Genomic DNA, 57671 nt, shown 5'->3' with positions numbered 1-57671 from the left:
TGAAACCAATTTATGCCCTGATTTTATAAATCCTATACTAGAGGGTAGAGGTAGTACTTTGCTTTCTTCTCCTACTAGAATATCTATGATTTTAACACGTCCTGAAATTAATATAAAAGATATTCTTTACCTTCCCAAGATTCATTCTTATGTAATTTATAATTGCTTAGAGCAAGAAGAGTTAGAACAAGTTTCTATAAATATTAAATATAAAGGATATATTGAACGCGAAAAGTATATGGCGTCTAAGCTTAGACGCCTTGAACATATTCGTATTCCAGAAAACTTTGATTATTTAAAAATACGTGCTTTATCGCATGAAGCACTAGAAAAATTACTCTCTATACGTCCATGCTCTATTGGACATGCCTCAAGGATTAGTGGAATTTCTCCATCAGATATTAGCGCTCTTCTCATATATATGGGCAGATGAAGTATTATGATAACGAAAAGTTTATAAGTTTTTTATTATATCAACATCTACTAATTTAGTTAGTGCAATTATAATAATATTTTTATGAAAACTTTCTCAGTTTCCTCAAGGAAACTGAGAAAGAAGAGCTTAAATTTATTGACTTTTTTATTTATATCATTATTACTTTACAAATAATTATATATTTTCACTTGTTATAATAAGAGATTTCTTAAATTTATTAAGAAATGAATTATTAAATAACTAATAATACTTAATTTCGTTTTTTTTAGAAAAAAATATTATTCCTTATAACGTTTAAGAGATTCTTTATATATCTTATAAGCATCTTCTTTATTCCCCCATCCTCGTATATTTACCTTCTTACCTTCAAGATCTTTGTATACTTGAAAAAAATGTTCTATTTCTTTAATTCTATGAGGTGGTAGCTCATTTATATCATTATAAATATTATAGTTTGGATCAGCTAGAGGCACACAGACGATTTTTTCATCGTTTCCTTTATCATCGCTCATAAAAAGGATTCCTATAGCTTTTACTTTTATCAAACATCCCGGCATAGTAGGTGCCGTAGTAAATACAAGCACATCTAAAGGGTCTTTATCCTCAGCTAGAGTTTCTGGAATATATCCATATTCGCTTGGATAAGACATAGAAGAATATAATACGCGATCTAAGCGTAGATATCCTTTTTCTTTATCAAATTCAAATTTATTACGACTGCCTCTAGGTATTTCTATTAATACATCGAAACTTATAATTTTATTATTCATTTTTTTTTATTTTATGGTTAGAATTATAAAGAAAGTTTCATATCTAATTTTTTATTTGCGATATAAGGTCATTATTATTTATAGTTAAAATAACTATAAAAAACATCAAATCTTTCTATATTTAATTATTTTTATATATCAGGAATATACTACAACAGTATATGGTATCCCGTAGTTATATATTTTGTAATAGTAACCTTCCCCCCCCCCAATATTTTTTTTTTTAAAATATATTTAAAATAAGATTTTCAAAATGCTTATAAAATTTATTGTTATTATACGACCTAATATCAAGAATCTAAATGGCAAACTAATATCGGTACAGGATTAACCTTTTATTAGCTACAATATGTTAACTCTAAAGTCTTTTTTATTTCATTTATAACTTGTTTTTCATTAGGATACCATGCTTGTATGAGGTTAGAGGAATATGGTGCAGGGACATCAGGAAGATTGATCTTTTTAATTGGTGCATCTAAATAATCAAAAGCTCTTTGTTGAACAATATAAGAAATTTCAGAAGATATAGAACCGAAAGGCCAAGATTCCTCAAGAATAACTAAACGATTGGTTTTTTTTACTGATTTTATAATTGTATCGTAATCTATAGGACGTATTGTCCTTAAATCTATAACCTCTATATCAATACCTTCTTTAGAGAGATGTTTAGCAGCAGATATAGCTACTTTCATAATCTTACCGAAAGATATAAGTGTTATCTCTTTTCCTTTTTTTTTGATAACTGATCTTCCTATAGGTAAAGTATATTCTTCTTCCGGAATCATCATTTTATCACCATACATTTGCTCAGATTCCATAAAAATTACGGGATCATTATCACGAATAGCTGACTTTAAAAGTCCTTTTGCATCATAAGGGTTAGAAGGAATAACTACCTTTAACCCTGGACAATTTGCATACCAATTTTCAAAAGCCTGTGAGTGTGTAGCACCTAATTGACCCGCAGATCCAGTTGGACCTCTAAAAACAATCGGGATATTCCATTGACCTCCACTCATCTGGCGCATTTTAGCTGCGTTATTAATAATTTGATCTATACATACAAGAGAGAAGTTAAAAGTCATATATTCTATAATAGGTCTACAGCCGTTCATCGCTGATCCTATACCGATACCTGAGAAACCGAGTTCTGCAATAGGGGTATCTACAATTCGTTTCTCTCCAAATTCCTCGAGCATTCCTTTAGAAGCTTTATAAGCACCGTTATATTTTGCTACTTCTTCGCCCATTAAATAAATACTAGGATCTTTTCTCATTTCTTCGCTCATAGCTGCAGCAATTACTTCTCGGAAAGTCATTTCTTTCATAACAGGACTACTCATTTTTGAAAATCACCTAACAAAGGTAATTAAATAGAGTATGATTTAATAAGTATCTTACTATTCTATATTTACTATATATTTATTATTAATAATCATTTCTGAATAACAGAAAAAAATATACTCCTCTCTAATCCCATTTTATCCATTATATATTTATCAATTTTTTTTTCTTATACTTTCTTAAAGAATAAAAAATTCTTTAATAAAATATTGATAATCTCATATGGTTATTACTATATTTATCTATATCTTATATAGATAACTTACGCTACTAAATAGTTAAACTCTTGAAAGCAGCATTGAAGCTGTTTCTAATATAGAAACTGCTTTTGTAGGACAAATAGAAGCTCAGATTATGATTAAACCTTATCATAAAAATATGACATATTCATGACTTTTAACCTATATGTCCGGAAGTATAGCTTGTATATCTGATGCCGTAATGGTAATTTACATAGGGTTTGGAATACCACCAGAATATCTTTTAGCTGTTAGTCTCATGGCGCCCGGAGCTTTAGTTATTTCTAAGATTGTTACCCAGAAATACAAAAATCTAAGACTAGATAAAATGTGGAGTTAATTATCGAAAAAGAGTCATCAAATTTGCTAGACTATATTTCTCGAGGGTGTGCTGATAGGTTAAAAATATAATTTAATATTTCACGCTATGCTAATTGGTTTTATAGCGTATTAGCTATGGTTAATATGTTTTTAAGGTGATTAGGATCTTATTTATAATTCCCTGAATTAGGATTGAGTTATATTATGGGAAAATTATTTTTTAGTGTAGCCTAGTTAATAGGTATACCTATAAAAGATATATGTATCTCTAGGTTACTTATGGGGACAAAATTAGTTATTAATGAATTTGTAGCTTATTTGCAGTTAAAAGATCTAATTGCTGAACATATCCTTGATACCAAGACTATTTTAGTATAGTTGAGCATTGCACTTTGTGGTTTCGCTAATATAGGCCCTATAGGTATCCAAATTGGAGGTATCGGAGAACTAAGAGCCCCTAAGTGAAAAAAAAAGATTTAGCTCATTTGTCTTAGTGCGCACTTTTATGTGGAACTTTAGCATCTTATCTTTCGGTTTCTATTGCTGGGTTACTTATTAACTGAATTTCTTTTTATAGTTAATAAAACTAAATGCTTGCATATGTTGAGCATCACAAGGATGCAACTCTTCGCTTGTTTTTTCCCAAAAACTATCATCAATTTTAGGGAAGAAGGCATCTCCTTCAAATTCAGCTTGAACTCTCGTGATATTGAGCTCATCACATAAGTTTAAAGACAGAGCATATATTTGCGCACCTCCTATAATAAAAGCTTTTTTTACATCTAGTGATCGAGCTTTCTCAAAAGCCTCTCGTAGAGAAAAGAATACATTGACATTTTTGGCTATATAATTATGATTTTTACTAATGACAATATTTTCTCTACCAGCTAATGGACTACCTATAGATTCAAAAGTTCTTCTCCCCATAATTACTACTTGTGAAAGAGTGAGTTTCTTAAAACGTTTAAGATCATCCGGTAAATGCCAAATCATGCGATTCTGATTACCTATAATACCATTTTTGGCAACTGCTGCGATGATAACAAGCTTCATATATGTAGAAAATTATGCATTAATTTCTTGATATTTTTTATAACCGTGTATGCCGTAAAAAACTAGATATATATAGGAAGCGAGTGGCACAAGAAAAGATGTAGATATGCTTGTATAATCAGCTAGTATCCCCTGTAACGGAGGCAATAGAGCACCACCTACTACCGCCATAATTAATAAAGAAGAACCTTGAGAGGTATCTTTTTTAAGATCTCTAATACCTAAACTAAATATTATTGGGAACATAACAGAGTTAAAAAGTCCTGTTCCTAATATACACCACATAGCTAAATAAGATTTATCGAATATCCCAATTAATAGAGATATGATAATTATAAATGAGAAAATATAAAGAGTTCTATGAGGAAATTTAGCACCTGCTATAAAGGCTAATATATTGATAAATATGAACATACAGTAATATTCAATGCCTATTATATTAAAATTTTTTACCATTTGAGAAAGATAAAGATAGACTGTTGTCAGTATAAAAGATATATATATTATTTTCTTTTTATAAGTAACTTCGCTTAGAAATACCGCACCAAAAAATCGTCCGATCATAGCTCCTCCCCAGAAAAAAGAGAGATAATGTGCAGCTTCATGTTCAGACAAGTTTGCAACATCTCTCAAACTGAGATAGTTTACTATAAAGCTTCCTATACCTACTTCTCCTCCTACATACATAAAAATACCAATTATCCCATACATAAGTTGTCTGTGTTTAAAAAATAGGCTATTTTGGGTATTCTCCTTTACTTTTTCATCGTTTTCTTTATATTTTATTGAAGGCAGATAGGTGATTTTTACTATAATAGCTAATAATAAAAGTATAAACGTAATAACTAAATAAGGAGTTTTAACTGTATTTATGCCTGAATGGCTTATATCAGAGCCTACTATGTTTAGTATAAACCATCCACCAATTAAAGGAGCAATAGTAGTCCCTAAAGAGTTAAAAGCTTGTGTAAGATTGAGTCTGCCTGACGCTGTTTTAGGATCACCTAATAAAGTTACATAAGGATTAGAACTAATCTGTAAGATAGTTATTCCAGAGGCTAATATAAAAAGAGATAATAAAAATAAAGTATATGAATTTAGATTGGCCGCAGGATAGAATAATATACTCCCAAGAGCAGTGATTATCAACCCGATTATAATAGTATTTTTATAACCTATTTTTAATATAGGATCTCCTCTTTTCAAGGAAAGAAAATAGTATACAAAAGAGACAATAAAATAAGCTAAAAAAAAACAAAATTGAATTAATGTAGATTGGAAGTAATTTAACTGAAAAACACTTTTTAATTTAGGAACTAAAATATCATTCATACTGGTAATAAGTCCCCACATAAAAAAAAGTAAAGTAACTATTGTTAATGGCATGATATATTTTTGAGAAGATGAAGAAGAAATAGGATTGATAGAATTCATTTTTTTCAGTGATTTTTTAAAAAAATTAAAAATAAAAAGATATTTAGAATTATTAAAAATAGTATTTTCTAATGATAGAAAATGCTTTTCTTATTCTTTTAAGAAAGTATTTTTTTTCTACAATCTGAATAATATATCAAATAGTTTCTCTTAAAGGGTATTTTTGAGTTTCTTTAGTTACTTCTATAGACATATTATAGACTATTTTTTATATCAAGTTAATATATTTTTGTAATAGCACGAAATCGTATATTTACTTTAGCTATTTATTCTTAGCTATATATAAGAATTACCATAATAGCTTTTCTTCTCATTCTATTTTTTTTTAAATCATTGAATAAAATTTGGGGTGTCTATTCTCAGAATATTTTATAACATACTTTTCCTCAACTTAGAGGTGTTCATAAGTTAATTTTTTAATATATTTATGTGTTTGCCACTCCTATCAAAGGTATATATTTATCATCTAGATTTGTAATTAGTTATTAAGGCCTTTAAATAAATTATAAGAAGTGTTATACAGAGCTATATATGTTATTTCCCACATCATAAATTTTCTCTGAACTTCTATTCAATTATTCTATATATAATCTATGTCATTAACCCATAATTAGTGCTTTATATTATAGTATACTTAAAAAGTATCTTATAATGATTTTAATAATTTAGACTAAAAAAAATACTTGTAAAGTTTTAGAAATAAATATATTATTTTGGAGTATTGATAAATATATATGTAAAATACATGTATTTATTCCCAGTAAATAATTTTTTTAATGCAATTAATTTATTTATTCTTAAATAAAAAGATATAGAGAATTATAAGGTGAATAATTTATTTAGGGGTCTATCATTATTTTTTACATATTTGTTTATAAGTAATAATAACTATATACTGTATGTCTAATTATAAAAATACTCAAGTACAGTAAGAGTAAATCTATTTTATGTACTTTTTAGCTAAGCTTACTTAGAACAAGTAAGCTTAGCTATTCCATTAATTATTTCTATATGTATATGTCTAAATAAATCCTACTAGGATTCCTTATTTATAGGAATATATAAAATAAAGTTTTCTTGCCTCTTTTAATTACTACACTATCTTTTTTCATTTTACTCTATCTGAATTATATAATTTTTATACAAATCGTATAATTATTTCTATAGTTTTGTAGAGGTTTATTAACCTTAAATTTAATAATCTTCAATCATATAAGCATTTTAAAGACTATTTATTGAATATTATCCTTAACCCTTTTTAATATACATTAAGAACTCTCTTTTACATATATTAAATTAAATTTAGAGTAATCCGTTTTTTATGTTATGAGTGTTTTAGATCGCTACTATTGCCCTAATATGTGGATAGGGATTGTAATTTTTTAAATTAAAATCTTCAAATCTGAAATCTGATAAACGATTTATACTATAATTAAGTTCCATTTTAGGAAGCATACGAGGAGTACGTTTGAGCTGTAAATAAACCTGATTTATATGGTTATTATAAATATGCGAATCACCTAAAGTATGAATAAATTCTCCTGGTTGGAGATGGGTTATTTGTGATATCATCATTAATAATAAAGCATACGAAGCGATATTAAAAGGCACTCCCAAAAACACATCAGCACTTCTCTGGTAAAGTTGTAACGAGAGCTTCCCGTTGGAAACATAAAACTGAAAAAGCAAATGACAAGGGGGCAATGCCATGGAAGATAACATTCCTACATTCCATGCTGAAACTACTAGACGTCGAGAATCCGGATTATTACATATTTGCTTTACTACTTGACTAATTTGATCTATATTATTTCCACAGCCATCAGGCCAGGAACGCCACTGAAACCCATAAATAGGGCCAAGATCTCCCTTTTCATTCGCCCAGTGATCCCATATAGAAACTTTATTTTCTTGTAGATAACCAATATTAGTCTCTCCTTTGAGGAACCAAAGTAATTCATATATAATTGATCTTAGGTGAAGTTTTTTAGTAGTGAGTAATGGGAATCCTTCTGAAAGATTAAAACGCATTTGATATCCGAAAATACTCTTGATCCCTATTTTCGTACGGTCATTTTTTTCAACTCCTTTCTTGAGAATAGTCTCCAAGAGATTTAAATATTGATGCATATCAAAAATTTACCACTTTTTTTTCAACAGTGTATTTAAATAAAGTTATTTATTTTTTTATCGAAAAAATAAACTTTAATTTTTTTAATCTGTTATATGAATTTTTGACAGATGATATTATAAATTTAAATCTTAAAGAGTAAGATTAAAAATAACAAGTAGGATGCCTTATATGCATAAAGAGTGTTCATGTATTTTTTAATCTTAAACTATTAATGATCAAAGAAATAGAGCTTAATACCATAGCTATTGAAGCGATTATAGGGCTTAAGAAAAATTTAGTAAAAGGATACCATAGACCTGCTGCTAGTGAAATACTTAACCCATTATAAATGAATGCAAAAAAAAGATTTTGGCGTATTGTATACCAAGTACGTCGGGATATATCAATTGCAAAGGGAATTTTTCTTAAATCAGATCCTAGAATAGTAATTTTAGCTGTCTCTATAGCTATTCCTGAACCTTCTCCCATGGCTATACTAAGATTAGCTTGCGCAAGCGCTGGGGCATCATTAATTCCATCGCCAACCATAGCGATACTTTCCCCTTTCTTCTGAAGATTTTTGATAAAATCCATTTTATCTGAGGGTATTTGAGAACCCTTAACACTATAAATTCTGAGTTGATCTGCTAAAATCTTAGCTGTTTCTATACGATCACCTGTAAGTATATGTAGTTTCATACCCATTGCCCTCAATTTTTCAACTATCTCTTTAGACTCGGGACGTAAAGTATCAGTTAATCCAAAAATAGCAAGCAATTTATCTCCTTCTGAAAAACCTAACAAAGTATAAGCTTTATCCTTAAAATTGGATAAATACATCTTTGACTTCGGATCGAAGAAAACATCTTGTTCTACAAGCCAGGATATTGAACCTATGCAATATTTTTTCCCATCACATATTGCCTCTACCCCCTTTCCGGGATGATTTTTAAAGTCCTCTATAGAGAGTTTTATTTTAGTTAAATCATCTTTGTAATATGAGAGAAATGCATTCGCAAGAGGATGCTCAGAATGACTCTCTAAAGCATAGAGTACAGAAATAGTATATTTAGATTTTTCTAACCAAAAAGACTCCTTCAAAATAGGCTTACCTATCGTAAGTGTACCAGTCTTATCAAAGATAAGGTGATCTATTTTACAAGCGTGTTCAATGCTTTCTACATCCTTAATTAATACACCTTCTTGGGCAGCCCTTCCTACACCAGCCATAAGTGCTGTTGGGATAGCTAATCCCAAAGCACATGGGCATGCTATTATTAACACATTTAATAGCGAATGTATTCCTATAGCCCATGAATTTTCAAAATCACTAAATCCCCAGGAAAAAAGGGCAACAAACGCAATGAATATGACTAATGGCACAAAAAATTTAGCTATTCTATTAGTAATTTTTTCTATTGGAACCTTAGAAAACTGAGCTCTTTTTATTGCACAAATAATACTGAATAAAAAAGTATCAACACCTGTTTTTTCAGTTTTGATATCAAAACTTCCCCCTTGATTAAGGGTGCCAGCAAATACTTTATCTCCTATGGTTTTAAATACAGGTAGAGATTCTCCGCTAATCATATGTTCGTTAATATAGGAATGTCCTTTTTGTAAATGACCATCTACCGGAATTTTTTCTCCTGGTTTTATCCGTAAACATGCTCCTGGATATACTTTATTTATAGGAATTTGATTTACTTGGCCATTTTCTAATAAAATATGGGCAAAATCCGGTTGTAAATCTATTAACTTGTGTATAGCCTTAGAGGATTTTATACGTACTCGATACTCAATAGTTTTTCCAATAAGCAAAAAGCATATAATCATTGCAGCCGTTTCGAAATAAACATGTGAATCTAGAGAATAAAATTTTACGAATCTAGGGAAAAAAGTATTGAAAGCGCTATAAAGAAAAGCTATAGAAGTGCTTAAAACAATAAGGAGATCCATGCCCCAATATCTATATCGGAGAGATTTCCAGGCTCTCTTGAAAAATATATTACCCCAAACAGTTAACACAAGGAAACTCAGAAACATCATTAACCAACGAAAAATAGGGATTTCAGGTAAAAACATAGCTATTATTAAAATAGGAGTACCAAAGAACATAGACCAAATAGCTCTATTTTTCAGAGACTTATATTCTTTGTAATAAATATCAACGTTTTGAAAATTTTTCTTCTCTGTTATCCAATAAATTGGATAACCTACTTTTTTTAATGCTTCCGTTATTTTTTTTTTAGAGCAAGTATCGCTATAATAAAATTCTATATAGGCAGTATGATCAGCTAAATTAACTTGAGCATCCTTTACGCTAGGCTGTAATTGAAGCGCTTTTTTAACTGCAGCAGCACAAGAAAGACAACTCATTCCGGATATATGGGCAATACATATATTTTTCATTAAAACGTTATATTAAGAAGAATAATGATATAAGTATTTTATACTTAACTTTAAGAGTACTTTTAATGACTAAAGATAAAAAGATAAGATGAATTTATTTTTTTATATTATAGATATCAATTACATTGATCCCTAATTTTATTAGAAATAATATAATTCTAAATATATTTTAGAATCGAATGGAAACAGCTGCAAAAGATATGAATCAATATGGGAAGGATAAGCTTACATTTTTTTTATGATAAATTATGAAATAAACCATCTGATAGTTTTACCTAAAAAAGAGAAAGTTGAACATACTACTATAGTTGATTTGTTACGTAATGGGTTAAGAAAAATTTCTTATAAAGTATAAGTAGAATATTTCCGATATATATAAGAATTATTCACAATTAGGAAAAATTTACTATAGGTAAGCTCTAAAATTAGAGGAGTTCTTCCAAAACATTTTCATAGACATATCGGAGACCTTTTAAATAAATTACCTTCTGTTAGTTATATCAGTGGAATACCAAAATCTAAAACTTTATATATGTTATGAACATATTGAAGGAATCCCCGGAAGGGGGAGGGAGGGGAAAGGGGATTACACTGGAGTCTTCGGTTACTTTAATGGGGACTAGATAGTCCAGTTATGATGCGTTTTATAGAACGTATAAATAACACAATTATATTTCAGTGGGAGGTATTACTGCTATGAGCAAAATAAAAAAAAGAATATCAGGAACTTATAAATAAAACGTGTCTATTATTTGAGTAGTATTAAAATTTAAAACGGACAGTTTTGTTTAATATAATATGAAAAACGATTAAATGAAAGCAGAGGAGATTTTTTTTTGGAGCTAAACATAAACTTTGTCTTGATAAGGCTATTCTTATTCCGCAAATTCATCGAAAAGGGATTATAAAATATAAATTTTTCTATAATAAAGATTTATATAAAACAGAATTTATTCTTTATAAGAAAAAAAATAATTAAACATTTAAAAATGGTTCTTTATGATTAAATTGAATACTCTTACAAACTAACTGACCGAAATTCTTTGAAAGGCTTAAAGCAAAAAAATCTGATCATACAGAAATAATTATTATGAAAAAAAGGTTTTTACAGATGCCTCTTATGCCAATTTAATTTTTTTTTCAATGGGGGAAAATGGCACACTCCTGTTCAACCCTTACTAAGGGGAGTACAAAGAGCGTATCTGCTCAAATCAAGAATTATCCTTGAGAGAGAGATCAAAGAAAAAGATTTAAAAAAAAATGTAAAGTGATACGTCTAATCAATGCAATGATTGATTTTAAAGAAGATCCACTAGAATTTAGTATAAAAATCATAAAAAATGCTTAATAAAATATTTCTTGTTTGAAATTTTTATAATAGCTTTGTATAGCATTATTAACTCATAATATTATAAAACAATGAAAAATTTAAAAATTGCATTAGCTGCTCTAATGCTGGTTGCTGTATTATCTCTCAGCAGTTGTAATAAAGAAACTCAGAAGACGGAAGATTCTGCTTCTACAGAAAATCTCGAAGGTATACAAGAAAATTCTCCAAATGATATAGTTTCTCCTGAAACTACACCTTCTGAGGTTCCTGCAACAACAGAAAAGAATAAAATAACTGAAAAAAATACTACTATAAATAGTAAAGAAAAAACTAAAGAAAAAACTAAAGAAAAGACTAAAGAAAAAACTAAAGAAAAAACTAAAGAAAAAGTGTCTAAGGTAAATAATCAAAAAGATTCAGAGAAAAAGTAATTAAATAAAAACAAAAAAACGTATCTATTTAGACAATAGTTTACAACCCTACTCTTTTCTACGAAGAAAGATCATAAAGCCCAGTTTTTTTGGGCTTTATAATTTATGTAATTATTATATTTTTTGCTTAATACGGGCTTTTTTCCCTCTAAGTTTAGAGAAATAAAAGATTCTAGCGCGTCTTACCTTTACTTTTTTATTTACTTCTATATTCTGAATATTAGGCTGACTAATTATAAAAACCCGCTCTACACCTATATCTCCACTCATTTTTCTTACAGTAAAGGTTTCTGTAAATCCCTGACCCTTACGCTGAATAACTACTCCTTTAAAAGATTGCACTCTTATCTTAGCACCTTCTTTAATTTCAGAATAAACAGTAATGGTATCTCCTGATCTAAAATCAGGCCACTGCTTTTTAGAAATATATTTTTCCTGTACATATTTTATAAGTGTTTGCATGATAATATTATTCCTTTCTCCTCGAAGTAAAAAAGACTTATTGCAGAGTTTGCAAATATACGTATAAGAAAATAAACTATGTAAATATCTTATGTTGATAAATTTCATTTTCGTTTTTAGGGATTAATTGATCCTTTTTTACACAAGTTAAGAATCTCTAAGATAATTTCTTAGTCTAATTGTAAAATCTCTTTTTTTAATTAGTGAATTAAAAAATAATAGCAAAAAAATATAGCAATTTCTATTCTATAGAATATAGAGATTTTTTTTTTGAGAGCTTTTTTATTAAGCTAATATTCTTCTTTATATATTAGTTAGTTTTTTAACTTTATAAAAAGTTAAAAAATGACTATAGTAAAAATAATATTTAGTCATATCAGAGTAGGCATTTTTTTATATCTCCCGCTATAACTTCTATTTCTTATATTTATAAATAGTCTTAAAAAAATTACTAAAAAACAGCAATATCTTTTAACTTACTTTATAGGGAATATTAAAATTATAAAGTTCTTTATATTTCTATTCCTTTAGTATACAACTATTACCTATTTAACGGATTTAGAATATTCTTTTATTATTTCTTTAGTAAACTGTTCTGATAAAATGTGGGCTCTTTTATCTGATATAGCCTCAGTATATAACCTAATAAGGGGTTCAGTATTAGATTTTCTAAAATGTGCCCATTCATGAACAAAGTCTATTTTTATACCGTCTGTAAGATCAACATTAAAGTTTCGGTACCTATCCTTAAAAATTTCAAATATAGCGTTTAGGTTAATATAATGAGGACATCTTATCTTTTTTTTTACCATAAAATAAAAAGGATAATCTTTTCTTAGAGCACTTATACTCTTACCTGAATAAGCTAAATGCGTTAAAAATAATGCAATCCCCACTAAAGCATCCCTTCCATAATGTAAACTAGGATAAATTACCCCTCCATTACCTTCTCCACCTATAATAGCATCTGTTTCCTTCATGCATTTGACTATATTAACCTCTCCTACAGCTGTGTAATGATAAGAAACTTTCCATTTACAAGCAATCTCTTTTAGAGCCATTGTTGAAGATAAATTCGATACTATATTACCAGGAGTCCTTGATAATATATAGTCTGTTATTGCTACTAATGTATATTCTTCTCCAAAAAGTTCACCATTATCACAAATAAATACTAGACGATCCACATCAGGATCTACTACAATACCCATATGAGCTTTCATATAAGGAACTTTTTGAGAAATTTCCCAAAGATGCTCCCTTATAGGCTCAGGATTATGAGGGAAATGCCCGTCAGGGTGGCAATGCATTTTTATTATTTCAACACCTAGTCGTTCTAAGAGTTTTGGAACTGCAATAGCTCCAGTAGAATTAATTGCATCCACCACTATTTTAAACCGTGCTTTTTTTATAGCTTTTTTATCTACCAAAGGTAATTGTAAAATTTTATCAATATGCTCTTTAATATAGTCATTTTTTATAGGTAATTCCCTACCCAGCATTTTTATTCCAGAAAAGTAAAAAGCTTCTTTATCAGCGATATCTAATATTTTCCTCCCTGCTTTTTCAGAAATACATTCACCGCGATAATTAAGCATTTTTAATCCATTCCAATGATTAGGATTATGACTAGCGGTTAAAATAACTCCTCCTTGAGCTTTTTCTAAAATAACAGCCATCTCTACTGTAGGTGTAGTGGAAAGTCCGAGATTAAGTACATTTATAGATAATGCCTGTAAACTTGCCGAAACAAGTTTTTCAATAATGTTACCTGATAATCGTGCATCTCTTCCAAGCACAACCACTGACTTTGAATCAGAATAGTTTTTTTTTAGCCATGTTCCATAAGCACAAGCAAGTTTCACAATATCTAAGGGAGTTAGATTTTTGCCGACTTGTCCTCCAATAGTTCCTCTTATACCAGAAATGGACTTTATTATTGTCAAAACTTATATTTTTTATTATTAAAACAAAAATAATCAATCTAAAGAACTAATTTTTTTAAAAAAAATTAACAATGTTTTATATATTTAATAGGTGAAATTTTATCAATTAATGTAGAAGTTACCCATAAGGTAAATAAGGAAAGGAACGAAGCTGATATATTGATACCTATAATTAATATAGGATGTATATAGGTAGGGAGAACATTTAGATAATAAATTTCAGAATTTAGATGGACCCAACCAAAATATTTTTGCGAAAATAATATTCCTAGAGCAATTAAATTCCCCCATAAAAGAGCAAAAAATAATATACGAAAGGCATAAAAAATAAATATTCTACGTATAGAAATATTTGTAGTTCCTAGTGTTTTAAGGATACTTATCGTATAAGTACGATCTAGTACGAGAATAAATAAAAGCCCTGTAATATTAATTATAACTACGAAACTCATAATAAGTGTTACTATGATAATATTTTTATCAAAAATTCCCATCCAGTTACGAATGTTTTTAAAACGACTTAATACACCTCGTGCCTTTAACCCTTGCCTAATATTAGTCTTGACTTCATTTTCAAGAGCTTCTATATTATCAATATTTTCAGTGAAAATTTCAAATCCTCCTGTTTGATCTTCTTCCCACTGATTAATTCGACGTATTTGCTTAAGATCTCCAATAATGATTGTTTCATCAAAATTTTTAATTCCTGTGCTATATATACCGCTGATCGAAAAGCGTCTAACTATAGGGGTTAATGAGGATTTTCGGGAAAAATATATTATAAAACAATCTTTTACATCTAATCCTAATTTTGCAGCTATATTTTTAGAAATTAATACCTCATAGTTTAACGAGGCCCCCATAAGATATGGGGGCCTTCCTTTAATTATAAAATCTTTAAAACGGCTCCATTGGTAATTAGATGAAACCCCCTTTAATAAGATCCCTTCAGAATATTTTTTAGTACGTATAATTCCACTTTTAAAAGCGAATTCGCTAATATTAGCTACTGGCACCTTCCATGATGGAGATAGGCAAAAAGACTCTCGTGTAGATATAGGAGAACTATCATAAGATTTATTGTCATCAATCCCGATAACCAATACATGTCCAGAAAAAGCAGCAAGTTTTTTTTTAATAGCATAACGCGTGCCAATACCTATGGAGAAAGTCAAGTAAATAATAATAATACCTAACGATACAGAAATTTGAGAAATAAGTACTGTGATAGAAGATGGGATTTGCTTTTGAGTACTTTGTAAACTCGCAGTTTTTTTACAAAAAAACCATTCAAACCCCATTTATATATATTTAATAATAATGATCAAATATATATTTTCCTAACCTAAGATTTATTTACTCAAGTAAGTATATTTAGATATATAAAATTCAAACTGTATACTTAATAAGAATGAGATAAAAGTTATCATTATTTATCTAGGATAATAAACCATCTAAAGGATAATTATATTATTAGTAACCGTGTATCATTGCCTATATTAGGCAATACTATTTTTCTTAGAGAGAATATTTTATATAAAATGGATATTTATAGAGATTTTCTTATTAATATTTTTTTTTTTAATCCTATTAGGATATGACTATATGCTCTTCTTAAGAAGATGAATCCTTTGAGTATTCGTCTATATCAATGAATTTAGCTTGTTCACTAATAAAGCGCAAACGTATATTATCTAGACCACCATTGCGGTGTTTTGCAATAATAATTTCAGCCTGTCCATGACAAGGAGATGCATCATCTGTATCCCAAGTACTGAACCCATAATACTCTGGACGATATATAAAAGAAACTATGTCTGCATCTTGTTCAATAGCTCCAGATTCACGAAGATCTGAAAGTAAGGGTCGTTTACTTCCACCTCTGGTTTCTACAGCACGTGATAGTTGCGAAAGAGCGATTACTGGAACGTCTAGTTCCTTAGCTACACATTTTAAACTTCTAGAAATAATAGAAATTTCCTGTTCGCGATTACTCGTTCTATTCCCGATACCTGTAGTCATTAATTGTAAATAATCGATTAATATTAAGCCAACTTTTTGTTGAGAAACTAGTCGTCTACATTTAGCTCGGAGATCAAAAACAGAGAGCGCTGGGGTATCATCTATAAAAAGAGGAGCTTCTTCAAGTATTTTTATCTTAGTATAAAGCTGTTTCCATTCGATATTCGAAAGTTGACCTCTGCGAAGCTTTTGGGAAGAGATACCTGTTTCAGCTGCAATCAGACGAGTGATAATCTGAACTGATGACATTTCTAAGGAAAAAAGTGCAACAGGAGTCTCACTTTCAACTACTATATTTCTTGCCATTGAGAGCATAAAAGCCGTTTTACCCATACCAGGACGAGCAGCTAAAATGATTAAATCAGACTTTTGCCAACCTGAGATGATAGTATCAATTTGCTTAAAACCTGAAGAAATTCCACTAAGACCTTTAGTTGATTCAATATTTTTAATGCGCTCAATAGCCTGAGAGATCAGTGATTGTGCTGTTTCAGAACTTTTTTTAAGATGATGATGTGTAATATCAAAAAGACTTGATTCCGCATTATCTAAAAGATCAAAAACATCCGTAGTTTCTTCATAAGATTTTTCTATGATAGAAGAAGAGATTTCTATAAGACGCCTAAGAATAAATTTTTGTTGGATAATACGACTATGGTATTCTATATGCGCTGAGGAAACTACTTTTTGAGTAAGATAAACTAGATAATAATCACCACCTATTGCTTCTATTTTACCATCTTTACGTAACTGAGCAGATACGGTATAAAGATCTATAGGTTGTGCATTGTGAAAAAGCTTCTGAATAACGCGAAAAATTTCCTCATGTTCAGTTTTATAAAATACCTCTGGAGCAAGGATATCTATAACCTCATCAAGGCCTTTTTTATCTATCATCATTGCGCCTAAAACCGCTTCTTCCATAGCAATAGCTTGTGGAGGTAGCTTTCCACGTTCAAAGTAAAATCCTTGGGTTTCTTTTTTTCTATAAGATAACGGTTTAGCTTGACCCATAACAAAGCTAATTTAAAAAAAACACCTTTATTATATATAATAAACTCAAATAAACTATATATTTATAATATTAACAAAAAAAAAGCTTGGTATTTTCTTAGTAAATTGCTAAAACTTTGATAGTCATTCAAAATGAAGTTTTTACTAATTCTTATAAGCATTTTTTTAGGATTTTCTGCTATCTGTTATTTTGGGTTAAGTCTCTATGTAAGAGATAAAATATATGAGAGTATCTTAAAAATACCGAAAAATCATGTAGGTATCGTATTAGGCACTTCAAAATATTTACCTAACGGAGGAATTAATGCTTATTTTAAGTATCGAATTAATAGAGCTATTTTACTATTTAAACACAAAAAAATTAACCGTATTATTGTTAGCGGTAATGGTACTTTTAATTACAATGAGCCTAAAATGATGAAAAATATGCTTGTTAAACAAGGGATCCCTCCTGAGTTTATTTGTGAAGATTATTCTGGCTTTAGAACACGAGATTCTATATTAAGAGCCTACAAAGTATTTGGACAATTACAATTTACTATTATTTCAGAAAGATATCATGCAGAAAGAGCATTATTTATAGCTTATTGTGAAGGCCTTAATCCAATAGCTTTTACTGATAGTATTCCAAAAGTACAATTAAGAATATATATACGAGAGATTTTTGCTCGTTTTAGGGCAATTTTTGATATTCTTTTTAGAACTCCTCCAAGAGTTCCTGGCGACAAAAATATATTATCAATTTAATTGATCTATTATTTAATTTAGTTAGGATTTAAAATTTAAGTTGAGATCCTCTCTGAGTTTTTGTTTTAAATTATCAATGTGAGGGATTAGTATCCTTTTTTGATCTTTAACATAAGAAATATAACCGGTTTCTTCAGATACGACAATGCAAATAGCATCGGTCTTTTCTGAAAGACCAATAGCTGCACGATGACGTAGCCCTAAACGAGAAGGAATATCTTTATTATAAGAAACTGGTAAAATTGCCCTAGTTCTTATAATCTGATTACCTGAGATTACTACAGCACCATCATGCAAGGGGCCATTTTTATAAAAAATACTTTCGAGTAAAAAAACACTTACTTTAGCGCTAATAATATCGCCGTTTTGAATAAATTCATCTATTCTTACCTTATTTTGTAATACAATTAACCCGCCTGTTTTTTCACCAGAAAAAACAGCACACGCTTCGACAATTTGATCGATAACTTCTTCATTTACTGAAGAAAGGGTTTGAGAGCGATAATTGAATAAAATTAATCGTTTAAAAAAAGTATGACTACCAAGAATGAGTAGTAACTTCCTAAGTTCAGGTTGAAAGATAACTACTAAAGCTATAAATCCTACGTTGAAAAAAGCGCCCAAGAGTTTTTTAGAAAATTCCATTCTAAAAAACTGTACTATCTTCCAAATAATAAAAGATATAATAATACCATAAAGGAGCTGTAATGCCAGTGTTTTACGTAAAAACTTACATATGTAAAAAAGTACTATAGTTACTAGAAAAATATCTAATAAATCAATTACTGAAATTCTTAAAAAATTCAAAATGTAAATGTTTATGTAAAAATAAATGATTTTTTTTTTAAAAAAATCATGGAATCTGATGGTAAGTCATAAAAATTTTTATACATTCTCTAGCTTCCTTTATATCGTGTGCGCGAAGTAGACGCGCACCCTGTATTAGGGCTAGTGTATGTCCTACAGAAGTGGCGTTTAAACTTTGATCAGGAGAAATATTCAAAATTCTTGAAAACATAGATTTTCTTGAAAGACCAACCATTAATGGATATTCTTTAAATCCTATTAGAGATAAATTCTTAAGAATATAAAAATTTTCCTGTAGTGATTTTCCAAAACCTATACCTGGATCTAAAATAATGTCATTTACGCCAAGGGCATTTAATTGAGCAATTCTTTCAGAAAAAAAACGGTTGATATATAAAATTATATTATCATATTTTAAATTCTTTTGCTTACTAGGCCATCCTTCTGAATGAGTAAGGATATAAGGTACTTGGTATTTAGCAACGATTTCCCAAATAGCTAAATCGCCTCCTGAAACATCATTAATAAGTTGTACTCCTTTTTCAATAGCTACTTGAGCCACTTTAGCATTAAAAGTATCTATAGATATGTGTGCATAAGGAAAAGTTTTTATTATAAGTTCTAGTGGATTATATAGCCGTTTAAGTTCCTCTTCAGGAGTAATATCTTTAGCACCTGGACGAGTTGAAAAGGCACCTACATCTATAAAATCAGCTCCTTGATTTAGCATATGCTCGATACACTTAAGTAAAGCATATGAATTATTATATCTTGAGCGAAAATAAAAGGAATCAGGTGTTAGATTTACAATTCCCATGATTTTAGGTTCGTTTAAATCTATAATCTCACCCCCACAATTAATGGTCATATTAATATTAATTTTGATGAGAAAATTAACGATTATGAATAATACTATTTCAGCTTTTGATAAGGTAATAAAAAATTGCCGATTACTCTTTATAAAAAAACTCAGGGACTATGGTGTCTCCTGGTGTATATTGCGGCCTTTATCTTTAAGTGATCAAATGTTTATTAAAGCTCGACGCTTACGCAGTGTTGAAGAAAATGGAATTCAAAAAGTAGATGAAAGTCCATCAGAAGATTTAAAAGCTATTATTAATTATGGAATTATAGCGCTTATACAACTCGAAAGAAAATCTTTTGATGGAGATGAGTTAAATTCTCAAGATGCTCTTTTTTATTACGATAAACAGACAGAGAAAGTCAAATTGCTTATGATAAATAAAAATCACGATTATAGAGAAGCATGGCGAGATATGCGTAAAAGCTCGATAACAGATATGATTTTACAAAAACTTCTCCGTCTACGTCAAATCGAAGATAATAAAATAATCCCTTCTGTTTCAGAAGGCCCCCAAGAGCAATATATAGATATTATAAATTACGCTGTCTTTGCCTTAATTCTAGAAGATTTAACATTCTCCTCATGATAACAACTAATATATTTATCAAGAATATTTTTAGGGATAACTTTTATCGTTTATGGATTTGTTAAAGTTATAGACTCCCTATTGGTTTTTCATATAAGCTTGAGGAATATTTTTCACCTGTATATTCCCATATTTCCTCTCTACTAATAAATATCCCTCTTATATTTTAGATATTTATAGCCACCTATAAAGTACTATTAGGGAGATGATATTACTAGGTAATATGATAGATTTTACTCTTTCTAATCTTTTTATAATTATATTTTTTTTAGCATTTTCACATTTTACTTAGCTTACTTTAATAAAGTAAGCTACTATAGCTATTTTAGAGAAGTAATAAAACTTAGATTATAGGAAGTTTTTGGAGAAAAATATACTGCTTTTGTTCCCTATTTTTTGCCTTATCGGTGGAAAGGCTTATATAAAGCCTTTTTTCCCAAAAGCTTTCTAAATATATTGCTATTATTCCTTTTAGTAGGTTAGTTATTTACCGCATATTATGGAACAAACCTCTACCTTTAATATATTTTTGCTCTATCTCTGGTAGAGATAGAGCATTTTAGATAAAATGAAGAATGCCGGAGAACTTAATTCTAAAGGGTTTAAATATGAAAATACTTATGCTATCATACACAAAAAAACCAATAAGTAATTCTTTATAACTGATAAAGAATATATAGCACAAAATCTTTGAAAAGACTCTAATCGACAAATTCAAAGTAATAAAACTCAATGGCGAAAAACAAAAAACGGTTACGCAACCTATAACTAACTTTCTATTAGAGAAAGAGGGAATCGATATGACAAAAGAGATTCTCTTTGAATATATCTCTCTTTGGGTTATCTAGGTAGAGGCTTATTCTTTAGCTAACTAATGAGGATTAATCACTGTGAAAAAAACATTTAAAATCGTGGAAAAAATTAAATATATTGCCCTCTATGGGTACCAAATATAAAATATCCTGATTTTATAAAATTTCAGTGGATAGTAGCGTTTATCTTTTAAAAAACTATCATTCCATCTAATCTAGGTATTGTTTTGATAAAAAAGGATGTATTTTTAAGAAATGGGCATTAGTGAGATATACTTAAAAAAAAGTGATTTGCAGAAATTAATTAAAACTAAAAATTACAAAAACATAAAAAAATGCAGTAGCATATTTATAAGTTTTATATCTAACTAATATAATAAAAATTCTTTATGAGACATAAGATAATTGCTGGAAACTGGAAAATGAATCAAACTCTTGAAATCATGCATGATTTCATTAAAGAGCTATCAGAAAAAATTGATCAAAAAGAAAAAAGCAAACAGATCATCATTGCCCCTTCTTACCCTTTTTTAGAACGTGCAGTTTACTTAAGCACAGGCAGCAATATTAACATCGCAGCACAAAATATGCACCATTGCGATAAGGGAGCTTATACCGGTGAAGTTTCAGCTCATATGCTCTGCTCTATAGGAGTTAAAATAGTTATTTTAGGTCATAGTGAGCGTAGAGAATATTTTGGAGAAAGTGATGAATTGATTGCTAAGAAAGTAATACAAGCTTTAAAAAACAAATTTCAAGTAATTTTTTGTATAGGTGAAAATATAGAGAAACGTAAAAAAGGTAAACATTTTGAAACGATACAAAATCAAATAAGGAAGGGATTAGTTGACCTAAAAAATCAGGAAATAGAAAAAATCGTGTTTGCCTATGAACCTATATGGGCTATAGGGACAGGAGAAGCTGCTAGCTTAAATGAAGCTCAAGAGATGCACGCTTATATAAGAGATTATCTCACTAAAAAGTATGGTTATATTATTGCAGAAAAAATCCGAATTATTTATGGAGGGAGTCTTAACCCTAATAATGCTAGAGAATTATTATCTCAAAAGGATATTGATGGAGGTCTTATCGGGGGATCTTCATTAATAGTAAAAGATTTCGTTAAAATTGTAGAAAGTTGCTAAGATATTTTTTACCGGTATATTTTCCCCTTGCTGCTATATAACACGGATAAAATCTTTATAACTATAATATAATTACTAGCTTAAAATATAAAATAATTGTATATATAATTTTTATCTCTACATTTTAACTATTAAATTAGGTGAATTACAATTTATTTTATCGAGATGATACTAGTAATTTTTACCACTAATTTATTTATATATACTTTATAATACTTAATCAATATAGAAAATTAAAATAAATATAATTGTAGATTATTATACGAGAGAAAAAAAAAATTATATAAACTAGCAAAAATTATTTAGTTTTCCCTATATTACTAAATTCTCTAGCCTAGAGAAATTTATTTTTTTTTTAAAAAAAAGGCGAGGGGAGAGGAAAGAGAATACTATTTTTCCTCTGAAAAATACCATGCTTGATGATTCCATTACAAAAAAAAATAAAGAAAAGTCTCTTTTTTTATATGTTAGTTATACTTTCTCAGACCTAAGATTCTGTAAAAATACGATATGATTACAATAACTACTTTTTAAATAAATTGTTTTTACATCATATAAAAAAGGATATATATTAAATTTCTTATGTCAGAATTTACTCAAATAAATAGACTATAGAAATTTATTTGTTTCCTTATTTACAATTTTTCATGGTATGAAGAGTTTATATTAAAAATATTCATTGTTGCTCTCATACCGTTTATACCAAAATAAATAGCTGCTTCAGCTGCCTTCTCAACAAGTTGAGTTATTATAGATAACTCTTTTTGCGTCCATTTACCCAATACATAATTTGTTTGATGGCCCTTTTTAAAATAGCCTCCTATACCTATACGCAATCGGGGATAATTAGAAGTAGATAAAATATCCTGTATACTTTTTAACCCGTTATGCCCCCCATATCCTCCTTTAGGTCGAAGACGTAAAGCACCCCAAGTTAAGTAAATATCATCTGTGATTACCAGTAATTGATCTATAGAAAGTTTTTCTTTATTCATCCAATATTTCACAGCTTTTCCACTTAGATTCATAAATGTATCTGGTTTAAGTAATATAAAAAGTTTTTCCTTGTAAAATAGATACAATATGTCTCCAAAATATGTCTGAGAAAAATTTACGAAATATTGTTTAGCTAAATAATCTAAAACTTTAAACCCAATATTATGTCGAGTATTTTCATAGCAAAGGCCCTTGTTCCCAAGACCTATAATGAGAACTTTTTCACACTTAAAATTTTGCATATTTGGATATATTTATTATATATAAGTTAAATAGGAAATGATATTCCTGTAAAGGAGAATATAAAATTGTTATAGATAATTTTTTTATCTAGATCCCCGTAATAGGCTTAGTTTATATTTTTATATCTTAAATAGATTATGAAATCTAATATCTCTGCCATTTTATTAAAACTTTAGCCATTTCTTCTGGCAAAGAAGCTTCAAAGTGCATGAATTTTCCACTTATCGGATGAATAAAACCCAAGGATTGAGCATGTAAAAATTGCCCTTTTAATAGAGAAAAACAGTTTTTGATAAATTGTTGATATTTAGCAAATACTGGCCCTTTAAGAGGCTTATCCCCGCCATAGCGGCGATCATTAAATAAAGGATGGCCAATATACTTAAAATGTGCACGAATTTGATGGGTACGTCCTGTTGCCAATCGACATTTTACTAAGGTAACATGATTGAATTTTTCTATTACTTCATAATGAGTAATAGCTAATTTACCATGAGATCCCTCAGGGAATGCTTCCATACACAAGCGATCATGGGAACTTCTCCCTATATTTGTCCTGATCGTCCCTGAGGTGTCAATATTCCCCCATACTAAAGCTATATATTGACGCTCAATGCTTCGTGTAAAAAATTGCTTATATAAATGTTGTAAACTATGATTGTCTTTTGCTACAACTAATAAACCACTAGTATCTTTATCAATTCTATGAACGAGTCCCATACGTTCTAGTGTTTGCGATTGATTCCGAATATCTAAGTGATACTTTATAGCGTTTAATAAAGTATCTTTATAATTACCGTTACCTGGATGTACAACCATACTAGCTGGTTTATTAACTATTATCAAGGCATCATCTTCATAAATAATAATAAGAGGGATCTTTTGTGGGATAATCTCTAGAGATCTATGAGGAGAGGTTATAATCACTCTAACTACATCTAGAGGTCTTATTCTATAATTCTGTCTGACAGATTGATCATTTACTATGATATTACCTAATTTTGCTATGTTTTGAATTTTATTCCGCGTAATGTGTTTCATAAAACTCATTAAAAATTTATCAATTCTAAGAGGCTCTTGATCTTTATCAGCTATAAAACTAAAATGCTCATAACTCAGACTTTCTTGAGAAGATTCGCTACATATTTCCTTGAACACGTAAAATGAATTTATTATTCAATAATAATATCCTAATTTGAGGCCCCCTCTTCTGGAGGTATTAAATGATCTCTCTCTTCAATAAGAGAATCAACATAGGGAGAGAGGAGTTCTTTTTTATAATTGGGGTCTAGTATAAGACTATCTAGTTGAGATTTAGGAATATCTGAGAGCCAGATATTCAAGGCTTTCCCTTCATCATAAAGATGAATTGGAGGAGGATCTTGACGATATACATACGCCTGTTCTTTTTTTTCAGGATAATCGTAAATCACATTTCCGAGTAAAAAATTTTTTTCTTGTATTTTTTTTTTTGCAGAAATTAAATCCATTCCAATAAGATTTGGAACAGGAACGTTTTTTTCGTAATCCCGTCCAATAAATAAATCTACTGTAGCTTTATAAGGAAGTAAATTACCTGAATAAATTTCATTGTCAGCATATAAGATTTTTAGTATAATACCTTTATAAATAGAAGGAATATAAGACACTTTTCTTACTAGAATATTATTCTTAGAAAGTTTTGCAATCGCAATTCGTTCATTATTTTGTAATATGCCTTCAGGAAGCTTTATTGGCTTGAACCCTCCAGCATTTGCTCTGATAAATATATGTCTTCCTGGTTTTACATAAAACCCTGCTTCAGGGGCATAGGTTAGTATTTTATAAGGGGTATAAATAGGATCATATCTACTAGTATCAATATCATATTCTAACCCTTCTTTCTTAAGAAGAAGAAGCGCCTGTTGCAAATTTAATGAATAGAGATTTGGAATTTTTACATATCTCTCATGAAGGGTATAATTAGCCAACCATTTAAAAGCTCCCCATGATGACACATAGACAAAACCTAATGCTAATAACAAATTAGCTAAAAAAAAATATATAAAAAATTTACGAGAACTCATCTATATAGTATATATATATATCTATTAAAAATCTTATAAAGATACTAAAGGTATTTTTATAGCAAGCGTAAAAAAAAACAAAAAAGATATCTTTGTTTTTAATCTAAAAAGTAATATGAAAAAAATTGCTATATTAATGGGAGGTTATAGTGCTGAGTCAGTTATTTCTATAGAAAGTGGACAAACGGTATTTAAGAATTTATCCCGCGAGGAATTTGAAGCATATAAGGTTCAAATTTTTAAAGATGAATGGGTATTAATAGATGAAAAAAATATAAAACATCCCATAAATAGACATGATTTTAGCGTATATAAGGAAAATCAAAAGCTTACATTTGATGCTGTTTTTAACGTTGTTCATGGCAGCCCAGGAGAAGATGGTCGATTGCGAGCTTATTTTGATATGATCGGGTTGCCTTGCAGTAGTTGCGATATTTATGCATCAATTTTAACTTTTGATAAAAGATACTGTTTACAATGGATAAATACACAGGGAATAGCTACTGCACCGTCTTATTTTTTAGATTATCGAGACCCTTTTAACATTCAAAAGATTTTAAAAAAAGTAGGCTTACCATGTTTTGTAAAACCTAGTTGCTCAGGATCTAGTTTAGGTGCATCTAAAGTATATAGAGAAAATCAACTGAAATTAGCTGTTGAAAGAGCTTTTAAACAAGATAGTGAAACGGTTATTATTGAAAGTTTTCTTGAAGGTATAGAGGTAAGCGTAGGAGTAGTTCCTTATAAGAACAATCTTAAAGTTTTACCTATTACAGAGCTGATCAGTAAAAATGACTTTTTCAATTATGAGGCTAAATATGCTGGACAATCAAAAGAGATTACTCCAGCTCGTTTATCTGAGGAGATAACATTAAAAATACAAAATATAGCTAAGAAAATTCACTATCTGCTTAAACTTCGTGGATTTTCTAGATCGGAATTTATAATTGTGAAAGAAACTCCTCATTTTTTAGAAATAAATACCATACCGGGGTTATCGCATAATAGTTTAATACCTCAACAAGCTAAGTCAGCTAATATTCCACTTAAAGATCTATTTGCTGAGATTCTTTATGAAACTCTTTACAAAAAAACTGAGTATACTTTTTTATGAGTATTAAAACTTTTATAGCAAAATTTTTATCTCATTTACTTGAACATAGAATAAAACGCTGTAAAGCTGATCCAATAGGTATGCAGAAAAGAGTTTTTATTCATTTACTACACAAGGCTAAGAATACCCAATTTGGGAAAGATCATCATTTTAATGATATCGATAGTTATCAAGCTTTTAAACAAGCAGTCCCTATAAAAAATTATGAGGATTTTAAACCTTACATAAATAGAATTTTAGAGGGGGAAGCCCATGTATTATGGCCTGGCAAACCTCTTTATTTTGCAAAAACTTCAGGGACTACCTCAGGTATTAAATATATTCCCTTAACGAAACAAGGTTTAAATTCTCAGATTAGCGCTGCTAGAGATGCACTACTTAAGTATATTTATGAAACAGAACGTTATGATTTCCTTGAAGGGAAAATGATTTTTTTACAAGGGGCCCCAAAACTATATGAAAAATCAGGTATTCAGTATGGGCGTTTATCAGGTATAGTAGCACACCATATTCCTAAGTATCTTAGTAAATCTTATCTACCTAGTTGGGAAACCAATCTTATAGAAGATTGGGAAGAGAAGATAGAATCTATAGTGGAAGAAACTTTAAGGGAAGATATGAGATTAATAAGCGGGATACCTCCTTGGGTACAGATGTATTTTGAACGACTCAAAAAACGAAGTGGTAATTTTATAGGGGAGTTATTCCCAAATTTATCTATTATGGTTACTGGAGGTGTTAATTATGAGCCTTATAAAAAAAATATTCAAAAACTCATTGGAAGACCTGTAGATATTTTACAGACCTATCCAGCTTCAGAAGGATTTATCGCTTATCAAGATCGTCAAAAAGAGGAAGGATTACTCTTATTACTCAATCAAGGTATTTTTTATGAATTCATATCACAAAAAGAACTCAAAAATCAAAATCCTAAGAGGATCTGCATAGAAGAGGTAGAGATAGGGATAGACTACGCATTAATCTTGAATACTAATTCAGGTCTATGGGGCTACCATTTAGGAGATCTAGTGCGTTTTATATCGAAAGATCCTTTTCGGATTATTGTTACTGGACGTATAAACAGTTTTACCTCTGCTTTTGGAGAACATGTAATTGCTTATGAAGTAGAACAAGCGCTTAAAGATGCACAAGAAAAGTACATTTGTTCTATTACTGAATTTACCGTAGCTCCTCAATTAAATCCACTACAGGGGAAACCTCATCATGAATGGTATATAGAATTTGGGACTCTTCCTGAGGATGAAAAAAAGTTTGCTTTAGCTATTGACCAGGCTCTTTGTAGAAAGAATATATATTATTATGATTTAATTCATGGCAATATCTTGCAACGTTTAATTATAAGGAAGGTCCGTAAAAACGGAATAAAAGATTATATGAAATCTAAAGGGAGATTAGGAGGACAATTTAAATTCCCACGTCTATCAAACGATAGAAAAATTGCTGAAGAGCTTAAAGATTATCTCGAAATATAGTTTGAAATATAAGTTATTATTAACGTAATTTTATTTCTTATTAAAATATTTTTTTGCAGTATTAGAATTGCAAATTTTATCACATGAGGTTTTTTGGGAAAAATGTTTTTTTATACTAAAAACTAGATATAGTAGTGCTACAAAGAAAAAAAAAACTAAAATTATATACTGCCACATACTTAACTAAATAATTTATAAAAAACAAAAGCACCTATGTAAGCCATTGCACTCATAAAAAACAATTGTACTATAGGCCACTTCCAGGATTTAGTTTCGCGTTTTAATACTGCTAACGTACTCATACACTGCATGGCAAAGGCATAAAAAATCATTAAAGACCCCCCTGTAGCCAAAGTATATAGAGGCTGTCCATTGCTACGAGTAGCTATTTTCATTTTTTTTTCTAAACTTAAGCTACTTGATTCACTCTCTAGATTGTATACTGAAGCCATAGTACTGATAAAAACTTCTCTTGCCGATATGGAAGAGAGTAAAGCAATGCTTATTTTCCAGTCATATCCTAAAGGTTTAAAAAATGGCTCAGTTGCTTTCCCAAGGACTCCTAAATAAGATCTCTCTAAAGGATTAGAGATCTCATTTTTACTTGATTGTTCAGAGTAGAGATTTTTTTTACCAGGTCCAAAGGATCCAAGTACCCATAATATAATGCTCACTGCCATTATTATCTTACCGGCACTCCATAAAAAGGAGCGGACTCGTATCCACAGATTAAGAAAAATATGGTTAACTAATGGCCATTTATAAGAAGGCATTTCCATGATTAAGTAACTCCTATAAGATTTTTTAAGAATCTTATTAAAGATAAAAGCTGTAGAAAAAGCTACTATAACCCCTAAAAAATACATGGTCATAAGTGCTAATCCTTTTAATTGGAACCCCATCCAATACCCATCAGGTATTACCAAAGCAATCATTAAAGTATATACAGGCAATCGAGCAGAACAAGTTATTAGAGGAGTAATTAAGAGGGTAATTAATCGATCACGAGAATTCTCAATGTTACGTGCTGACATGATTGCAGGTATAGCACAAGCAGCCCCTGAAATAAGAGGCACGATACTTTTACCGTTAAGCCCAAAAGGGCGCATCCATAGATCCATTAAAAAAACCACTCTATTGATATAACCACTCTCTTCCATAAGCAAGAGGAAAAAGAATAATATAGTAATTTGTGGAACAAAAGTTATAATAGATCCTAATCCCGGGATTAGGCCTTGGGATAGAAAAGCATTTAAAGGCCCTTTCGGAAAGTAATCATGTATCCACTCTTGAAAAATCAAGAATCCTTTATCTATAAAACTTTTAGGAAGTTCAGCCCAAGAATATACCCCTTGAAATATAAAAAGCAGAACGAAGAAAAATAGTAAATGGCCCCAAAAAGGATGAGTTATCCAGTGATCAATCCGTTCCACATATGAAGGATGATGCCATTTTTTATGTAATATATCTGAAAGACTTTTTTCAATTAATGCATAACGTGTTAATATTTCTTTTGTCTGTAACCGTTTAGGAATCAAAGAAAATTTTTTGAGTAATTTTTTAAGAGGTAAATTATTATGAATAAAGTAACTATTCTTATTAGCTAAATGTACCCAAGCTAGATAGGTATCTTTTATTCTATATAAATTCTTGAATTCGTTAAGAGCCTCTTTATAGAAAATATCAGGATTAAAAGTGCATTTTCTTAGCGAAGGGACTTTACTCTCATATAAGAGTTTTTGTTTAAGTTGTAAAATACCTATATTCTTCCTAGAATTTAGGACTACAATCTCTGTAGATAGCCTAGAAGACAATGTATTAAGTTCTATATAAATACCTTTTTTCTTTGCTTCATCCATCATACTCAATACGAGTATGATAGAAAGGTTAAGATCTTGTACTTGATGAAATAGTAATAAACCACGTCGTAGTTGTGAGGCATCTAAAACAAAGATTATTTTATGAGGATAATCGATATGATGAGAATTCGTAAGAAGCTCAAATACTATCTCTTCATCTTTAGAAGAGGGATACAAACTATATCTTCCTGGAAGATCCATAAGTTGATAATGCCTGGACTCATAATTAAAATACCCTATTTTTTTATCAACGGTAACTCCTGGATAGTTCCCTATCTTTTGATGGAGACCAGTAAGTCTATTAAATAGAGTTGTTTTTCCTACATTAGGATTCCCTATAAGAGCAATTTTTATCATTTTCATTACTTGGTATAGGACTTATTAAAACGCTATTAGCTTCAGCCTTACGCAAGGCTAAACAGCATCGTTCTTTACCATAACTAACGCATAAGGGATCACAAAAAGCGGCCATAAAAAGCATCTCAATCTCAACGCCTGGTAATAGTCCCATTTCAAAAAATTTTATCGGTATCTGCCTACTGCAAAATCCCTTAATAAGGGCTCTCTGCCCTCTTTTTAGTTTAGAAAGGATAGAGGGGAAGTCAGATTGTTTCATAAACAAAAAGGATTTCAAACAAATGTAATATTATTTAAATTAAATCTAAATTAAAATTTTCTTAATTTTTCTTTAAAAAAAAGAAGTTAACTCTTGTTTTTTTTTAACGGAAAATTTTAAACATCTACATTTGTAATAGATAAAGGTCAATTTAAGGTATATGGATATTTTTGTCAAGATAGTTCAGTTAATATTGAGTCTTAGTATTCTTGTTTTATTACATGAATTAGGGCATTTCATCCCAGCAAAAATTTTTAAAACTCGTGTAGATCGATTTTTTTTATTTTTTGACTTACGATTTGCTCTTTTTAAGAAAAAAATAGGATCTACCCTTTATGGTATTGGATGGTTACCATTAGGTGGTTATGTGAAAATTGCCGGAATGATTGATGAAAGTTTCGACAAAAAAAGCTTGAAACAGCTTCCCAAGCCTTGGGAATTCCGTTCTAAACCTGCTTGGCAGCGATTGATCATAATGCTCGGAGGAGCAGTGTTAAATATGTTATTAGCTATTATAATCTTTTCCTATCTTTTGTTTAAATACGGGGAAAATTATCTTCCAATAAAAAACATGAAATATGGTATAGTCGTTAATGAAATAGGAAGAGTTTTAGGTTTTAAAAATGGAGATGTAATAAAAGCTATAGATGGGAAACAAATCGAGCGTTTTGAAGAATTACCTACAGCTATTGCGTTAGGAAAATTAATAGAAATAGAGCGTGATAAAAAACAAATCGAAATTTTATTAAAACCTGAACAAAAAAAGATTCTTTTTAGTCAAAAAAACCCAGAAGTTTTTCTATCTCCAAGAATACCTGCTGTAGTAGATAAAATAGTTAAGGGATCAGGTGCTGAAAAAGCAGGCTTTAAAAAAGGAGATAAAATTATAGGTATAAACTCTCAACCGATATTTTTTATCGATCAAATATTTGAAAGAGTCCAGGAGAGTAAAAGTCCAAGTATAATATTCTCTATTAATCGTAATGGAGATAATTATCAAAAGAAAGTAGAAATAGATAAAAATGGATATATAGGTATATTTTTTAAAAATATTACTGATATGCCAAATATTTTCCATTTAGAAAATAAAAATTATACGTTGTTCACAAGTATTTTTGCTGGAGCAGAAGAAACTTGGAAGAGTTTAAGTATACAGTTAAATTTTTTTAAACAAATTTTTATTCCTAAAACTAATGCTTATAAACAAATAGGAAGTTTTTTTTCCATAACTAAAGCCTTCTCTCCTTATTGGGATTGGAAACGTTTTTTATTTATTACTGCTACTTTATCTATTTGGTTAGCATTTTTAAATCTTTTACCTATACCTGCTCTTGATGGAGGATATGTATTTTTTACATTTATAGAAATGGTTACTAATAAAAAACCTGGAGATAAATTTATGGAACGTGCCGTAACTATAGGATTTATTTTTCTTAGTATTTTAATGTTCTTTGTATTGAGCTGGGATACCTTTAAATTTTTTTTTAGTTAAAAAATAAAATCTTAAAAAAAATAGATATTATTAGGAGTAACTACAGCATTTAAACAGATATCTCCCGAGTGTATATATAAAGGATTCATTAATGGTTTAAATAAGCTAAGCCCTACTTTATAAAGATTTTCTGAGCAAGAAGCTAAAAATCGATCGTAAATCCCTTTTCCATATCCTAATCTATGACCTTTAATATCAAAAGCTAAAAGAGGTATAAAAGCTACTTCAATGGATAAAGGATCTACTTTTAACCCTTCTTTAGGTTCTATAACACCATAAGTATTTTCAGAAAAAGTCATCTGCGGATGCCATAGAAAAAAATCCATCCTGTTTCTACAAAAATCCGTTTTTGAGAGAATAATATTTTTAGATTGTTCTTTAAGGTATTTTAAAAGTAAAAAAGTATTAATTTCATTTTGTTGAAATATCGGTAAAAAAAGATGATAGTTTTTTTTCTCCCATAAAGGTAATTCTTTTAAACGTTCAGTAATACTCTCTGAAGCCTTTGAGATCTCTCTCAAAGAGAGAGATCTCCTTTGCTCTAGATATTTTTTTCGGTAAAAAGACTTATCGGCATACATTTAAGTTTTCTTTACGCTGATAATTTTCACTGGACAAGTCTGAGCCGCATTTAAGCTACTATTATATTCTTTATTTTCGAGAATTTTAAGAATAAAAAAACCTTTTTTTTCTTTTGAACGTAACAAAATGGATTTACCATCTTTTTTAGACATACGAAAATATGTGGGGGCTAGCTCAACACAATAATTACAGCCAATACATTTGCCCCTTTGTAAGGTGATAATCAGCATTAATTTTGAATTAATTTATAAAGTTTATCTGAAGGTCTTATCCTAAAATTTATAGGCATTGTAAATACCTGACCCTTAGTCACTAAGGTGATATTTTTACCTTCTATCATTAAAGCTTCTACTTTGGTTTCTTTAGCTCCTGTACTAGGTCCAGTGATCAATATTTTATCGCCTACCTTCAAATCGTAAGACTCAATTAAAAATTCTCCAATAGCTTTCTTAGGATAATAATGTACACCTTTACCTAAATAAATTTTTCTTTGTGAAACTAAAGAGCCACTCACATAAGACCACTCTCCGAGCTTTTGGCCTAAATAATAGCCGTTCCAAAAACCTCTATTATACACTTTACTAAGTCGTTCTAGCCAAATGCTTATTTTTTCCTGATCAAAAATACCTTTATCGATGGTATCGATAGCATCGCGGTAGCAAGCAGTGGTTTGTGCTACGTATTCAGGTGATCTAGCCCGTCCCTCTATTTTTAGCACTTTAATACCTGATGAGATAATTTGATCAAGGAATCCTATGGTACATAGGTCTTTAGATGACATCATATATTCGTTATCGAGTTCTATTTCAAATCCATTTTCTTGATCAATAACAGTATATTTTTTACGACAATTTTGTTTACATGCTCCTCTGTTAGCTGAAGAATTGTATGAGTGAAGGCTTAAATAACATTTTCCAGAGATTGCCATACATAGAGCCCCATGACCGAATATTTCAATTTTAATTAAATCTCCTGATGGACCTTTAATATTCTCTTTTTCAATTTGATGAACTATATTTTTTATCTGATTTAAGCTTAACTCTCGACTTAAAATCATAACGTCAGCAAAATGAGCATAGAATTTTACTGTTTCTATATTAGTTATATTTAATTGAGTTGAGATATGCACCTTCATCCCTATTTGTCTCGCATAATTAATTACTGCTTGATCCATAGCGATCAAAGCATCTACGCCGGCCTTCTGAGCTTTATTAGTTAAAGTTTTAATAAAAGACAAATCATGATCATAAATAATAGTATTCATCGTAAGATAAGCGCGTATAGATTTTTCATGAGAGCGCCTTACTATCTCCACAAGATCTTCAGGAGTGAAATTCACATTCGCTCGCGCACGCATATTAAGCTGCTCTATGCCGAAATATACCGAATTAGCCCCGTTATCCAAGGCCGATTGCAAAGAATCCCAATCTCCAGCAGGAGACATAAGTTCTATTCTACTCTTATCCATATGTAATCTTAAAAGATTTATTACAAAAATACTTTTATTATTATTAATTGGAATAGAAAGCTTACGTAAGCTAAAACATCTAAATTTGGAATAAGAAAATCTACTTCCTAAGAAACTATTAGTATAATGCATTTTAAAGACATTATAGGTCTAGAGTTTACCAAAAATCTTTTATATTGTATGTATAAAAGTAATCGTATAGCCCATGCTCTTTTATTTGTAGGGCCTGCTGGATATGGAGGGCTGCCTTTAGCGATAGCATTTGCGCGAATACTCTTAAATAATAATAAGGATCCAAATACCGACTTAAAAATTGATGCTTTACAACATCCTGATCTACATTTTATCTTTCCAGTCCCATTTAATGAAAAAGTAAGATACTCGACAAACTTAAATTTACTAAATAAGTGGAGAGAATTTTTATGTCAATATCCCTACGGGGATATCTTTAATTGGCTGGAATATTTAGAAATTGATAATAAACAACTGCAAATAGGAATAGAAACAGTAAATCATATGATTAATAACTTACAAATAAAAAGTTATGAAGGAGGATATAAAGTACTTATTATGTGGATGCCTGAACGTCTTCATATAACAGCAGTAAACAAGCTATTAAAAATTTTAGAAGAACCCCCGGAAAAAACTATCTTCTTATTTGTAGGAGAACATCACTATGGTCTATTATCTACCTTACGCTCTCGTATGCAAATCTTCTGCTTAAAACCCTTACCCTTGGATCAAATGCAAATTCTTTTACAGAAAAGACAAGGACTTTCCGAAAAAGAAGCCTTGTTTATTTCTCAAAGAAGTGAAGGCGAATGGGGTAATGCTTTGAAATTACTAAAAAAAACAAGAGAAACCCACTTCCAAAACTTTTTTATGCATTGGATACGAAATGTTTTTATAGTCGAAAAAAAACCCGTAGCCATAAAAACTCTTATCGAATGTTCTGAAACTATACATCAGTGGGGGAGAGAAACTCAAAAAAAATTCCTAGATTATACTCTCTTTATCTTCCGGCAAGCATTAATTACAAATTATCATGTGGATCCTATGGATTTTAATCCCCTTGATTCAGAAAAATTTAATTGGGAAGCTTTTTCAAAAAATATACGGGTTGAAAATATACAAAATATCTATAAAGATATAGAACAAGCAAGTAAAGATATAGAACGAAATGCTTATGCTAAAATAGTTTTTTTAGATTTATCCATCCATATCACAAAATATTTACATTATAAAAATGTATTATCTTGAGGACATATAAAGTACTTATATAATTATATGTAATCAAAGAATCCTCATATCAAATATATGTTCCCGCTTTGCTCATAGTCTACTTATTATAAAGGCAAGAAGACATATTGCAAGGGCATAAGATATAATAGAATTTATAGTTAATAATAAAAATGATATCTTTATACACTTTATTCTTTACTAAACTAGTATACAAAATTTATACAATATCTTTTAGTACTTAATATCATTTCTTAACTCTTAAAGAGTTATATTAAAATGAAAAAGATTTTTAAATGGTAAAATTTCACAAAAAAAGTATGAGATAATTTCTGTATAAATTAGTAGAACTAAATTATTTTTTTTCCTTTCCTCCTATGAATTAAACTTCTATTAATATAGAGATAAAATTCAATTAACCTCTATAAAAATAAAATTAATAATAATTAATATATTATCTCAAAATAAAGTTTTCACTATGTTATATGCTATAAAGTTTACGGTATATAACTTTATAAAAGAAGTAATAGTTTTTTTTGAAAAAAAAGTTTATTGTAAATTCTTTAAAAGTCTTTATAAAATTATAAAGAAAACACTATTGTAACTCTTTTTTGATAGAATATCCCATAATTAAGCAAATATGGACTGTGGGGAATAAAGTATTTTAAAATTTAAAAAACTAATATCTACTTCTTTATAGATGAGAGTAACACTAATGGTTCGTAAAAGATAGTTATCTATCTTTGTAGAGGATACAAAAATATTCCTATATTATGAAAATCCTCCCTACAGTATTGCAAGGATGTTGGATTATTAAACCTCAAATTATAAAAGACAACAGAGGATACTTTAGAGAAGGTTTCCATGAGGAAAAATTTAAAAAAATCAGCCGACAAAAAATTTGTTTTGTACAAACAAACTATGTATGTTCTTTAAAAGGGACACTTCGGGGTCTTCATCTACAAAGACCTCCTAGAGCACAGTCAAAACTTATCAGCGTAATAAGCGGAGAAATATTAGATATATCTTTAGATGTACGTTTAAATTCTATTACTTACTGAAAATATATAAAAGAGCGACTTTCTCATAAAAATCGAAAACAATTATTTATAATCGCAGGATTTGCTCACGGATTTATTACTCTAAGCGATAAAGCAGAAGTTATATATCAATGTGATTCGCATTATCATCGTGAAAGTCAAGATGGTATTCGCTATGACGATAATCAATTAGCTATTGACTGGGAATTTCCAAAAGAAAATATTATTCTCTCTAGTAGAGATCAAATACAAAAGTCTTTTAAGGATTTTATACCTATATGTTTATGATAAATATTCTTGTCACAGGTGGATTAGGAGGAGTCGCACTTATTCTCCGAGATAAGATAAGTACTAAAAATTATATAGATAAGTATTTTATTTTCCTAAGTAAGAAGGATCTTCCTATAGATGATGAAACTAAATTAAGATTTTTTTTTAATTCTCATAAAATAGATATATGTATTAATTGCGCAGCTTATACTAATGTAAATGAAGCTGAGTTTAATCCTGAATTAGCTTATGCTAGTAATAGTCTTGGAGTCGGAATGTTAGCTGCTCAATGTTATCTTCATAATATTTTATTTATTCATCTTTCTACCAATTATATATTCGATGGAAAATTTCAACAACCTTATAATGAATCCGATATCTCCCAAGCCATTAATGTTTATGGAGCTTCTAAAAGAGATGGAGAACTAACTATTATCAATAGTACTGAACGTTACTTTATCATACGAACTTCTTGGTTATTCTCAAAACTAGGGAACTCTTTAATAAAAACTGTTTGTGAATATTCCGCAGCTAAGAAAGTCTTAAATATAGTAAAAGATCAATATGGATCATCTACTTATACATAAGATTTGGCAGAATTCTTACTTTTTTTGATTGAAAAACAGCCATCTTGTTATGGAATCTATCATTTCAGCAATCAAGGAATTTGCAGTATCTATGAATTAGCCAGAACCTTCCTATTGATTAAAAAGCAACCCAGTACTTTTCTAAATCCCATTTCAAAAGAAGATTACTATACTATAGCCCCAAGACCTACTTATAGTGCTCTTGATACGATGAAAGCACAGCAAACATTTAAATTAAAAATACCCCATTGGGGGTAAAAGTTTGGAGAACCTTATCTTATAAGATTATAAGATATTTATTTACATTCTAAGAAATATCATAATAAGTTATTCTTTTTTTTAACTAGTAAGTAAATCCACTAAAAAATAGTAAAAACTTAGCAATGAAAAAGAATAATATCCATATTTTTTTTTAAATCTTAAAAACTTTAAAATATTTTCTTAGATGATATTTTTTTTTTTTTTAAAAAAATCAATATACATATAGTATTTCAATAGAAATCATGTTTTACATTTGTGACTATATATGATTTTTTGTTTACTATATTATGAATTGCATTCAAATTTTTCATCCTGAAGAGACATTAACATATAAGATTAAAAGGGGAATATTGAAAGTGATTTTACTAGAGAAAGAATATGTCTTGATATTAGATATAGCTTCTACTGAAGAAATCGATGATAACTTACCTGATGATGCTTTGCAGTGTCATTTTTATCAAGTAAGATTTCTTATAGAGGATTTCCCAATAAAAGTACAGACTACTCAAGAACTTATCGGGAAAACTATAAATATCTATAAAAGAACTCAGGAAATAATTGATGAAGAGAGTCAAACTGAAACTATGCACTATAGCATAGTAAGTTCAGAGAAGGGAGATTTTCAAATTATTAAAAACAAACTATCTTTTAGCAAAGATCTTAAAAAAGACACTATAGTTTTAAAATGGATAGGAGAGTGTGAGGATTTTACTGAAAAAAGTAATAAAAAACTCACTTTTAAAATAACTTACCAATTCCCTTATTAAATTATAAGTCTTATTTATAAAGCTTAAGTTAAAATAGTAAAAATTTGATTATAACACAGTAGTTTTACTAGTGAAAAAAAAAACAAAATGATATCCTTACTAAATTTATAGAATCATAATCCTATAATAAACTGTTATCACTTATGCTTATTAAGCATAAGTGATAACAGTTTATTTATTTATCACCCTTTTTTATAAAATTTAGAAATTTATTCTATATAACTTTTCGGTATTATTTTTTAATAATTTATAATTTATTATAATAAATAAATTTTTAATACTTAAAAATAGGTATAGGAATTATTCAAATCGATGAGCCTGCTTTAAGAGAAGGGATGCCTTTAAAGAAAAAAAACAGGAAAGATTATTTCAAATGGGCTATTAATGCCTTTAAAATTGCTTCAAGTGGCGTAAGGGATGATACTAAGATTCATACACATATGTGCTATAGCGATTTCAATGAAATTTTAGAATATATTGCTTATATGGATGCTGATGTTATTACTATAGAAACTTCTCGATCACAAATGAAATTACTCGAAGCTTTTTCTAATTTTCAATATCCCAATGCAATGGGCCCAGGAATATACGATATTCATTCACCAAGAATTCCCAGTACGCAAGAAATAAAAGATTTGCTAGCACTAGCAACCCGATTTTTACCTGTTCCTAATCTTTGGGTTAATCCTGATTGTGGCCTTAAAACTAGAGAATGGTCTGAGGTTATTCCGGCACTTAAAAATATGGTTAGTGCAGCTAAACAAATACGCTTAGAATATTAGTCCGATTCTATAAGAAGGATACAATAATAATATTTTTTGGTCTATATTATATTATACTTTGTGAGTTCTTTAGCTTTTTTATGAACTCTCTTTAAGAATTGAGTGATTATTTAGTCTGGATTTTTAACCCTTATAATTTAACCCGATACTTTATAAAATATTACGGCTAATGGTGATAAATAAAATGAAGATTTATAACTAAAGACAAAATTATAATATATTATTAAAACATTTTTTTATATATAAATACACATATGATCTAAGGGCTAGCATATAATAGCTTCTTCTAAGATTAGAAATTGGTTATTTATTTTTATAATAGTTAAGTTTCTTAGAATTTATTTTTTCTTTTTAAGTATCTTAGATTCTTTTAGTGAATTCGGTTAGATAAAGTTGTTATTTTTTTTAAATTTAAGTATATTTTCTTTAATAAAAATACAATTGAAAAATTATTTGATGTTAACTTTTTATATTACAAGAATATAGAGATTCTAAATTGCTAGATAGCTAATGAGGATGCTCTTTATAAAGAGATATTTGTTTTATATAAAATATCCTAAGATTTATCCTAGAACATCTCAATAAGGTGCAATTATATAGAAGAAATAAACGTTTTGTATCAGGCCTACTAACTAGGTTGATATAAATTTATTCTAATAGATACTTCAAAATGAAGTTAACCTATTAACTATTTGATTAAAATATAGTACATCAGGGATTAAGTAATCGTTATCATCAAAAAAAAATTGAATAACATTTTTATAGTTTTATAGGAGTCAATAATCATTAAAATAAATGAAAATGAGACTTTTATATCATACCCCTGTTCTGCTAGAACAAACTCTAGATTTTCTTGTTAATGACCCAAAAGGTATATATGTAGATTGTACTTTTGGAGGTGGTGGTCATAGTGCTGGTTTGTTAAAGCGACTTGATATAGAGGGGAATATTTTATGTTTTGATCAAGATCAAGATGCTTTTGAATACAATATATTTCAAGATACACGGATTAAGTTTTTTCACCAAAATTTTAGACATATCGAAAATATTTTGCACTTGCAAGGTATATCATCAATATCAGGAATTTTAGCTGATTTAGGCGTTTCTTCACATCAATTAGATACCCCTAAGCGGGGATTTTCCATTAGATTTGATAATATATTAGATATGCGAATGAATCAACTTGCTAAAAAATCTGCTAAAGAAATCATAAATACTTACTCAAAAGAAGCGCTTGCTAAGATTTTTTTTGAATATGGAGAGCTAAGAAATTCAAGAAAACTTGCTGAAAAAATTCTTATCCGACGTGAGAAAAAAACAATAGAGACTACTTTTGAGTTAATTGAAATTCTTAAAAAAGAAACTCCTTTTAAGAAAAAACAAAAATTTTTAGCTAAAGTATTTCAAGCTTTGCGAATAGAAGTAAACGGCGAATTGTATGCCCTGCAGCAATTATTAGAGAGTACCTTAAAAGTACTTAAAAGGGGAGGTAGGATAGCTGTGATATCTTATCATTCTCTTGAAGATAGACTAGTAAAACAGTTCTTTAAAAATGGATGTTTTAATAAAGAGGCTCAAAAGGATTTTTATGGGAATAAAGATCTATATTTTAAAATTCTCTCAAAAAAACCTATAATTCCCGATAAGGAGGAAATTTTAAAGAATCCACGTGCTAAAAATGCACGTCTTAGAATTGCTGAAAAAATTTAGGAAAAATGGGGAAAAATAAAGATATTTCTATACAAGGAATTTTAAAAGGTAAATTTCTTATTAAACAAAATGCAGTAAGTTACTGGAAGTTTATGTTATTTTTAGTGGTACTAGGATTAATAAGTATCACTAGTTCTCATATAGTAGATGAAAGAATATATAGAATAAATTTTTTACGTGAAAAAATCAATGAACTATATTCAAAATATACTAATATTCACAAAGATTTCATGAAAATGCATCTTGAGTCTGAGATAGAAAAAATTATGGCTCCCAAAGGCCTTAAACCTTTAGAAGAAATCCCTTATGAGATAAAGTAGATTAAAAATTAATGAGTTATCATAGAAAACATATACTTTACAGATCTTATATAATAGGGATAATTTTATTATTGTTTGCCTGTACTATAGCTTTTACTCTAATTAATATCCAGAATTCACCTGATTGTAAGAAGTATAAACAGTTTGCTCAAAAAATCGCTATCAGAATAAATCCTTTAAAAGCCCATCGCGGAAATATCTATGATAGAGGTGGCAATATTTTATCTACTTCAATTGTTCAATATGATGTTTATGTAGATTTTAAGACTATCAAAAATACACTCTTTATAGAATCACTTAAATCTTTAAGTGATTCTATAGGATGTCTTTTTAAAAAACCCGCAATACAATTCTATAAAAAGTTCTCTATAGAGAAAAAAAAGGAAAATCAGTATTTCCCCTTAGCTAAGGGGTTAGATCATATAACTTACTTTAAGTTAAAACAATTCCCTATTTTATCTAAAGGCCAAATACGAGGAGGGTTCATTACACGAATAAAAGAAAAAAGAATTCATTCAATAGAAAATATAGGCGCTCGTACTATAGGTTATGATAATAATATAGGGAAAGTAGGACTTGAAGGAGCTTATAGTAAATGGCTGAGTGGAGAAGATGGGAATAGACTTGAGCAACGTATTAGTTTTAATATCTGGAAACCCGTAAATATATGGGATCAAGTAGAACCTAAAGAGGGAAAAGATATTTATTCTACTATTGATATAGAAATGCAAGATATTGCTTATAACGCTTTAGTTAAACAACTTAAAGCCTCAAATGCAGATCATGGATCAGTAGTGCTCATGGAAGTAAAAACTGGAGAGATTCATGCTATAGTAAATTTAGGAAAAACAACAAAAAATACTTATGAAGATCTCCGAAATTTTGCTGTATGGGAAGTGATTGAACCTGGATCCATCTTTAAACCCATCTCATTGCTTGCCGCTTTTGAAGATAAAAAGATAGACGTTTCAACACTAGTAGATACCATGGAAGGTATTTATAAATTATATGGGCAAAAAATTCGAGATAATAAAGCATCAGGTTATGGAATAATCAGCACTAAAAAAATTCTTGAGGTTTCTTCAAATATAGGAATGGCAAAAATTATTAATGATAATTATAAAACTCATCCGGAAGATTTTATTCGACATTTAAAAAATTGGCGTCTTGATAAAAAACTTGATATTGATATTCCAGGAGAGAGCTATCCGTATATCCCAACCCCTTATCAAGGGAACTGGAGTAAAATTACACTTCCCTGGATGGCATTTGGATATAGTTTAACAATGACGCCTTTACAAATTCTTAATTTTTATAATGCTATTGCTAATAAAGGGAAAATGGTTAAGCCTATGTTTATCACAGAAATAAAAGAAGGAGAAAAAGTAGTCAAAGAATATCATCCTTTAGTGATAAATTCTATGATCGCATCCGAGGATTCTATAAAAAAGATTCAATGTTTACTTGAAAATGTTGTGAAGAATGGGACAGCTAAAAAGTATTATCATCCTGAATATCCTTATGCTGGGAAAACAGGTACTATTCAGATTAATTATTGGATGCCAAAGAAAAAACGTCATTATAATAGTTCTTTTGTAGGTTATTTTCCTGTAAATAATCCAAAATATAGCTGTGTCGTAGTAATTTCAAATCCTAAAAACAAATATTATGCATCCGATATAGCTATCCCGGTATTTGATCAAATAGCTCGAAAAATATATATAAAAACTTATCGAAAAACACTAAAGATTTTTAAAAATAGTCTTTCGAAAAGGGAATCAATTGCAACACAAAAAAAGCTGTCTGATAGTTTATCCGATTATTTACCTGATTTAAAAGGACATTCTGGAAGAGAGGTGATTGCAATATTAGAAAATAATGGTATACATGTACATTATGAGGGAGTAGGAAGGGTTTTAAAACAATCAATTCCGGCAGGAGAAAAAATAAAAAAAGGACAAAGTATATATCTAATATTAGAAAAATGAAAACATTAAAAGAAATACTTTTTCAATTAGTTATAAAGCAAATTATCGGTCCCCGTCAGCGAATAATATCTAATTTATCTTTAAACTCTTCAGAGGTAATTCAAAATAGCATGTTCATAGCAATACCTGGGCATATTAAAGATGGTCATTCTTTCATTCAAGAAGCTATACAAAAGGGAGCAAGGGTGATTGTTTGTCAAAAAATACCTGCAAAGTATGAAGAAGGAGTAACTTATATACAGGTAGAGGATTGTGCTAAAGTCTTGGGATTAATAGCAGCAAATTTTTATGATCATCCCTCAAAAAAATTACGACTTATAGGAATTACTGGAACTAATGGGAAAACTACTACTGCGACTTTATTACACCAACTTTTTTTAAAACTTGGTAAAAAAAGTGCATTGCTCTCTACTATCTGCCTAAAAATAGGCAGCATAGAACAAGAAACTACACATACTATGCCGAACTCTATTTTCATTCAAAGTTTTTTACATAAAGCTATTAAACAAGGATGTCAATATGCTTTTATGGAGGTAAGTTCTCATGGAATATACCAGAAACGACATATAGGATTGAATTTTTTCGGTGGGATCTTTAATAATATCACCCATGAGCATATAGATTATCATAAGACTTTTAATAATTATATTCATACCAAAAAATTATTTTTTGATGAGCTTCCTTCCAATGCTTTTGCCTTAGTAAATGCAGATGATAAAAATTCCCGAATTATACTTCAGAATTCACTGGCTAAAAAATTTACCTATAGTCTTAAAAACATAGCTGATTACAAATGTAAAATTCTTGAAAAAAGTATTTTTGGTACGCTCCTGAATTTTAATGGGCATGAATTTTGGAGTCGACTTATAGGAACATTTAATGCTTATAATATGTTAGCCGTATATGCTAGTGCATTGCTAATGGGGGAGAGAAAAGAGCTAGTTATTAAAATGTTAAGTACTTTAAAACCTATAAAAGGACGATTTGAATGTTTTCAATCTCCTTCAGGTATTCATATTATTATAGATTACGCACATACTCCTGATGCTATTGAAAAAGTAATGAAAACCTTACGAGATATCCAAAGAAAAAATCAACGAATATTATGTGTGTTTGGTTGCGGTGGAGATCGTGATAAAAAAAAACGATCTCATATGATGCAAATAGCGTATAAAAACGCAGATCAAATTATTATTACCTCCGATAATCCAAGAACTGAGAATCCTGAAAAAATACTCGATGAAATGCAAAATGCGCTTTCATCTCCATATCAAAGCAAAATTTTACGTATTACCGAAAGAAATTTAGCTATCGCAAAAGCGATATCGTTAGCTAAATCTGAGGATTTAGTCTTGATAGCTGGTAAAGGGCATGAAGATTATCAAGATATTAATGGGATTCGTTATCCTTTTAATGACAGAAAAATAGCTCAAAAAATAGCACAGGCAAAAAAAACAAAATATGATTTATCATTTATTTGAATATCTAAAAAATATTTATGATTTACCTGGTATTCATATTATACAAGATATTTCATTTCGTGCTGGAGTGGTCTTTATACTTTCTTTAACTATTTCTATTTTTTATGGGGAAAAAATGATTTATTGGCTTCATAAAAAACAAATGGGTGAATATGTTCGTGATTTAGGTTTAATAGGACAGAAAGAAAAAGAAGGGACCCCAACTATGGGAGGCTTGATTATTATCGCCGTTACGTTAATACCTACTATACTTTTTGCATGTTTAAATAATATCTATATTATAATGCTTATAATAACTATTTTATGGATGGGACTGATTGGTTTTATAGATGATTATATTAAATTTTCAAGAAAAAGTAAAAACGGACTTAAAGGACTTTTTAAACTTATAGGACAAACCATTTTAGGCATTTTTATAGGTGTTACAATGTATTTTCATCCGCAGGTAACCATTAAAGAGAAAGTACATTATAAAGGAGGTACGTTAAACTCTATAAAAAGTATTTCTCAAGAATCTTATAAAGAAACCCATGTTGCTAAAACTACAGTTCCTTTCTTTAAAAATAATGAATTTAATTATGTTGAAACTTTAATTTGGATTGATCCAAATTGGTCTAAGAATACTTGGGCAGTATTCATTACAATAGTTATTTTAATTATTGCTGCCGTTTCCAACGGAGCTAATTTAACAGATGGTATTGATGGATTAGCTGCTGGCACTTCATCTATCATTGTAAGTACATTGGCGCTTTTAGCTTGGATTTCAGGAAATTTTATCTTCTCTAACTATCTAAATATAATGTACATTCCACAAGCAGGAGAGATGGTTATTTTTTCAGCTGCTTTTGTAGGAGCGTTAATCGGTTTTATGTGGTATAATGCTTATCCTGCCCAAATTTTTATGGGAGATACTGGAAGCCTAACTATAGGTGGTGTTATTGCAGTTTTAGCCATAGCCACACGTAAAGAGCTTATGTTACCTTTATTATGTGGAGTTTTTCTAGTAGAGACTTTTTCGGTAATACTTCAGACAGGTTATTTTAAATATACTAAACTAAAAAAGGGAAAGGGCAAAAGATTTTTTTTAATGTCACCATTACATCATCATTTTCAAAAACAAGGGTATCACGAGAGTAAAATCGTAAATAGATTTTTAATCATACAGTTTTTTTTAGCAGCAATTGTAATAGTTTCATTAAAAATAAGATGATAAAAAAAATGGTGATTTTAGGTGCAGGAGAAAGTGGTGTAGGCGCAGCCATATTAGCAAAAAAACATGGATTTTCTGTATTTTTATCTGATGCGAGTAATATAAAAAAAAAACATATAAAAACCTTGATTAATGAAAATATACTTTTTGAAGAAAAACATCATGATGAAAAAATTATCCTCTCTGCCGATCAAATTATAAAAAGTCCAGGCATCTCCGATAATACCCCTTTGATGAAAAAGATTCGTGCAAAGGGAATAATAGTAGTTTCAGAAATTGAATTTGCTTGGCAAAAAAGTCGTTCAAAAGTTATTGCCATAACAGGAAGCAACGGTAAAACCACTACCAGTCTACTTATTTATCATCTCCTTAAGAAGGGAGGATTAAATGTAGTCTTAGCAGGAAACATAGGAAAAAGTTTTGCATTAGAAGTAGCTAAAGAAAGCGCTGATTATTATATTTTGGAAATAAGTAGCTTTCAATTAGATAATTCCCCTTGTTTCCGACCTGATATAGCTGTATTGCTTAATATCACTCCTGATCATTTAGATCGCTATAATTATAATATAGAAGAATATGCGAATTCAAAATTCCGAATATGTACAAATCAAACAGCAAAAGATTTCTTTATTTATAATTATGATGATCCCATTATACGGGATCAATTTGCTAAGAACCTTCCTAAGAGTAAAAAACTTCCTTTCTCCATAAAGGAGACTATAGATATGTCTGCTTATATAAAAAATCAAAACATATATATAAAATCTCATAAAAAAGAATTTTTAAACATTGCTATTGATGATTTCAACTTAAAAGGCTATCATAACATGTATAATGTTATGGCTGCAAGTCTAGTCGCTAATGTGGAAAAGATTAGCAAAGAAATTATCAAAAAAAAAATAGTGAACTTTAAACAAGTAGAACACCGGCTTGAAAAAGTCCTTAAGATTAAGGATATATGGTTTATTAACGATTCTAAGGCGACAAATGTAAACTCTGTATTTTATGCCCTTGAGAGTATAAAGGCTCCATTAATATGGATTGCTGGTGGACAAGATAAAGGTAACGACTATAGTATACTTATTTCATTAGTAAAAAAAAAAGTTAAAGCTCTTATATGCTTAGGAGTTGAAAATGACAAGATTATAAAATCTTTTCATAAAGTAGTAGACCCTATAGTTGAAACTAAAAGCATGAAAGAAGCTGTTAAAGCTGCTTATATGCTCGGACGAAAGGGAGATGTTGTCTTATTATCACCTGCTTGTGCAAGCTTCGACTTATTTAAGAGCTATGAAGATCGTGGAATAAAATTTAAAGAAGAAATAAAAAAGTTATAAAATGACTAAAGTATTTGATAGATACCTCAAAGGAGATCGCTATCTATGGGCTTTTATAAGTTTGTTAGCTTTGTTTTCGCTTTTACCGATTTACTCGGTCAGCGCAAACTTGACAATCAACTATGGAACAACTACTGTATTTAGTTATCTTCTTGAGCATTTCTTAGCACTTTTTACAGGATTCACAATACTTTTCTTTACGCAGTTTATTGATTATAAATATTTTGGAATTTTTTCTATTTTAGCTATGCCATTAATTTTTATACTGCTTATTATAACACTTATACAGGGGAATATTATAGAAGGACCTATAAAAGTTGCGAGATGGTTACATATTCCAGGGACCAGACTTTCTTTTCAGACTTCTACTGTAGCAGAAATAACGCTATTTATCTATAGCGCACGTTATCTTGCTAAAAATAAAGATCATTCAATAAATTTTATAGAGTCTTTTTGGCCATTGATTTTCCCAGCGTTTTTAATTATAATGCTCATTTTCCCTGCTAATGGCTCAACCGCAATATTAACCTTTGGTTGGTTTCTTGTTTTACTATTTATTGGAGGATATCCTTTAAAATATTTTTTTAGATTACTACTTATAAAAGGACTGCTTGTAGGAATTTTTATATTTATAGCCCTATGTTGGGGAAGGCAAATACCAAGCAATCGCGTACATACTTGGAAAAACCGTATCGATTTTTTTTTAAACTCAACTTTAAAAGAGAATTATCAAATCAAACGAGCAAAAACAGCTATTGTATTAGGAGGACGATTAGGGAGAGGACCAGGGAAAAGTGTTTTTAAGTCGTTTTTGCCGCAATCTTCCTCAGACTTTATCTATGCTATTATTGTAGAAGAATATGGATTAGTAGGTGCTTTAATGATATTATTTATATACATCCTTATTTTACTTAGGATTATAATAATAGCTACAAAAGTAAAAAGCTATTTTGGGAGTTTACTTACGCTTTCAGTAGGGTTACCTATTATAGGACAAGCTCTTATTAATATGGGTGTAACAGTACATTTAATACCTATTACTGGGCAAACTTTGCCGTTAATTAGTTCTGGTAACACATCGATATGGATTACTTGTTTAAGTTTTGGTATCATTTTAAGTATAAGTCGTAATATACAAAAAAATCACGGCTCTTGTGACTCAAGATTTTTAAAACCCTCATATTTATGAGTAGATCCCCTAAAATAATATTTAGTGTAAGTGGGAGTGGTGGGCATATTTATCCAGCTATTGCTGTTGCTGATGAACTTAAAAAACGTTTAAAAGAAGTAGATATTCTTTTTACCGGAGCTAAAGATCGCATAGAAATGCAAAAAATACCACAAGCTGGATATCCTATTATAGGGCTATGGATATCAGGATTACAACGAAAAAATAGCAGAGAACTATTTCTATTGCCTTTTAAACTAATCCATAGTTTATGGAGATCTAATAGTATTATTAAAAAATTTTGTCCCGATCTTGTTATTGGAACTGGAGGATATGCAAGTGCTCCTCTAGTTTACATGGCTTCTCAAAAAAATATTCCTGTCTTAATACAGGAACAGAATGTCATTCCAGGAATTACAAATAAAAAACTAGGGAAGTATGCTCAAGTGATATGTACTGCCTATGAAGAGGCTAACGTTTATTTTAAAAAAGAAAAGATTAGATGTTTTGGTAATCCCGTAAGGGAAGAAATTACTAAGTCAATTTATGGGCATAAGCAAGCTTGTAAAAAATTTTCTTTGAATCCGGGAAAAATTGTGGTTTTATCTTTAGGAGGAAGTCAAGGCGCTAGTACTCTAAATCAAATTTGGCTAAAAAGCTTACAAAAGCTTATTGAAAACGATATACAATTGCTTTGGCAAAGTGGGAAAAACGAATTCGAAAAACTCAAAAAATGTACTGAAGTCCAACATGAATATATATATATCACAGAATTTATAAATAATATGCCAGCTGCATACGCAGCGGCAGATCTTATTGTATCAAGAGCTGGCGCTTTAACTATTTCTGAACTAACTTCAGTAGGTAAGCCCTCTATTATTATTCCCTATCCATGGTCATTAGATGATCATCAACGAAAAAACGCGAAGGTGCTTTTTGATAAAAAGGCAGCTTTAGTTATTGATAATGATGATATTGATAAAATATTAATTGATAAAATATTGAATCTTATTAAAGATAATAAATTAAAATCTGAGCTCTCAAAAAATATAAGAGATCTTTCAAAACCTAAGGCTACTGAAGAGATCGTAGAAGAAATTTTAAAGTTATTACCATGAAATTTACATATTCTCACTATTATTTTATAGGGATAGGTGGTATAGGAATGAGCGCATTAGCGCGTTATATGAAAATGATGAATATGTTAGTAGCTGGTTATGATGAGACTTCTACTGAATTGACTCGTCAGCTTGAATACGAGGGTATCCATATTGTCTACGAAGATTGTTTAGATAGTATCCCTATAGAATTTCAGGCTAAAGAAAAAACTATCATTATTTATACTCCAGCTATTTCAAAAGATCATATACAATGGAATTTTTTTAAAAATCAAGGATATATGATAAAAAAACGGGCTGAATTATTAGGTATGATTACTAAAAATACCTATTCTATAGCCATAGCAGGTACTCACGGCAAAACAACTACTACAAGTCTTTTAGGGCATATATTATATAATGCTGGGAAAAAAAGCACTTCTTTCCTAGGAGGGATTGCAGAGAACTATCAATCGAATTTAATCTTGGGAGGGGGGGAAATCTCAGTAATAGAAGCCGATGAATTTGACCGATCTTTTCTAAATCTATTCCCTGATAAGATATGCATTACTTCTATGGATACAGATCATTTAGATGTTTATAAAAAAGTAGAAAATTTGAATCAAGCTTATCAAAAATTTATAAAAGGAATAAAAGTTGGAGGAACTCTTTTAATACGTAAAGGGTTGCCTATAGAAATAGAAGGAGTTAAAACCTACGCTGTTAAAGATAAAGCTGATTTTTATTCGGAAGTTTTAAGGAAGAATGGCGATAATTGGTTTTTTAATTTTTATGGCCCGAATATTTTTTGGGAAAATTTACTGGCTCCACTTGCTGGTTATCATAATCTTGAGAATATTGTAGCTGCTTTAGCTATAGCTTCAGAACTAGGTATAACAAAACAACAAGCATATCAGGCTCTAAAATCATTTAAGGGGATAAAAAGACGTTTTTCGCTTCATCATAAATCAATGCATAAAATTTATATTGACGATTATGCCCATCATCCCAGTGAGCTAGACGCACTTATTAAAGCTGTAAGAGAATTATATCCCAGAAAAAAGATCCTAGGAGTTTTTCAACCACACCTATTCAGTCGAACAAGAGATTTTCAAGAAGCTTTTGCAAGAAGCTTAGAAAAGCTAGATTCTCTAATATTACTTGACATCTACCCTGCACGAGAAAGTCCTATTAAAGGAATAAATGCTCAAACTCTACTAGAACTTATAGATCTTAAAGAAAAAGAATATAGTAATTTAACTTCAGCAATTCCTTGCATTCAAAAAAAAGACTTTGATGTATTGCTAAGTATTGGGGCGGGTAATATAGATATTTTAGTAACCCCTATTAAAAAATGGCTTGATAAAACCTACTTATGTTAAAGAAAACAGCTATTTATTCCTTATTATTCAGTACTATTTTAGTTTTGATTATATTTTTATTGAGTTTTTCACATGCACGTCATAATAAAAGACTCATAAAAAAACTCAATATAACTATAGAAGAGGCGAATAAATACCGGTTTGCAAATGAAAAAAATATTCGAAATTTTATTTATGAATTAGAAGGCGAGATAGAAAAAAAAAATATAAATGGAATACACTTATCTTTAATAGAAAAAAGATTAAAACAATTTGATTTTATAAAAGATGTACAGATATATATGGGGATAGACGGTCAGTTATATTTGCATATTTGGCAAAAAAAACCTCTTGCTAGAATAAAAATAGCTTCAAAAGATTATTATATCACTCAAGAGAGCTTAATGAATATATGTCCCTGGTATTCTGAGAACGTGATCTTGGTAGAAGGGTTATTTTTAGAAACGGAAATAGAAGTGTTAAAGAAAATGATTCAATATATAAATGATGATGAATTATTAAAAAATCAAATCATAGGGATAAAAAAAACATTATCAAAAAAAATTAATTTACTGCCAAAAGAGGCTAATTATATTATTGAATTAGGAAATTTATCGAATTATAAAGATAAACTTGAAAGGTTCAAAACTTTTTACAAACAATATATGATACTTCTCGAAATCGAGAAATATAAAAAAATTGATTTACAATATGCAAAACAGGTGGTGGCAACAAAAGCATAATATATGGAAGGGGGAAAAATAACTGTTGGGTTAGATATAGGATCTACAAAGATAGTAGCTGTACTAGGCAGAAAAAACGAATATGGGAAAATAGAAATTCTTGGTATGGGCCGAGCAAAAAGTAGAGGTATACACAAAGGTGTGGTAAATAATATTACACAAACTATAGATTCTATTAATAAAGCAATAAAAGAAGCCGAATGTAATTCGGGAATGCAGATATATCAGGTTATTGTCGGTATTTCTGGACAACATATCAGAGGCTTAGAGTATAGTGATTATATTACTCGAGAAGATTTTGAAGAAGTAATTTCTCAAGAAGATTTAAAATATTTAATTGGACAAGTACATAAACTTATAATGCTACCTGGAGAAGAAATTATACATGTTTTACCACAGGAGTATAAAGTTGATAATCAAACGGAAGTCAAAGAACCGATAGGGATGTATGGACGGAGATTAGAGGCTAATTTTCACATAGTAATTGGACAAACCTTTTCTATTAGAAATATTATACGATGTGTAAAAGCAGCTGGGTTAGATTTATCTGCTATTACTTTAGAACCTTTAGCTTCGGCTGAAGCTGTTCTTTCTTACGAAGAAAAAGAAGCAGGTGTAGCTCTAATAGATATTGGAGGAGATACTACTAATATTGCTATTATTAAAGATAATATCATCAGACATATTGCTATAATTCCTTTTGGAGGAAATATTATTACTAAGGATATACAAGAAGGCTGTTCTATAATTGAAAGACAAGCGGAACTATTAAAAATTAAATTTGGTTCAGCATGGCCATTAGAAAATAAAGAAACAGAAATTGTATCTATTCCTAATCTTATAGGAAGAGAACCTAAAGAAATCTCATTAAAACGTCTTTCTCAAATTATTAGTGCTCGGGTAAAAGAAATTTTAGAACAGGTTTATATAGAGATTAAAAGCTATCTTCATGAAGAACCAAAAAAACGTATTATGGGTGGGATTGTACTTACAGGAGGAGGGGCCAAATTAAAACATCTTCGACAACTTGCTGAATATATTACAGGTATAGATACACGGATAGGTTATGCTTACGAATATCTATTATCGAATAAGGTAGATTCTGAGATAAATAATCCTGAGTACACAACTGCTATAGGGTTAGTGATAGAAGGTCTTAAAAAAAATGAACAAACTCAAAAAGTAATTCCTTCTTTAAAAGAGCCTTTTCTCCAATCTAAAAAAAACAATGGGAAAAATCATGAAAAAAAAATAACGGAAATTTTACATAAAAATATGTCAAGGGGAAAAACAGCGGAAAAATCCAAATCCTTTTTTGAAAACTGGGCTGATAAGTTCCGTAAGATATTAAATGACGTTGAATAATAATTGTTTACTATTATTTTTTTTTTTAAAAAAAAAAATTATGCACACTGAAAATATTCATTTTGAACTTCCTAAAAATAGATCGGCTTCTATTAAAGTTATAGGAGTTGGAGGTGGAGGAAGCAATGCTGTGAATCATATGTTTCAATTAGGCATCACCGGGGTTGATTTTGTAATCTGCAATACAGATGCACAAGCACTAAATAATAATCCAGTACCGGTAAGAATTCAGCTAGGTGCTTCTGTTACCGAAGGGCTTGGAGCAGGTGCGGATCCAGAGGTGGGTGAGAAAGCAGCACTTGAAAGCTTAGAAGACATTAAGATTCTTTTAGATACTAATACAAAAATGGCTTTTATCACTGCCGGAATGGGAGGAGGAACCGGTACTGGAGCAGCTCCTATCATCGCAGGAACCTCCAAAGAAATGGGCATACTTACTGTAGGTATTGTTACTATGCCTTTTTATTTTGAAGGAAGAATGCGTTTGGAACAGGCTCAAAAGGGGATAGAAAAGCTACGAAAGAATGTAGACTCTCTCATTGTTATCAATAATGATAAACTCAGGGAACTATATGGAGATTTAGGTTTTAAAGCAGGATTTGCTAAAGCTGATGCTGTACTTGCTACAGCAGCAAAGGGCATTGCTGAGGTAATCACTCATCATTATAAACAAAATATTGATTTGCGAGATGCACGAACTGTACTTAAAGATAGTGGTACAGCTATTATGGGATCTTCGAGTGCTGAAGGAGAAAATCGAGCAAAAGAATCTGTGACTAAAGCCTTAGATTCCCCATTATTAAATGATAATAAAATCACTGGAGCAAAGAATGTTTTATTGCTCATCATTTCTGGTAAAATTGAAATTACAATTGATGAGATAGGGATAATTAGCGATTATATTCAGGATGAAGCAGGTAATATGGCAAATATAATAATGGGTATAGGAGAGGAAGAACAATTAGAAAATAATATCTCAGTCACAGTAATTGCAACAGGATTTCCAACAGAAATACAACGTGTAATAAGACATGAAGAAAAGAAAATTTTTCATAGTCTTAATCCAGAAGACACCATTGAAAAAAAAACTTATGGAAAAGAAAAAAATCATATAAGTGATGATGAAAAAGAATCCCATCCTTATGGGAAATATGATGGCACATCTCCACATTTATTTTCTAAAACTTCTAAGAATAATTTATCTACTGAAAATATTTTTCGAAATCACTTTTATCAGAAAAAATATAGAGATCTAGATAACATAGATAATATATCTCAATCTGAGAATCCTATTTATAAAGAACAACAAGGAGAAAAATCAATAATTTTTGAATTTGATAATGATTTAGTAGAAGAAAAAGAAATTTATGATAAACCATCAAAAAATCAAGATAATAGGCTTATAAAAGAAATTCTTGAACCTAGAAATAAGTATTCTGAAAAATTTGAAGAAATGATCCGCCAGAGAAAAAAACGACTTGATTTTTTTAACTATCAGTTTAAAAACTCTATCAATAAAGAAGATCAACAGAATATACCTGCTTATAAACGTCAAGGTATCAAATTATACGATACCTATCACGAGGGTAAATCTCGTTATATAATGGATGATGATGAAGATGGACAGCCTAGAATTACGCCTGATAATTCTTTTCTACATGATAATGTAGATTAAAAATATCATTACAGAATATTTATCTATCAACAATATTATGGGGTTAAAAAAATATAAAAATTATAAACCTTTATATTTTTACTTAGATTGTTTCATATACTGAAAACAGTTTAATCAAATTTCGTTTAATATTTGTTCTTATCTCTCAAATAAGAGTATACAAAATCAATAAATGTCCTGCTTTAAGGAAAGTTCATTCATTTTAAAAAATTATGATTTATCTCATATTAACCAAGAAGTTAAATATAGTGCTATAAGCTTCTCAAATATAGCATTGATTAAATATTGGGGAAAGAAAGGTATTCAAATTCCTGCTAATCCTTCAATAAGTTATACTCTTACAAAGAGTCATACCTTAAGTGAGTTGATCTGTCAACTTAGGAAGAACAAAGCAGATAAATTTTCTATAGATATAAATCTTTCCCGTAAAAAACATCCTAATTTTTTACCTAAAATTATCACTTTTTTCAAACGTATTTTACCCTATTGTCCTTATCTCCTCAACTTTGATTTTGTCTTAAATACATATAATAACTTTCCACATAGCAGCGGAATTGCATCATCAGCCTCATCTATGAGTGCTTTAGCACTTTGTATTTGCCAACTTGAATTAAGAATGAAAGCTAATATAGAGAAAGACTTATCATTAAAAAGAGCATCTTTCCTATCAAGATTGGGATCTGGAAGTGCTTGCCGCTCGATATATCCAGGTTTAGTAATCTGGGGCGAACATAAAGATATTGCCGGCAGTAATGATTATTTTGCCATTCCTTACCCTTATGAAGTACATGATATTTTCCATCGATTTAATGATATTATTTTGTTAGTCGATTCTCTCCCAAAGAGAATATCTAGTACTCTTGGTCATGATTTGATGAATCAACATCCTTATGCAAAACAACGTTTTATAAATGCTTATAAAAATATGCGGGAAATTATTTCTATACTTAAAAGTGGAGATGTCGAAGCATTTGGAAAACTCATAGAGTATGAAGCTCTCAGTTTACATATTATGATGATGACATCAAAACCTTCTTTTATATTAATCAGAGCTGATACACTGAAAATTATTGAAAAAGTTCAAATTTTTAGGGAAGAGCACCAAGTATCACTATATTTTACTCTAGATGCGGGCGCTAATATACACTTGCTTTATTTAGATAGTGAAATAAAAAAAGTTGAGGATTTTATCGCTCAAGAATTACCTATGTATATACTGGAAAATAAGGTTATTAGAGACACTTGTCAATATAATTAAAGATAGGGGGAAAAATGCACTAAAAAATAATTAATTATTTCAAAAATTAGTTATACAATTATATATTTGTATGTAATTTATGGTGGACGTAGCTCAGTTGGTTAGAGCGTTAGATTGTGGTTCTGAAGGTCGCCGGTTCGAAACCGGTCGTCCACCCAAACTAAAGGCCTATACAATGGAATCCTTTTATTTTCAAATAATTTTTCAATTGTATTTTTATTAAAGAAAATATACTTAAATTTAAAAAAAATAACAACTTTATCTAACCGAATTCACTAAAAGAATCTAAGATACTTAAAAAGAAAAAATAAATTCTAAGAAACTTAACTATTATAAAAATAAATAACCAATTTCTAATCTTAGAAGAAGCTATTATATGCTAGCCCTTAGATCATATGTGTATTTATATATAAAAAAATGTTTTAATAATATATTATAATTTTGTCTTTAGTTATAAATCTTCATTTTATTTATCACCATTAGCCGTAATATTTTATAAAGTATCGGGTTAAATTATAAGGGTTAAAAATCCAGACTAAATAATCACTCAATTCTTAAAGAGAGTTCATAAAAAAGCTAAAGAACTCACAAAGTATAATATAATATAGACCAAAAAATATTATTATTGTATCCTTCTTATAGAATCGGACTAATATTCTAAGCGTATTTGTTTAGCTGCACTAACCATATTTTTAAGTGCCGGAATAACCTCAGACCATTCTCTAGTTTTAAGGCCACAATCAGGATTAACCCAAAGATTAGGAACAGGTAAAAATCGGGTTGCTAGTGCTAGCAAATCTTTTATTTCTTGCGTACTGGGAATTCTTGGTGAATGAATATCGTATATTCCTGGGCCCATTGCATTGGGATATTGAAAATTAGAAAAAGCTTCGAGTAATTTCATTTGTGATCGAGAAGTTTCTATAGTAATAACATCAGCATCCATATAAGCAATATATTCTAAAATTTCATTGAAATCGCTATAGCACATATGTGTATGAATCTGAGTATCATCCCTTACGCCACTTGAAGCAATTTTAAAGGCATTAATAGCCCATTTGAAATAATCTTTCCTGTTTTTTTTCTTTAAAGGCATCCCTTCTCTTAAAGCAGGCTCATCGATTTGAATAATTCCTATACCATTATGTTCAAGATCTAGAACTTCATCACGAATAGCCCACGCAATTTGTTTTGCTGTTGTTGATCGAGGTTGATCATCTCGAACAAAAGACCATTGTAAAATTGTTACCGGTCCAGTAAGCATTCCTTTCATAGGTTTTTTAGTTTGCTTTTGAGCAAAATTAGTCCAGTATACTGTCATAGGTTTAGATCGACTTACATCACCATAAATTATTGGAGGTTTTACACAACGGCTGCCATAACTTTGAACCCAGGCATTTGTAGTAGAAAGGAATCCCTTAAGTTGATCTCCAAAATACTCTACCATATCGTTGCGCTCAAACTCTCCATGAACTAATAGATCTAATCCAATTTCCTCTTGAATATTAATAACTTGAATAATAGCATCTTTTATTTTTTTTTCATAATTATCTCTATCTAAAGTGCCTTTTTTAAAATCTGCTCTTAATTGACGAACTTCAGATGTTTGTGGAAATGATCCTATTGTAGTAGTAGGGAACAGTGGAAAATTAAAACGAGTGCGTTGAAGTTTGTACCTATACTCAAATACATTTTCTCGAGATAAGCCATCTTTATTAGAAGCTAGACGTATCTTAACTTTTGAATCATGAATTAACTTAGAGTTATGAGTATATTTATGTATATTTTGATTCT

Annotated in this window: 46 protein-coding genes, 1 tRNA gene and 3 pseudogenes (2 of these 50 cut by a window edge); 29 read left to right on the top strand and 21 right to left on the bottom strand. The window is 29.7% G+C overall.

Annotated elements, in window-relative coordinates; translation table 11 throughout:
- Positions 1 to 433, top strand: the final stretch of a protein-coding gene (gene mnmG, locus ACUBP5_RS00490) for a tRNA uridine-5-carboxymethylaminomethyl(34) synthesis enzyme MnmG (protein WP_482168359.1). It extends 1436 nt beyond the left edge of the window; the window shows 433 of its 1869 coding nt (coding positions 1437-1869); its start codon lies beyond the left edge, outside the window; the stop codon is at positions 431 to 433.
- Between the two features lie 281 nt (positions 434 to 714).
- Here mnmG and ACUBP5_RS00485 read toward each other — a convergent pair whose 3' ends face one another.
- Both ACUBP5_RS00485 and ACUBP5_RS00480 read right to left on the bottom strand, forming a co-directional pair.
- Positions 715 to 1206, bottom strand: a complete 492-nt coding sequence (locus tag ACUBP5_RS00485) for an inorganic diphosphatase (RefSeq protein WP_482168358.1) — start codon at positions 1204 to 1206, stop codon at positions 715 to 717.
- A gap of 338 nt (positions 1207 to 1544) precedes the next feature.
- Positions 1545 to 2534, bottom strand: a complete 990-nt coding sequence (locus tag ACUBP5_RS00480) for a pyruvate dehydrogenase complex E1 component subunit beta (RefSeq protein WP_482168625.1) — start codon at positions 2532 to 2534, stop codon at positions 1545 to 1547.
- Positions 2535 to 2955: 421 nt separating this feature from the next.
- Between ACUBP5_RS00480 and ACUBP5_RS00475 the strand changes: the two genes are divergently transcribed.
- Both ACUBP5_RS00475 and ACUBP5_RS00470 read left to right on the top strand, forming a co-directional pair.
- Positions 2956 to 3129, top strand: coding sequence for a hypothetical protein (locus ACUBP5_RS00475; protein ID WP_482168357.1), 174 nt, complete (start codon positions 2956 to 2958; stop codon positions 3127 to 3129).
- Between the two features lie 260 nt (positions 3130 to 3389).
- Complete coding sequence (locus tag ACUBP5_RS00470; RefSeq protein ID WP_482168356.1) at positions 3390 to 3488, top strand: hypothetical protein; 99 nt, start codon at positions 3390 to 3392, stop codon at positions 3486 to 3488.
- A 177-nt stretch (positions 3489 to 3665) separates the two neighbouring features.
- On the opposite strand, the gene ACUBP5_RS00465 is transcribed toward ACUBP5_RS00470, so the two are convergent.
- The 4 genes from ACUBP5_RS00465 to ACUBP5_RS00450 all read right to left on the bottom strand — a co-directional run bounded on the left by ACUBP5_RS00465 (position 3666) and on the right by ACUBP5_RS00450 (position 10122).
- Positions 3666 to 4163: a dihydrofolate reductase gene (locus ACUBP5_RS00465; protein WP_482168355.1), complete on the bottom strand. Its 498-nt coding sequence runs from the start codon at positions 4161 to 4163 to the stop codon at positions 3666 to 3668.
- Between the two features lie 12 nt (positions 4164 to 4175).
- Positions 4176 to 5597 (bottom strand): sugar MFS transporter, encoded by a 1422-nt coding sequence (locus tag ACUBP5_RS00460; protein ID WP_482168354.1) that lies wholly within the window; start codon positions 5595 to 5597, stop codon positions 4176 to 4178.
- Positions 5598 to 6932: 1335 nt separating this feature from the next.
- Positions 6933 to 7727: a thymidylate synthase gene (locus ACUBP5_RS00455; RefSeq protein WP_482168353.1), complete on the bottom strand. Its 795-nt coding sequence runs from the start codon at positions 7725 to 7727 to the stop codon at positions 6933 to 6935.
- 187 nt (positions 7728 to 7914) lie between these two features.
- Positions 7915 to 10122, bottom strand: coding sequence for a heavy metal translocating P-type ATPase (locus ACUBP5_RS00450; protein ID WP_482168352.1), 2208 nt, complete (start codon positions 10120 to 10122; stop codon positions 7915 to 7917).
- A gap of 1419 nt (positions 10123 to 11541) precedes the next feature.
- Between ACUBP5_RS00450 and ACUBP5_RS00445 the strand changes: the two genes are divergently transcribed.
- On the top strand, positions 11542 to 11883 hold the full coding sequence (locus ACUBP5_RS00445; protein WP_482168351.1) for a hypothetical protein: 342 nt from the start codon (positions 11542 to 11544) through the stop codon (positions 11881 to 11883).
- A gap of 114 nt (positions 11884 to 11997) precedes the next feature.
- On the opposite strand, the gene rplS is transcribed toward ACUBP5_RS00445, so the two are convergent.
- From rplS to dnaB, 4 genes are all read right to left on the bottom strand, one after another.
- Entirely contained in the window at positions 11998 to 12345 is a 348-nt protein-coding gene (gene rplS / locus ACUBP5_RS00440; protein WP_482168350.1) for a 50S ribosomal protein L19, read from the bottom strand.
- A gap of 545 nt (positions 12346 to 12890) precedes the next feature.
- Positions 12891 to 14291: a phosphoglucosamine mutase gene (gene glmM, locus ACUBP5_RS00435; protein ID WP_482168349.1), complete on the bottom strand. Its 1401-nt coding sequence runs from the start codon at positions 14289 to 14291 to the stop codon at positions 12891 to 12893.
- Between the two features lie 65 nt (positions 14292 to 14356).
- The gene (locus tag ACUBP5_RS00430) at positions 14357 to 15592 is read right to left on the bottom strand and encodes an ABC transporter permease (RefSeq protein WP_482168348.1); all 1236 of its coding nucleotides are present in this window, start codon (positions 15590 to 15592) and stop codon (positions 14357 to 14359) included.
- A gap of 313 nt (positions 15593 to 15905) precedes the next feature.
- The gene (dnaB, locus tag ACUBP5_RS00425) at positions 15906 to 17327 is read right to left on the bottom strand and encodes a replicative DNA helicase (protein ID WP_482168347.1); all 1422 of its coding nucleotides are present in this window, start codon (positions 17325 to 17327) and stop codon (positions 15906 to 15908) included.
- A 132-nt stretch (positions 17328 to 17459) separates the two neighbouring features.
- On the opposite strand from dnaB, the gene ACUBP5_RS00420 reads away from it, so the two are divergent.
- Positions 17460 to 18074 carry a SanA/YdcF family protein gene (locus tag ACUBP5_RS00420; protein WP_482168346.1) on the top strand — a complete coding sequence of 205 codons (615 nt, stop codon included), beginning with the start codon at positions 17460 to 17462 and terminating at the stop codon, positions 18072 to 18074.
- A 21-nt stretch (positions 18075 to 18095) separates the two neighbouring features.
- Here ACUBP5_RS00420 and cdaA read toward each other — a convergent pair whose 3' ends face one another.
- Together cdaA and folP are read right to left on the bottom strand one after the other, a co-directional pair.
- Complete coding sequence (gene cdaA, locus ACUBP5_RS00415; protein WP_482168345.1) at positions 18096 to 18881, bottom strand: diadenylate cyclase CdaA; 786 nt, start codon at positions 18879 to 18881, stop codon at positions 18096 to 18098.
- Positions 18882 to 18927: 46 nt separating this feature from the next.
- A complete protein-coding gene (folP, locus tag ACUBP5_RS00410; RefSeq protein WP_482168344.1) occupies positions 18928 to 19749 on the bottom strand; it encodes a dihydropteroate synthase in 822 nt (273 codons plus the stop codon).
- 34 nt (positions 19750 to 19783) lie between these two features.
- On the opposite strand from folP, the gene ACUBP5_RS00405 reads away from it, so the two are divergent.
- On the top strand, positions 19784 to 20332 hold the full coding sequence (locus ACUBP5_RS00405) for a DUF1599 domain-containing protein (protein ID WP_482168343.1): 549 nt from the start codon (positions 19784 to 19786) through the stop codon (positions 20330 to 20332).
- Positions 20333 to 21533: 1201 nt separating this feature from the next.
- On the top strand, positions 21534 to 22289 hold the full coding sequence (gene tpiA, locus ACUBP5_RS00400) for a triose-phosphate isomerase (RefSeq protein ID WP_482168342.1): 756 nt from the start codon (positions 21534 to 21536) through the stop codon (positions 22287 to 22289).
- A gap of 635 nt (positions 22290 to 22924) precedes the next feature.
- Here the strand turns inward: tpiA and pth are convergent.
- The 3 genes from pth to ACUBP5_RS00385 form a co-directional block, all read right to left on the bottom strand.
- Complete coding sequence (gene pth / locus ACUBP5_RS00395) at positions 22925 to 23527, bottom strand: aminoacyl-tRNA hydrolase (RefSeq protein WP_482168341.1); 603 nt, start codon at positions 23525 to 23527, stop codon at positions 22925 to 22927.
- A gap of 145 nt (positions 23528 to 23672) precedes the next feature.
- Positions 23673 to 24686 carry an RluA family pseudouridine synthase gene (locus ACUBP5_RS00390; RefSeq protein ID WP_482168340.1) on the bottom strand — a complete coding sequence of 338 codons (1014 nt, stop codon included), beginning with the start codon at positions 24684 to 24686 and terminating at the stop codon, positions 23673 to 23675.
- Between the two features lie 32 nt (positions 24687 to 24718).
- Entirely contained in the window at positions 24719 to 25594 is an 876-nt protein-coding gene (locus ACUBP5_RS00385) for a PASTA domain-containing protein (RefSeq protein WP_482168339.1), read from the bottom strand.
- 115 nt (positions 25595 to 25709) lie between these two features.
- Here ACUBP5_RS00385 and ACUBP5_RS00380 point away from each other — a divergent pair, with 115 nt between their 5' ends.
- Complete coding sequence (locus ACUBP5_RS00380) at positions 25710 to 26708, top strand: D-alanine--D-alanine ligase (RefSeq protein WP_482168338.1); 999 nt, start codon at positions 25710 to 25712, stop codon at positions 26706 to 26708.
- Positions 26705 to 28201 carry a GH3 auxin-responsive promoter family protein gene (locus ACUBP5_RS00375; protein WP_482168337.1) on the top strand — a complete coding sequence of 499 codons (1497 nt, stop codon included), beginning with the start codon at positions 26705 to 26707 and terminating at the stop codon, positions 28199 to 28201. The genes ACUBP5_RS00380 and ACUBP5_RS00375 overlap by 4 nt, the downstream gene beginning before the upstream one ends.
- Before the next feature lie 179 nt (positions 28202 to 28380).
- On the opposite strand, the gene feoB is transcribed toward ACUBP5_RS00375, so the two are convergent.
- Both feoB and ACUBP5_RS00365 read right to left on the bottom strand, forming a co-directional pair.
- On the bottom strand, positions 28381 to 30423 hold the full coding sequence (gene feoB / locus ACUBP5_RS00370; RefSeq protein ID WP_482168336.1) for a ferrous iron transport protein B: 2043 nt from the start codon (positions 30421 to 30423) through the stop codon (positions 28381 to 28383).
- On the bottom strand, positions 30386 to 30676 hold the full coding sequence (locus ACUBP5_RS00365; protein WP_482168335.1) for a FeoA family protein: 291 nt from the start codon (positions 30674 to 30676) through the stop codon (positions 30386 to 30388). The genes feoB and ACUBP5_RS00365 overlap by 38 nt, the downstream gene beginning before the upstream one ends.
- Positions 30677 to 30836: 160 nt before the next feature.
- Here ACUBP5_RS00365 and rseP point away from each other — a divergent pair, with 160 nt between their 5' ends.
- Positions 30837 to 32168, top strand: a complete 1332-nt coding sequence (gene rseP / locus ACUBP5_RS00360; protein ID WP_482168334.1) for an RIP metalloprotease RseP — start codon at positions 30837 to 30839, stop codon at positions 32166 to 32168.
- Between the two features lie 11 nt (positions 32169 to 32179).
- On the opposite strand, the gene ACUBP5_RS00355 is transcribed toward rseP, so the two are convergent.
- The 3 genes from ACUBP5_RS00355 to ACUBP5_RS00345 are packed head-to-tail and all read right to left on the bottom strand — an operon-like array spanning position 32180 to position 34218.
- A complete protein-coding gene (locus ACUBP5_RS00355) occupies positions 32180 to 32749 on the bottom strand; it encodes a 5-formyltetrahydrofolate cyclo-ligase (protein WP_482168333.1) in 570 nt (189 codons plus the stop codon).
- Positions 32750 to 32980 carry a ferredoxin gene (locus tag ACUBP5_RS00350; RefSeq protein ID WP_482168332.1) on the bottom strand — a complete coding sequence of 77 codons (231 nt, stop codon included), beginning with the start codon at positions 32978 to 32980 and terminating at the stop codon, positions 32750 to 32752.
- Complete coding sequence (locus ACUBP5_RS00345; protein ID WP_482168331.1) at positions 32980 to 34218, bottom strand: peptidase U32 family protein; 1239 nt, start codon at positions 34216 to 34218, stop codon at positions 32980 to 32982. The genes ACUBP5_RS00350 and ACUBP5_RS00345 overlap by 1 nt, the downstream gene beginning before the upstream one ends.
- A 180-nt stretch (positions 34219 to 34398) precedes the next feature.
- On the opposite strand from ACUBP5_RS00345, the gene ACUBP5_RS00340 reads away from it, so the two are divergent.
- The 19 genes and pseudogenes from ACUBP5_RS00340 (at position 34399) to ACUBP5_RS00250 (ending at position 56033) form a co-directional block, all read left to right on the top strand.
- Positions 34399 to 35478, top strand: a complete 1080-nt coding sequence (locus tag ACUBP5_RS00340; RefSeq protein ID WP_482168330.1) for a DNA polymerase III subunit — start codon at positions 34399 to 34401, stop codon at positions 35476 to 35478.
- A gap of 752 nt (positions 35479 to 36230) precedes the next feature.
- Positions 36231 to 36785, top strand: a pseudogene (gene rfbC, locus ACUBP5_RS00335) (dTDP-4-dehydrorhamnose 3,5-epimerase).
- Positions 36776 to 37612 (top strand): annotated as a pseudogene (gene rfbD / locus ACUBP5_RS00330) (dTDP-4-dehydrorhamnose reductase). The pseudogenes rfbC and rfbD overlap by 10 nt, the downstream one beginning before the upstream one ends.
- Before the next feature lie 290 nt (positions 37613 to 37902).
- Positions 37903 to 38382, top strand: coding sequence for a hypothetical protein (locus ACUBP5_RS00325; RefSeq protein ID WP_482168329.1), 480 nt, complete (start codon positions 37903 to 37905; stop codon positions 38380 to 38382).
- A gap of 284 nt (positions 38383 to 38666) precedes the next feature.
- A pseudogene (locus ACUBP5_RS00320) lies at positions 38667 to 39164 on the top strand (5-methyltetrahydropteroyltriglutamate--homocysteine S-methyltransferase); the annotation flags it as partial.
- 795 nt (positions 39165 to 39959) lie between these two features.
- A complete protein-coding gene (rsmH, locus tag ACUBP5_RS00315) occupies positions 39960 to 40874 on the top strand; it encodes a 16S rRNA (cytosine(1402)-N(4))-methyltransferase RsmH (RefSeq protein ID WP_482168328.1) in 915 nt (304 codons plus the stop codon).
- 5 nt (positions 40875 to 40879) lie between these two features.
- The gene (locus ACUBP5_RS00310; RefSeq protein ID WP_482168327.1) at positions 40880 to 41194 is read left to right on the top strand and encodes an FtsL-like putative cell division protein; all 315 of its coding nucleotides are present in this window, start codon (positions 40880 to 40882) and stop codon (positions 41192 to 41194) included.
- A gap of 11 nt (positions 41195 to 41205) precedes the next feature.
- A complete protein-coding gene (locus ACUBP5_RS00305; RefSeq protein WP_482168326.1) occupies positions 41206 to 43182 on the top strand; it encodes a penicillin-binding protein in 1977 nt (658 codons plus the stop codon).
- The gene (locus ACUBP5_RS00300) at positions 43179 to 44663 is read left to right on the top strand and encodes a UDP-N-acetylmuramoyl-L-alanyl-D-glutamate--2,6-diaminopimelate ligase (RefSeq protein ID WP_482168325.1); all 1485 of its coding nucleotides are present in this window, start codon (positions 43179 to 43181) and stop codon (positions 44661 to 44663) included. The genes ACUBP5_RS00305 and ACUBP5_RS00300 overlap by 4 nt, the downstream gene beginning before the upstream one ends.
- A complete protein-coding gene (gene mraY, locus ACUBP5_RS00295; protein WP_482168324.1) occupies positions 44644 to 45873 on the top strand; it encodes a phospho-N-acetylmuramoyl-pentapeptide-transferase in 1230 nt (409 codons plus the stop codon). The genes ACUBP5_RS00300 and mraY overlap by 20 nt, the downstream gene beginning before the upstream one ends.
- Complete coding sequence (murD, locus tag ACUBP5_RS00290) at positions 45870 to 47210, top strand: UDP-N-acetylmuramoyl-L-alanine--D-glutamate ligase (protein ID WP_482168323.1); 1341 nt, start codon at positions 45870 to 45872, stop codon at positions 47208 to 47210. The genes mraY and murD overlap by 4 nt, the downstream gene beginning before the upstream one ends.
- A gap of 1 nt (position 47211) precedes the next feature.
- The gene (locus ACUBP5_RS00285) at positions 47212 to 48399 is read left to right on the top strand and encodes an FtsW/RodA/SpoVE family cell cycle protein (RefSeq protein WP_482168322.1); all 1188 of its coding nucleotides are present in this window, start codon (positions 47212 to 47214) and stop codon (positions 48397 to 48399) included.
- Positions 48396 to 49496 carry an undecaprenyldiphospho-muramoylpentapeptide beta-N-acetylglucosaminyltransferase gene (gene murG / locus ACUBP5_RS00280; RefSeq protein WP_482168321.1) on the top strand — a complete coding sequence of 367 codons (1101 nt, stop codon included), beginning with the start codon at positions 48396 to 48398 and terminating at the stop codon, positions 49494 to 49496. The genes ACUBP5_RS00285 and murG overlap by 4 nt, the downstream gene beginning before the upstream one ends.
- Positions 49493 to 50857 carry a UDP-N-acetylmuramate--L-alanine ligase gene (gene murC, locus ACUBP5_RS00275; protein ID WP_482168320.1) on the top strand — a complete coding sequence of 455 codons (1365 nt, stop codon included), beginning with the start codon at positions 49493 to 49495 and terminating at the stop codon, positions 50855 to 50857. Before murG ends, murC begins: the two co-directional genes overlap by 4 nt.
- Entirely contained in the window at positions 50851 to 51579 is a 729-nt protein-coding gene (locus tag ACUBP5_RS00270) for a cell division protein FtsQ/DivIB (RefSeq protein ID WP_482168319.1), read from the top strand. Before murC ends, ACUBP5_RS00270 begins: the two co-directional genes overlap by 7 nt.
- Positions 51580 to 51582: 3 nt before the next feature.
- Positions 51583 to 52944: a cell division protein FtsA gene (ftsA, locus tag ACUBP5_RS00265; RefSeq protein ID WP_482168318.1), complete on the top strand. Its 1362-nt coding sequence runs from the start codon at positions 51583 to 51585 to the stop codon at positions 52942 to 52944.
- A 40-nt stretch (positions 52945 to 52984) separates the two neighbouring features.
- Complete coding sequence (ftsZ, locus tag ACUBP5_RS00260; RefSeq protein ID WP_482168317.1) at positions 52985 to 54619, top strand: cell division protein FtsZ; 1635 nt, start codon at positions 52985 to 52987, stop codon at positions 54617 to 54619.
- A 172-nt stretch (positions 54620 to 54791) separates the two neighbouring features.
- Positions 54792 to 55877 (top strand): diphosphomevalonate decarboxylase, encoded by a 1086-nt coding sequence (locus ACUBP5_RS00255; protein ID WP_482168316.1) that lies wholly within the window; start codon positions 54792 to 54794, stop codon positions 55875 to 55877.
- A gap of 82 nt (positions 55878 to 55959) precedes the next feature.
- Positions 55960 to 56033: transfer RNA gene (locus ACUBP5_RS00250), tRNA-His, on the top strand.
- A 493-nt stretch (positions 56034 to 56526) separates the two neighbouring features.
- Here the strand turns inward: ACUBP5_RS00250 and metE are convergent.
- Positions 56527 to 57671: the 3' portion of a 5-methyltetrahydropteroyltriglutamate--homocysteine S-methyltransferase gene (metE, locus tag ACUBP5_RS00245; RefSeq protein WP_482168315.1), read on the bottom strand. The gene runs 1126 nt beyond the window's last position; 1145 of the gene's 2271 nt are visible here — the last part of the coding sequence; its start codon lies off the right edge, out of view — the gene reads right to left on this strand; the stop codon is at positions 56527 to 56529.

The organism is Candidatus Insignibacter tubulum, from assembly GCF_056790205.1.
The sequence above is the reverse complement of the archived record's forward strand: the minus strand, read 5'-3'. Positions and strand labels throughout refer to the sequence as shown.

Coding starts and splice junctions, on each gene's coding strand:
- ACUBP5_RS00355 (WP_482168333.1), bottom strand. CDS start 32,749: ATGTATGCCGATAAGTCTTTTTACCGAAAAAAATATCTAGAGCAAAGG.
- ACUBP5_RS00405 (WP_482168343.1), top strand. CDS start 19,784: ATGAATAATACTATTTCAGCTTTTGATAAGGTAATAAAAAATTGCCGA.
- ACUBP5_RS00350 (WP_482168332.1), bottom strand. CDS start 32,980: ATGCTGATTATCACCTTACAAAGGGGCAAATGTATTGGCTGTAATTAT.
- ACUBP5_RS00420 (WP_482168346.1), top strand. CDS start 17,460: ATGAAGTTTTTACTAATTCTTATAAGCATTTTTTTAGGATTTTCTGCT.
- ACUBP5_RS00470 (WP_482168356.1), top strand. CDS start 3,390: ATGGGGACAAAATTAGTTATTAATGAATTTGTAGCTTATTTGCAGTTA.
- ACUBP5_RS00480 (WP_482168625.1), bottom strand. CDS start 2,534: ATGAAAGAAATGACTTTCCGAGAAGTAATTGCTGCAGCTATGAGCGAA.
- ACUBP5_RS00380 (WP_482168338.1), top strand. CDS start 25,710: ATGAAAAAAATTGCTATATTAATGGGAGGTTATAGTGCTGAGTCAGTT.
- ACUBP5_RS00485 (WP_482168358.1), bottom strand. CDS start 1,206: ATGAATAATAAAATTATAAGTTTCGATGTATTAATAGAAATACCTAGA.
- ACUBP5_RS00385 (WP_482168339.1), bottom strand. CDS start 25,594: ATGAGTTCTCGTAAATTTTTTATATATTTTTTTTTAGCTAATTTGTTA.
- feoB (WP_482168336.1), bottom strand. CDS start 30,423: ATGAAAATGATAAAAATTGCTCTTATAGGGAATCCTAATGTAGGAAAA.
- dnaB (WP_482168347.1), bottom strand. CDS start 17,327: ATGGGTCAAGCTAAACCGTTATCTTATAGAAAAAAAGAAACCCAAGGA.
- mraY (WP_482168324.1), top strand. CDS start 44,644: ATGATTTATCATTTATTTGAATATCTAAAAAATATTTATGATTTACCT.
- tpiA (WP_482168342.1), top strand. CDS start 21,534: ATGAGACATAAGATAATTGCTGGAAACTGGAAAATGAATCAAACTCTT.
- ACUBP5_RS00310 (WP_482168327.1), top strand. CDS start 40,880: ATGGGGAAAAATAAAGATATTTCTATACAAGGAATTTTAAAAGGTAAA.
- pth (WP_482168341.1), bottom strand. CDS start 23,527: ATGCAAAATTTTAAGTGTGAAAAAGTTCTCATTATAGGTCTTGGGAAC.
- ACUBP5_RS00285 (WP_482168322.1), top strand. CDS start 47,212: ATGACTAAAGTATTTGATAGATACCTCAAAGGAGATCGCTATCTATGG.
- ACUBP5_RS00430 (WP_482168348.1), bottom strand. CDS start 15,592: ATGGGGTTTGAATGGTTTTTTTGTAAAAAAACTGCGAGTTTACAAAGT.
- rseP (WP_482168334.1), top strand. CDS start 30,837: ATGGATATTTTTGTCAAGATAGTTCAGTTAATATTGAGTCTTAGTATT.
- ACUBP5_RS00450 (WP_482168352.1), bottom strand. CDS start 10,122: ATGAAAAATATATGTATTGCCCATATATCCGGAATGAGTTGTCTTTCT.
- ACUBP5_RS00455 (WP_482168353.1), bottom strand. CDS start 7,727: ATGCATCAATATTTAAATCTCTTGGAGACTATTCTCAAGAAAGGAGTT.
- ACUBP5_RS00445 (WP_482168351.1), top strand. CDS start 11,542: ATGAAAAATTTAAAAATTGCATTAGCTGCTCTAATGCTGGTTGCTGTA.
- ACUBP5_RS00255 (WP_482168316.1), top strand. CDS start 54,792: ATGTCCTGCTTTAAGGAAAGTTCATTCATTTTAAAAAATTATGATTTA.
- ACUBP5_RS00340 (WP_482168330.1), top strand. CDS start 34,399: ATGTATAAAAGTAATCGTATAGCCCATGCTCTTTTATTTGTAGGGCCT.
- folP (WP_482168344.1), bottom strand. CDS start 19,749: ATGACCATTAATTGTGGGGGTGAGATTATAGATTTAAACGAACCTAAA.
- rsmH (WP_482168328.1), top strand. CDS start 39,960: ATGAAAATGAGACTTTTATATCATACCCCTGTTCTGCTAGAACAAACT.
- ftsZ (WP_482168317.1), top strand. CDS start 52,985: ATGCACACTGAAAATATTCATTTTGAACTTCCTAAAAATAGATCGGCT.
- ftsA (WP_482168318.1), top strand. CDS start 51,583: ATGGAAGGGGGAAAAATAACTGTTGGGTTAGATATAGGATCTACAAAG.
- murD (WP_482168323.1), top strand. CDS start 45,870: ATGATAAAAAAAATGGTGATTTTAGGTGCAGGAGAAAGTGGTGTAGGC.
- ACUBP5_RS00365 (WP_482168335.1), bottom strand. CDS start 30,676: ATGAAACAATCTGACTTCCCCTCTATCCTTTCTAAACTAAAAAGAGGG.
- ACUBP5_RS00300 (WP_482168325.1), top strand. CDS start 43,179: ATGAAAACATTAAAAGAAATACTTTTTCAATTAGTTATAAAGCAAATT.
- murG (WP_482168321.1), top strand. CDS start 48,396: ATGAGTAGATCCCCTAAAATAATATTTAGTGTAAGTGGGAGTGGTGGG.
- ACUBP5_RS00475 (WP_482168357.1), top strand. CDS start 2,956: ATGTCCGGAAGTATAGCTTGTATATCTGATGCCGTAATGGTAATTTAC.
- ACUBP5_RS00465 (WP_482168355.1), bottom strand. CDS start 4,163: ATGAAGCTTGTTATCATCGCAGCAGTTGCCAAAAATGGTATTATAGGT.
- ACUBP5_RS00345 (WP_482168331.1), bottom strand. CDS start 34,218: ATGGATAAGAGTAGAATAGAACTTATGTCTCCTGCTGGAGATTGGGAT.
- ACUBP5_RS00270 (WP_482168319.1), top strand. CDS start 50,851: ATGTTAAAGAAAACAGCTATTTATTCCTTATTATTCAGTACTATTTTA.
- ACUBP5_RS00375 (WP_482168337.1), top strand. CDS start 26,705: ATGAGTATTAAAACTTTTATAGCAAAATTTTTATCTCATTTACTTGAA.
- ACUBP5_RS00460 (WP_482168354.1), bottom strand. CDS start 5,597: ATGAATTCTATCAATCCTATTTCTTCTTCATCTTCTCAAAAATATATC.
- ACUBP5_RS00325 (WP_482168329.1), top strand. CDS start 37,903: ATGAATTGCATTCAAATTTTTCATCCTGAAGAGACATTAACATATAAG.
- murC (WP_482168320.1), top strand. CDS start 49,493: ATGAAATTTACATATTCTCACTATTATTTTATAGGGATAGGTGGTATA.
- ACUBP5_RS00305 (WP_482168326.1), top strand. CDS start 41,206: ATGAGTTATCATAGAAAACATATACTTTACAGATCTTATATAATAGGG.
- rplS (WP_482168350.1), bottom strand. CDS start 12,345: ATGCAAACACTTATAAAATATGTACAGGAAAAATATATTTCTAAAAAG.